At 42.4% G+C, this 55,536-nt stretch carries 70 protein-coding genes and 2 other annotated features; of the genes, 5 read left to right on the top strand and 65 right to left on the bottom strand.

The features are described 5' to 3' along the window. Positions 1-407: 407 nt before the first annotated feature. Positions 408-629, bottom strand: a complete 222-nt coding sequence (locus tag ACGTNH_RS20380) for a hypothetical protein (protein WP_394588923.1) — start codon at positions 627-629, stop codon at positions 408-410. Positions 630-749: 120 nt separating this feature from the next. Between ACGTNH_RS20380 and pdaB the strand changes: the two genes are divergently transcribed. Further along, positions 750-1,508: a polysaccharide deacetylase family sporulation protein PdaB gene (pdaB, locus tag ACGTNH_RS20385; RefSeq protein ID WP_394588924.1), complete on the top strand. Its 759-nt coding sequence runs from the start codon at positions 750-752 to the stop codon at positions 1,506-1,508. A gap of 36 nt (positions 1,509-1,544) precedes the next feature. Here pdaB and ACGTNH_RS20390 read toward each other — a convergent pair whose 3' ends face one another. Then, a complete protein-coding gene (locus tag ACGTNH_RS20390) occupies positions 1,545-2,141 on the bottom strand; it encodes a KinB-signaling pathway activation protein (protein ID WP_394588925.1) in 597 nt (198 codons plus the stop codon). A 136-nt stretch (positions 2,142-2,277) separates the two neighbouring features. On the opposite strand from ACGTNH_RS20390, the gene gerD reads away from it, so the two are divergent. Then, positions 2,278-2,916 carry a spore germination lipoprotein GerD gene (gene gerD, locus ACGTNH_RS20395; RefSeq protein ID WP_394588926.1) on the top strand — a complete coding sequence of 213 codons (639 nt, stop codon included), beginning with the start codon at positions 2,278-2,280 and terminating at the stop codon, positions 2,914-2,916. Positions 2,917-2,955: 39 nt separating this feature from the next. Here gerD and salA read toward each other — a convergent pair whose 3' ends face one another. Both salA and cwlD read right to left on the bottom strand, forming a co-directional pair. Next, positions 2,956-4,014 carry an iron-sulfur carrier protein/transcriptional regulator SalA gene (gene salA, locus ACGTNH_RS20400; protein ID WP_394588927.1) on the bottom strand — a complete coding sequence of 353 codons (1,059 nt, stop codon included), beginning with the start codon at positions 4,012-4,014 and terminating at the stop codon, positions 2,956-2,958. Positions 4,015-4,101: 87 nt separating this feature from the next. Further along, the gene (gene cwlD / locus ACGTNH_RS20405) at positions 4,102-4,821 is read right to left on the bottom strand and encodes an N-acetylmuramoyl-L-alanine amidase CwlD (protein WP_394588929.1); all 720 of its coding nucleotides are present in this window, start codon (positions 4,819-4,821) and stop codon (positions 4,102-4,104) included. A gap of 247 nt (positions 4,822-5,068) precedes the next feature. Between cwlD and ACGTNH_RS20410 the strand changes: the two genes are divergently transcribed. From ACGTNH_RS20410 to ACGTNH_RS20420, 3 genes are all read left to right on the top strand, one after another. After that, a complete protein-coding gene (locus ACGTNH_RS20410; protein ID WP_394588930.1) occupies positions 5,069-6,766 on the top strand; it encodes a serine hydrolase domain-containing protein in 1,698 nt (565 codons plus the stop codon). 23 nt (positions 6,767-6,789) lie between these two features. After that, complete coding sequence (locus ACGTNH_RS20415) at positions 6,790-8,886, top strand: glycoside hydrolase family 3 protein (protein ID WP_394588931.1); 2,097 nt, start codon at positions 6,790-6,792, stop codon at positions 8,884-8,886. Positions 8,887-8,972: 86 nt separating this feature from the next. Further along, positions 8,973-10,214, top strand: coding sequence for an exo-beta-N-acetylmuramidase NamZ family protein (locus tag ACGTNH_RS20420; protein WP_394588991.1), 1,242 nt, complete (start codon positions 8,973-8,975; stop codon positions 10,212-10,214). A 135-nt stretch (positions 10,215-10,349) separates the two neighbouring features. Here ACGTNH_RS20420 and rpsI read toward each other — a convergent pair whose 3' ends face one another. The 61 genes from rpsI to ACGTNH_RS20725 all read right to left on the bottom strand — a co-directional run bounded on the left by rpsI (position 10,350) and on the right by ACGTNH_RS20725 (position 55,488). Then, complete coding sequence (rpsI, locus tag ACGTNH_RS20425; protein ID WP_101846976.1) at positions 10,350-10,742, bottom strand: 30S ribosomal protein S9; 393 nt, start codon at positions 10,740-10,742, stop codon at positions 10,350-10,352. Positions 10,743-10,766: 24 nt separating this feature from the next. Further along, a complete protein-coding gene (gene rplM, locus ACGTNH_RS20430; RefSeq protein WP_188379086.1) occupies positions 10,767-11,204 on the bottom strand; it encodes a 50S ribosomal protein L13 in 438 nt (145 codons plus the stop codon). Between the two features lie 212 nt (positions 11,205-11,416). Beyond that, a complete protein-coding gene (gene truA, locus ACGTNH_RS20435; RefSeq protein WP_394588933.1) occupies positions 11,417-12,157 on the bottom strand; it encodes a tRNA pseudouridine(38-40) synthase TruA in 741 nt (246 codons plus the stop codon). Positions 12,158-12,173: 16 nt separating this feature from the next. Next, on the bottom strand, positions 12,174-12,971 hold the full coding sequence (locus ACGTNH_RS20440; protein ID WP_394588935.1) for an energy-coupling factor transporter transmembrane component T family protein: 798 nt from the start codon (positions 12,969-12,971) through the stop codon (positions 12,174-12,176). After that, the gene (locus ACGTNH_RS20445) at positions 12,964-13,836 is read right to left on the bottom strand and encodes an energy-coupling factor ABC transporter ATP-binding protein (RefSeq protein WP_394588936.1); all 873 of its coding nucleotides are present in this window, start codon (positions 13,834-13,836) and stop codon (positions 12,964-12,966) included. The genes ACGTNH_RS20440 and ACGTNH_RS20445 overlap by 8 nt, the downstream gene beginning before the upstream one ends. Beyond that, entirely contained in the window at positions 13,812-14,651 is an 840-nt protein-coding gene (locus ACGTNH_RS20450; protein WP_394588937.1) for an energy-coupling factor ABC transporter ATP-binding protein, read from the bottom strand. Before ACGTNH_RS20450 ends, ACGTNH_RS20445 begins: the two co-directional genes overlap by 25 nt. A gap of 169 nt (positions 14,652-14,820) precedes the next feature. Further along, complete coding sequence (gene rplQ / locus ACGTNH_RS20455; RefSeq protein WP_188379091.1) at positions 14,821-15,180, bottom strand: 50S ribosomal protein L17; 360 nt, start codon at positions 15,178-15,180, stop codon at positions 14,821-14,823. Positions 15,181-15,226: 46 nt separating this feature from the next. Further along, positions 15,227-16,171, bottom strand: coding sequence for a DNA-directed RNA polymerase subunit alpha (locus ACGTNH_RS20460; RefSeq protein ID WP_394588938.1), 945 nt, complete (start codon positions 16,169-16,171; stop codon positions 15,227-15,229). Positions 16,172-16,344: 173 nt separating this feature from the next. Further along, entirely contained in the window at positions 16,345-16,740 is a 396-nt protein-coding gene (gene rpsK / locus ACGTNH_RS20465) for a 30S ribosomal protein S11 (protein WP_188379092.1), read from the bottom strand. Positions 16,741-16,766: 26 nt separating this feature from the next. Further along, entirely contained in the window at positions 16,767-17,132 is a 366-nt protein-coding gene (rpsM, locus tag ACGTNH_RS20470) for a 30S ribosomal protein S13 (RefSeq protein WP_394588940.1), read from the bottom strand. A 25-nt stretch (positions 17,133-17,157) separates the two neighbouring features. Then, a complete protein-coding gene (rpmJ, locus tag ACGTNH_RS20475) occupies positions 17,158-17,271 on the bottom strand; it encodes a 50S ribosomal protein L36 (protein WP_003156543.1) in 114 nt (37 codons plus the stop codon). A gap of 35 nt (positions 17,272-17,306) precedes the next feature. After that, positions 17,307-17,525: a translation initiation factor IF-1 gene (infA, locus tag ACGTNH_RS20480; protein ID WP_188379094.1), complete on the bottom strand. Its 219-nt coding sequence runs from the start codon at positions 17,523-17,525 to the stop codon at positions 17,307-17,309. Beyond that, positions 17,503-17,838, bottom strand: coding sequence for a KOW motif-containing protein (locus tag ACGTNH_RS20485; protein WP_394588942.1), 336 nt, complete (start codon positions 17,836-17,838; stop codon positions 17,503-17,505). Before ACGTNH_RS20485 ends, infA begins: the two co-directional genes overlap by 23 nt. A gap of 16 nt (positions 17,839-17,854) precedes the next feature. After that, positions 17,855-18,601, bottom strand: a complete 747-nt coding sequence (gene map / locus ACGTNH_RS20490) for a type I methionyl aminopeptidase (protein ID WP_394588943.1) — start codon at positions 18,599-18,601, stop codon at positions 17,855-17,857. Beyond that, complete coding sequence (locus tag ACGTNH_RS20495) at positions 18,598-19,251, bottom strand: adenylate kinase (RefSeq protein WP_394588944.1); 654 nt, start codon at positions 19,249-19,251, stop codon at positions 18,598-18,600. The genes map and ACGTNH_RS20495 overlap by 4 nt, the downstream gene beginning before the upstream one ends. A gap of 41 nt (positions 19,252-19,292) precedes the next feature. Further along, a complete protein-coding gene (gene secY / locus ACGTNH_RS20500; protein ID WP_394588946.1) occupies positions 19,293-20,585 on the bottom strand; it encodes a preprotein translocase subunit SecY in 1,293 nt (430 codons plus the stop codon). Beyond that, positions 20,585-21,025: a 50S ribosomal protein L15 gene (gene rplO, locus ACGTNH_RS20505; RefSeq protein ID WP_394588947.1), complete on the bottom strand. Its 441-nt coding sequence runs from the start codon at positions 21,023-21,025 to the stop codon at positions 20,585-20,587. The genes secY and rplO overlap by 1 nt, the downstream gene beginning before the upstream one ends. Before the next feature lie 30 nt (positions 21,026-21,055). After that, complete coding sequence (gene rpmD / locus ACGTNH_RS20510; RefSeq protein WP_188379100.1) at positions 21,056-21,238, bottom strand: 50S ribosomal protein L30; 183 nt, start codon at positions 21,236-21,238, stop codon at positions 21,056-21,058. An 18-nt stretch (positions 21,239-21,256) separates the two neighbouring features. Further along, positions 21,257-21,754: a 30S ribosomal protein S5 gene (rpsE, locus tag ACGTNH_RS20515; RefSeq protein ID WP_188379101.1), complete on the bottom strand. Its 498-nt coding sequence runs from the start codon at positions 21,752-21,754 to the stop codon at positions 21,257-21,259. A 20-nt stretch (positions 21,755-21,774) separates the two neighbouring features. Further along, a complete protein-coding gene (rplR, locus tag ACGTNH_RS20520; RefSeq protein WP_188379102.1) occupies positions 21,775-22,137 on the bottom strand; it encodes a 50S ribosomal protein L18 in 363 nt (120 codons plus the stop codon). A gap of 34 nt (positions 22,138-22,171) precedes the next feature. After that, positions 22,172-22,708: a 50S ribosomal protein L6 gene (gene rplF / locus ACGTNH_RS20525; protein ID WP_394588949.1), complete on the bottom strand. Its 537-nt coding sequence runs from the start codon at positions 22,706-22,708 to the stop codon at positions 22,172-22,174. A gap of 31 nt (positions 22,709-22,739) precedes the next feature. After that, complete coding sequence (gene rpsH, locus ACGTNH_RS20530; RefSeq protein ID WP_101847011.1) at positions 22,740-23,138, bottom strand: 30S ribosomal protein S8; 399 nt, start codon at positions 23,136-23,138, stop codon at positions 22,740-22,742. Between the two features lie 30 nt (positions 23,139-23,168). Beyond that, on the bottom strand, positions 23,169-23,354 hold the full coding sequence (locus ACGTNH_RS20535) for a type Z 30S ribosomal protein S14 (RefSeq protein WP_035511674.1): 186 nt from the start codon (positions 23,352-23,354) through the stop codon (positions 23,169-23,171). 26 nt (positions 23,355-23,380) lie between these two features. Continuing rightward, the gene (gene rplE, locus ACGTNH_RS20540; protein ID WP_394588950.1) at positions 23,381-23,920 is read right to left on the bottom strand and encodes a 50S ribosomal protein L5; all 540 of its coding nucleotides are present in this window, start codon (positions 23,918-23,920) and stop codon (positions 23,381-23,383) included. 26 nt (positions 23,921-23,946) lie between these two features. Then, positions 23,947-24,258: a 50S ribosomal protein L24 gene (gene rplX / locus ACGTNH_RS20545; protein WP_394588952.1), complete on the bottom strand. Its 312-nt coding sequence runs from the start codon at positions 24,256-24,258 to the stop codon at positions 23,947-23,949. 41 nt (positions 24,259-24,299) lie between these two features. Then, the gene (rplN, locus tag ACGTNH_RS20550) at positions 24,300-24,668 is read right to left on the bottom strand and encodes a 50S ribosomal protein L14 (RefSeq protein ID WP_188379106.1); all 369 of its coding nucleotides are present in this window, start codon (positions 24,666-24,668) and stop codon (positions 24,300-24,302) included. Between the two features lie 41 nt (positions 24,669-24,709). Next, positions 24,710-24,973 carry a 30S ribosomal protein S17 gene (gene rpsQ / locus ACGTNH_RS20555; protein ID WP_101847018.1) on the bottom strand — a complete coding sequence of 88 codons (264 nt, stop codon included), beginning with the start codon at positions 24,971-24,973 and terminating at the stop codon, positions 24,710-24,712. Between the two features lie 24 nt (positions 24,974-24,997). Continuing rightward, a complete protein-coding gene (gene rpmC / locus ACGTNH_RS20560; protein ID WP_008636054.1) occupies positions 24,998-25,198 on the bottom strand; it encodes a 50S ribosomal protein L29 in 201 nt (66 codons plus the stop codon). Beyond that, complete coding sequence (gene rplP / locus ACGTNH_RS20565; RefSeq protein WP_188379107.1) at positions 25,188-25,622, bottom strand: 50S ribosomal protein L16; 435 nt, start codon at positions 25,620-25,622, stop codon at positions 25,188-25,190. The genes rpmC and rplP overlap by 11 nt, the downstream gene beginning before the upstream one ends. A gap of 18 nt (positions 25,623-25,640) precedes the next feature. Continuing rightward, on the bottom strand, positions 25,641-26,282 hold the full coding sequence (gene rpsC / locus ACGTNH_RS20570) for a 30S ribosomal protein S3 (protein WP_394588954.1): 642 nt from the start codon (positions 26,280-26,282) through the stop codon (positions 25,641-25,643). Positions 26,283-26,285: 3 nt separating this feature from the next. Continuing rightward, complete coding sequence (rplV, locus tag ACGTNH_RS20575) at positions 26,286-26,627, bottom strand: 50S ribosomal protein L22 (protein WP_101847026.1); 342 nt, start codon at positions 26,625-26,627, stop codon at positions 26,286-26,288. Between the two features lie 20 nt (positions 26,628-26,647). Further along, a complete protein-coding gene (gene rpsS, locus ACGTNH_RS20580) occupies positions 26,648-26,926 on the bottom strand; it encodes a 30S ribosomal protein S19 (protein ID WP_101847028.1) in 279 nt (92 codons plus the stop codon). Positions 26,927-26,983: 57 nt separating this feature from the next. Continuing rightward, the gene (rplB, locus tag ACGTNH_RS20585; protein WP_394588955.1) at positions 26,984-27,817 is read right to left on the bottom strand and encodes a 50S ribosomal protein L2; all 834 of its coding nucleotides are present in this window, start codon (positions 27,815-27,817) and stop codon (positions 26,984-26,986) included. 34 nt (positions 27,818-27,851) lie between these two features. Beyond that, entirely contained in the window at positions 27,852-28,139 is a 288-nt protein-coding gene (gene rplW / locus ACGTNH_RS20590) for a 50S ribosomal protein L23 (protein ID WP_188379110.1), read from the bottom strand. Beyond that, the gene (rplD, locus tag ACGTNH_RS20595; RefSeq protein ID WP_394588957.1) at positions 28,139-28,762 is read right to left on the bottom strand and encodes a 50S ribosomal protein L4; all 624 of its coding nucleotides are present in this window, start codon (positions 28,760-28,762) and stop codon (positions 28,139-28,141) included. The genes rplW and rplD overlap by 1 nt, the downstream gene beginning before the upstream one ends. Before the next feature lie 22 nt (positions 28,763-28,784). Further along, complete coding sequence (gene rplC, locus ACGTNH_RS20600; protein WP_394588959.1) at positions 28,785-29,420, bottom strand: 50S ribosomal protein L3; 636 nt, start codon at positions 29,418-29,420, stop codon at positions 28,785-28,787. Between the two features lie 31 nt (positions 29,421-29,451). Next, positions 29,452-29,760 (bottom strand): 30S ribosomal protein S10, encoded by a 309-nt coding sequence (gene rpsJ / locus ACGTNH_RS20605; RefSeq protein WP_079525128.1) that lies wholly within the window; start codon positions 29,758-29,760, stop codon positions 29,452-29,454. Positions 29,761-30,077: 317 nt separating this feature from the next. Then, the gene (gene tuf, locus ACGTNH_RS20610; RefSeq protein ID WP_394588960.1) at positions 30,078-31,268 is read right to left on the bottom strand and encodes an elongation factor Tu; all 1,191 of its coding nucleotides are present in this window, start codon (positions 31,266-31,268) and stop codon (positions 30,078-30,080) included. 126 nt (positions 31,269-31,394) lie between these two features. After that, complete coding sequence (gene fusA / locus ACGTNH_RS20615; RefSeq protein ID WP_394588961.1) at positions 31,395-33,473, bottom strand: elongation factor G; 2,079 nt, start codon at positions 33,471-33,473, stop codon at positions 31,395-31,397. Between the two features lie 39 nt (positions 33,474-33,512). Further along, on the bottom strand, positions 33,513-33,983 hold the full coding sequence (gene rpsG / locus ACGTNH_RS20620; protein WP_394588962.1) for a 30S ribosomal protein S7: 471 nt from the start codon (positions 33,981-33,983) through the stop codon (positions 33,513-33,515). Between the two features lie 49 nt (positions 33,984-34,032). Continuing rightward, positions 34,033-34,446, bottom strand: coding sequence for a 30S ribosomal protein S12 (gene rpsL, locus ACGTNH_RS20625; protein ID WP_101847046.1), 414 nt, complete (start codon positions 34,444-34,446; stop codon positions 34,033-34,035). Positions 34,447-34,539: 93 nt separating this feature from the next. Continuing rightward, positions 34,540-34,791 (bottom strand): 50S ribosomal protein L7ae-like protein, encoded by a 252-nt coding sequence (locus ACGTNH_RS20630; protein ID WP_394588964.1) that lies wholly within the window; start codon positions 34,789-34,791, stop codon positions 34,540-34,542. 143 nt (positions 34,792-34,934) lie between these two features. After that, positions 34,935-38,543: a DNA-directed RNA polymerase subunit beta' gene (rpoC, locus tag ACGTNH_RS20635; RefSeq protein ID WP_394588966.1), complete on the bottom strand. Its 3,609-nt coding sequence runs from the start codon at positions 38,541-38,543 to the stop codon at positions 34,935-34,937. Positions 38,544-38,598: 55 nt separating this feature from the next. Then, the gene (gene rpoB, locus ACGTNH_RS20640) at positions 38,599-42,129 is read right to left on the bottom strand and encodes a DNA-directed RNA polymerase subunit beta (protein WP_394588968.1); all 3,531 of its coding nucleotides are present in this window, start codon (positions 42,127-42,129) and stop codon (positions 38,599-38,601) included. Between the two features lie 316 nt (positions 42,130-42,445). Next, positions 42,446-43,048 (bottom strand): class I SAM-dependent methyltransferase, encoded by a 603-nt coding sequence (locus ACGTNH_RS20645; RefSeq protein ID WP_394588969.1) that lies wholly within the window; start codon positions 43,046-43,048, stop codon positions 42,446-42,448. Between the two features lie 78 nt (positions 43,049-43,126). Beyond that, positions 43,127-43,492 carry a 50S ribosomal protein L7/L12 gene (gene rplL / locus ACGTNH_RS20650; RefSeq protein ID WP_394588971.1) on the bottom strand — a complete coding sequence of 122 codons (366 nt, stop codon included), beginning with the start codon at positions 43,490-43,492 and terminating at the stop codon, positions 43,127-43,129. 57 nt (positions 43,493-43,549) lie between these two features. Continuing rightward, positions 43,550-44,050 carry a 50S ribosomal protein L10 gene (rplJ, locus tag ACGTNH_RS20655; RefSeq protein ID WP_394588972.1) on the bottom strand — a complete coding sequence of 167 codons (501 nt, stop codon included), beginning with the start codon at positions 44,048-44,050 and terminating at the stop codon, positions 43,550-43,552. A 48-nt stretch (positions 44,051-44,098) separates the two neighbouring features. Continuing rightward, positions 44,099-44,243 (bottom strand) — a sequence feature (ribosomal protein L10 leader region). A 49-nt stretch (positions 44,244-44,292) separates the two neighbouring features. Further along, positions 44,293-44,988, bottom strand: coding sequence for a 50S ribosomal protein L1 (gene rplA / locus ACGTNH_RS20660; protein WP_394588973.1), 696 nt, complete (start codon positions 44,986-44,988; stop codon positions 44,293-44,295). 117 nt (positions 44,989-45,105) lie between these two features. Then, complete coding sequence (gene rplK, locus ACGTNH_RS20665; RefSeq protein ID WP_173917969.1) at positions 45,106-45,531, bottom strand: 50S ribosomal protein L11; 426 nt, start codon at positions 45,529-45,531, stop codon at positions 45,106-45,108. Between the two features lie 147 nt (positions 45,532-45,678). Next, the gene (nusG, locus tag ACGTNH_RS20670) at positions 45,679-46,215 is read right to left on the bottom strand and encodes a transcription termination/antitermination protein NusG (RefSeq protein WP_188379122.1); all 537 of its coding nucleotides are present in this window, start codon (positions 46,213-46,215) and stop codon (positions 45,679-45,681) included. 134 nt (positions 46,216-46,349) lie between these two features. Then, positions 46,350-46,523, bottom strand: coding sequence for a preprotein translocase subunit SecE (gene secE / locus ACGTNH_RS20675; RefSeq protein ID WP_188379123.1), 174 nt, complete (start codon positions 46,521-46,523; stop codon positions 46,350-46,352). 41 nt (positions 46,524-46,564) lie between these two features. Further along, complete coding sequence (gene rpmG / locus ACGTNH_RS20680) at positions 46,565-46,714, bottom strand: 50S ribosomal protein L33 (RefSeq protein WP_188379124.1); 150 nt, start codon at positions 46,712-46,714, stop codon at positions 46,565-46,567. Positions 46,715-46,795: 81 nt separating this feature from the next. After that, complete coding sequence (sigH, locus tag ACGTNH_RS20685) at positions 46,796-47,449, bottom strand: RNA polymerase sporulation sigma factor SigH (RefSeq protein WP_394588975.1); 654 nt, start codon at positions 47,447-47,449, stop codon at positions 46,796-46,798. A 79-nt stretch (positions 47,450-47,528) separates the two neighbouring features. Continuing rightward, the gene (locus ACGTNH_RS20690) at positions 47,529-48,038 is read right to left on the bottom strand and encodes an NYN domain-containing protein (protein ID WP_394588976.1); all 510 of its coding nucleotides are present in this window, start codon (positions 48,036-48,038) and stop codon (positions 47,529-47,531) included. A gap of 4 nt (positions 48,039-48,042) precedes the next feature. Further along, positions 48,043-48,786 carry a 23S rRNA (guanosine(2251)-2'-O)-methyltransferase RlmB gene (gene rlmB / locus ACGTNH_RS20695; RefSeq protein WP_394588977.1) on the bottom strand — a complete coding sequence of 248 codons (744 nt, stop codon included), beginning with the start codon at positions 48,784-48,786 and terminating at the stop codon, positions 48,043-48,045. Then, on the bottom strand, positions 48,783-49,190 hold the full coding sequence (locus ACGTNH_RS20700) for a Mini-ribonuclease 3 (protein WP_394588978.1): 408 nt from the start codon (positions 49,188-49,190) through the stop codon (positions 48,783-48,785). Before ACGTNH_RS20700 ends, rlmB begins: the two co-directional genes overlap by 4 nt. 4 nt (positions 49,191-49,194) lie before the next feature. Beyond that, positions 49,195-50,595, bottom strand: a complete 1,401-nt coding sequence (gene cysS / locus ACGTNH_RS20705; protein ID WP_394588979.1) for a cysteine--tRNA ligase — start codon at positions 50,593-50,595, stop codon at positions 49,195-49,197. Then, the gene (gene cysE / locus ACGTNH_RS20710) at positions 50,558-51,250 is read right to left on the bottom strand and encodes a serine O-acetyltransferase (RefSeq protein ID WP_394588980.1); all 693 of its coding nucleotides are present in this window, start codon (positions 51,248-51,250) and stop codon (positions 50,558-50,560) included. Before cysE ends, cysS begins: the two co-directional genes overlap by 38 nt. 95 nt (positions 51,251-51,345) lie before the next feature. Next, positions 51,346-51,556, bottom strand: a binding site (T-box leader). A 44-nt stretch (positions 51,557-51,600) separates the two neighbouring features. Then, the gene (gene gltX / locus ACGTNH_RS20715; protein ID WP_394588981.1) at positions 51,601-53,070 is read right to left on the bottom strand and encodes a glutamate--tRNA ligase; all 1,470 of its coding nucleotides are present in this window, start codon (positions 53,068-53,070) and stop codon (positions 51,601-51,603) included. Positions 53,071-53,136: 66 nt separating this feature from the next. After that, complete coding sequence (locus tag ACGTNH_RS20720; RefSeq protein WP_394588982.1) at positions 53,137-54,309, bottom strand: bifunctional 2-C-methyl-D-erythritol 4-phosphate cytidylyltransferase/2-C-methyl-D-erythritol 2,4-cyclodiphosphate synthase; 1,173 nt, start codon at positions 54,307-54,309, stop codon at positions 53,137-53,139. 84 nt (positions 54,310-54,393) lie between these two features. Next, on the bottom strand, positions 54,394-55,488 hold the full coding sequence (locus ACGTNH_RS20725) for a PIN/TRAM domain-containing protein (protein WP_394588984.1): 1,095 nt from the start codon (positions 55,486-55,488) through the stop codon (positions 54,394-54,396). Between the last annotated feature and the right edge of the window lie 48 nt (positions 55,489-55,536).

The following is a 55,536-nucleotide window of genomic DNA, read 5'->3' on the forward strand; positions in this document are numbered from 1 at the left end:
AAACTCTCCATAAAAGTTGAGAATGACTTGCTCATTTGCACACCGAATGTGCTTGTTTTACTTCCTTCTATACTATAGAAAGAATTCTTGACGTACTGGTTGGTTCGTTCAGTTTTCAAAGATCAAAATGACTTGCTGTCGTTTTAGCGACAAGAACTAATTTACCATGGTTATCAATTTTAGTCAATAACTTTTTCAAAAAAGTTCAAATCAATTATTTACGTTTGCTTTGTTTGGCGAACGTCTTTCCTGACAACGATTAATAATATAGCATACACTCAGAACTAAACGCAATAACTTTTCGTGATTTTTATATTATTTCTTTTTACCCTTTCTATATTCCAATAAACTCTTTTCACAAAAATAGACAAAAGCCATATGGCTTTTGTCTATTTAAAACGAATGAATTAGTTCTGTTTTTTCTTCTTTGGCATATACTGCAAGCACTCTTCCCCATTCGCAAATCTTCTGAATAACTGAAAGAGGACCTCGTACCTTTCTTCCATAGCTCCCTTAATAGATGAATCAATCCTATGATCTCCCAGGTCAAGGGTGATTTCTTCCATTTCTCTTTTCAATAAATACTCTATTTCTTGGTGTTCTTGCTTAGTCAGCATAAGTCCATACATCTGTGACCCTCCCTATCAAGCAACTTCTTTTTATTTTTACCCTTTTTTCCGAATTTATAGCATAGGTTGTCCTTTTTTTCATAGGTATAGATTATAGAGGCTAAGAAAGGGTGCAGCGTGATGAGTTTTATGACTAAACGAATAGAACTGATCAAACGATATGGGATTATTGTTGTTATTGCTTTATTTTGCGCCGTCTTGATGTGGGTGGGTCAGCGCACCCAAATTTCTGTTTTTTCTAATGATGGAGAACCGCGCGCTTTGTCCCAAGGCAGTGAGGATCATCCTTTTGTATCTTTAACTTTTAATGTGAGTTGGGGAAATAATAAAGTACATGATATTTTAAAAAAGCTTGAGGCTCACGATGCAAAAGCTACTTTTTTCCTTAGCGGAGAATGGGCGGAACGACACCCTGATATCGTAAAAAGCATCCATGACGGTCAGCATGAAATTGCAATGATGGGTTATGCATATAATAGTTATCCCAAATTAGAACCTCAAGAAATAAAACAAGACATCCAAAAAGCTCGAGAAACTTTTGAAAAGCTCGGCTTTGAAGATATCCAATGGATCCGCCCTCCGCACGGGCAATATAATAAAGAAGTATTAAAGATCATTGACGAGGAGAAACTAGAAGCCATCCAGTGGAGCGTAAATCCTAGAGATTGGGAGAACCCCGGCACCAACCAAATCATTAATCAGATCTTAGACGAGACCGATAAGGGAGATATTGTATTATTACACGCTTCCGATTCTGTTAAACAAACGGATAAAGCATTAGAGGTCGTCCTGCCCGGACTAAAACAAAAGGATTTAGAGTTCTCCACAATTACCGAGTTAGTCAATGGGAGTAAAGCTAAAATTACACAAGTAGAATGAAAAAGAGAGCTACGACCAACCGTAGCTCTCTTCCTTTTATTTTGCTGAGTTTACTGAGGTTAATCGATGCAAAAGCAGTAATTGGTAAGCATTGCAAATGACTAACGGAATAATCATCAGCCATACATAATCAGCAGATGCTGCGCGTAGAGCCGGCACCCATTCCACTGTAGTCACTACTACCATAAAAAACAAAGCAGGTACAAACGCCTGACGATTTGTTTCTTTCGCCTTCACATAAGCAACTCCTAAAGAAACCGTTAACAACCCAATAGCTGTAAATACATACGGCCATATGGACGTATTCTCAGCTGCTTGATAGCGAAAATAAATTAAATCAAAAATGGTAAAGGCTACTAAGAAGAGCTGGATCGAAGTCCAACTTCCTTTAAAAATGCCTTTTCCGAACTGATGAATCGTTAAGTACGCAAAAAATCCCATTTGACTGATAACACTAAAGATAAAACCTAAACCTGAAAAGAACAACAATAAGCCAAGCAGTTCAAACAACTGGAATGGTTGAAATACTTCAGCATATGAACCACTTTTAATAATAAAACTGGAGAGCAATGTTAAAACGCCGCCAATTAAAAGCGTCGTTAGAAATAACCGCACCCATTTTCGACTATTCACGTTTTTTCCCCCTACTGCTATAAGTTCCCTCTCGTATTTTACCATGAAGGCTGTGCATTTTCCTTAAGCTTGCATATTTTTTTCGTGCACGTACATATTAAAGATAAGGGAAAACAAATGAAAGGGGACATGTCTCATGTCCATTTTACGAATTATTTGTCCCATATTACTTGTCGTTTTCCTGGCAGCTTGTAATGGCAGTTCAGGTGCTGCCGAGCAATCGGATTATGATACCAATAAGAAAATGATGGTCGATATATTAAAAACAGATGAAGGTCAAAAGGCTTTAATGGAAGTCCTCTCCGATGAAAAAATGAAGCAAGAACTGGCGCTGGAGTCCGAAGAAGTATCAAGTGCTGTAAAAGAAACTCTCCTTTCAGAAGAAGGAAAAGAATTTTGGAGCAAACTCTTCTCAGACCCGTCGTTTGTTCAGGAATTCAGTAAAGTTGTCCAAGAGGAACAGGAAGATCTTATGAAAGGCCTTATGAAGGATTCTGAATATCAGGCTTCATTAATTCAGCTGTATCAAAATCCAGAAATGATGGAAAAAATGCTTGAAGTCATGCAGGGACAACAGTTTCGTGGTCATTTAGAAAAAACGATTGAAGAAACATTAAACAATCCTGTATTTCAAGCTAAAATGAGCGAAACCCTTTTAAAAGCCGCTGAAGAAATGCAAAGCGGAGGTGGCGGAAGCCAAAGTGAGGGTGGAGGTCAGCAGAGTCAAGAACAGTCTTCTGATACAAATACTCAAGAAGATAAAGGTTCATCATAAAAAAAACACGCAGCCAAACGTTGACTGCGTGTTTTTTGTTTAATTGGATAGTTTATCTACGATTTTAGCTGCCATGTTACGGTACACAACACCCGTTGGATGATCCTCTTGATAAACTGATGGAGCAAATACATCTTCATCTTCATATGGCTGCTGCAAAGGAATGTGGCCCAACACGTCTGTTTTCAATTCATCCGCAAGCTTCACACCGCCGCCGCGCCCAAAGACAAATTCTTTATTTCCTGTTTCTTTACTTTCAAAATAAGCCATATTTTCCACCACACCTAAAATGTCGTGCTCCATCTTAATTGCCATTTGGCCGGCACGAGCCGCTACAAATGCTGCTGTAGGGTGAGGTGTGGTAACGATGATTTCTTTTGATGATGGCAGCAGAGAGTGAACATCCATGGCTATATCGCCAGTACCCGGCGGCAAATCAAGCAGTAGGTAGTCTAATTCTCCCCACTCTACTTCTTTAAAAAAGCTGGTCAGCATTTTACCGAGCATAGGGCCGCGCCACACAATCGGAGAATTATCTTCTACAAAGAAGCCCATGGAAACGAGCTTTACTCCAAAACGTTCAACAGGTATAATCTTTTCCCCGCGAACAACTGGCCGTTCTTCGACTCCCATCATATCTGGTACACTGAAACCGTATATATCAGCATCAATGATGCCGACCTTTTTACCTAAACGAGTTAAAGCTACAGCTAAGTTGACGGTGACCGTAGACTTGCCTACGCCGCCTTTACCACTCGCGATTGAAATAAACTTCGTTCCTGTATTGCCGCCAAGCAGCGAAGCCTCTTGCTCCTGCTCTGCCGCTGGTTGATATTTTTCAATAACTTCATCAGGTAGTTGATCAAAACGAAGGCCGACTGTAGCTGCACCGCCGCTTTTTAAGGCATTGACGATTTTTTGCTGCAGTTCCATCTGTTCAGCTGTATTTGTTTTTGCAATTAAAATCTTCACGCTGACGTGATCTTTATCTTCTTTTATCTTAATCTCTTCAACTCCACCAGTTTCTTCTAACGTTTTATGTAAAAACGGATCTTCGACAGAGTGAAGAATCTCTAATACTTTTTCTTGAGTAAGCACGTGAGTCACCTTCCTTAGAAATGTTTCAACAGTGCAAGTATAACATACATGAAACGCTTTCTAAGTAATTTGCACAAATCACGGAATTTATTCTTCTGTTGTGTACTTTAATATGCCTCTGTAGATTGATGCCGCAACTTTTCTTTGGTAATCTTCACTTTCGAGCAGCTTTCTTTCTTGAGGGTTTGATAAGAATCCCCCCTCTACCAATGCACCCGGCGGATCTGCATATTTCAATATATAAATATTTCTTAAACCTGCCGCTTGCCTATTCGTATTCTCTAAGTTATCTTGAATCTCCCCTTGAATCGACTTTGCCAGCCTTTCACTATCATCTTTGGTTGGGTTAAAAAAGGTTTGAGCTCCTCTCCAGGATGAAGACGTGCTCGCATTTAAATGTAAACTTACATATAGATCGGCATTCGATTCGTTAATAATCTCAATTCGATTACGGATATCCTCAGCTTTTCTGGCTGATAAACTTCCGTACTTTGTTGAAATAGGATCATCTGATAAGTCCCGATCATCCTCGCGTGTTAAATAAACGATAGCTCCTGCTTCCTGCAAATAGTCTTTTAAATAATTGGAGAGGTTGAGCGTAATCCCTTTTTCTTCTGTCCCATTAGCACCGCTGGCTCCAGCATCAGGTCCCCCGTGCCCCGGATCGATAACAATCACCTTGCCAAACAGGGGGGATGACCAAGACTGCCACGTATCTTTCACTTCTTGGACAGGTATCGCAATCATACTTACACAAATTAAGATAGCAATAAACCATGTAATTGTTTTTAACCGTCGCGCCATCATGTCCCACACACTCCCTTACCCTTGTAGCTCACTATATGGGACAAGACTTTAATTTATGTATGCAAGTTTTTAATCTTAACAATCAAAAATATACCAAAGGGCCTAGACATATGAAGTCGAATTTTGTAATTTTCTAAAAATTTTGCGACTTATGTGGTATAGACATCTATATTATTGTTCATTAACATTAGAACTACAAGGGGGGAGTCTCCTCTCTTAACCTGTCGACTTTTGAAAGGAGGAGTATATGAACAAGAAAGCTGCATCTATTGTCCTATCCACTGCTTTACTTGCATCTCTGTTTTACCCTATTGAAGAAGGGAGGAGTCTCAAAGCTGAAGAGCTGAATAAACCTACTATGGAAGATCGTAATCAAAAGAAATCCCAAGAGAAACCCCATCCAAAATTTTCGTGGAGCGATCCAGGGCCTTCTTCTCCGGTTCTGCATCCCGGGTCTGTAAAGGGAGCGGGATTAATGGCTGAACCTCTTCAAGAAATTGATTCAGTTGTAGAATCGAAAATTTCAGAAGGAGCTATGCCTGGCGCTGTCACTCTGGTCGCTCGCAAAGGTCACATCGCACAGCACGAAGCATACGGCAGCTCATTATTATTTAAAGATGATCAAGGGACGACAGTTGACCAACCATTGGAAATGGAGAAAGATACTATCTTTGATGTCGCCTCTATTAGTAAAATTTTCACATCAACAGCTGCCATGAAACTTTATGAAGACGGGCATTTTAATTTAGATGATCCTGTCGCCAAACATATCCCCGAATTTGCACAAAATGGCAAAGAAAATGTAACAATAGAACAGCTAATGACACATACTTCCGGATTTGTCGCCTGGGTCCCTTTATATGCACAGGGTGAGAGCCGAGAAGATCGATTACAATATGTCTTTGAACACCCGCTTAATAACCCACCAGGATCTACATACACCTACAGTGACTTAAACATGATTACACTTGCCTCTCTTATTGAACGTATTTCCGGTCAACGCTTAGACGAATTTGTAAAAGAAAAGATCACGGAGCCGTTAAAAATGGATGATACCATGTACAACCCACCTGCAAAGTTAAAAGAGCGTATTGCCGCTACAGAGTACCAGCCTTTAATTGACCGTGGACTCGTATGGGGAGAAGTACACGATGAAAATGCCTGGTCATTAGACGGAGTCGCTGGACATGCCGGTGTGTTCTCAACAGCAGAAGACCTAGCAAAGCTAGGACATATGTACTTAAACGAAGGACGTTATGGAAGCCAACAAATTCTTCAACCGGAAACAATTGAACGTTTAACTGAAAACCGAATCCCTGAGTTTCCCGGCAATGAACATGGCTTAGGGTGGGAACTTTCTCAAGGATGGTATATGGATGCTTTAACTGAAGCGTCATCAATTGGACATACCGGATTTACAGGAACGTCTATGGTGTTAAACCCTGAAAATCAAACCATGGCGATTCTGTTAACGAATCGTGTCCACCCTTCTAGAGACACCGTGTCCACGAACCCTACTCGTCAGCTCTTTGCTAGACAAGTCGCTGATGCCATACCTGTTGACATGCCAGCTAAAGACGGAGCCTGGTTCTCTGGATATGGAGATAACCTTAATCGAACATTGACGGCAAAAATGGATACGAACGAAGAAAGCACCCTTTCTTTTGATACGTGGTTCCGCATCGAGCAGGACTATGACTATGGGTATGTTGAAATTTCTGAGGACGGGGAGAACTGGACGCAAATATCTAAACCGTTAACTGGCAGCAGTGTTTCATGGGATACCCAAAGTGTGAAAATTCCTGCTGAGGCTGAATACGTACGCTTCCGCTATGAAACCGATGGAAGTACGAATGGCAGAGGCTGGTACGTCACAAACTTGACTATAGACTCTTCCGCTTCTATCGACATTTTAGAAAATGATTGGCAAAAGAGAGCTTATTAAATAGATAGGGAGTGAAAAGTTTAATGAAGCGATTACGAAATCGACATTCTATGCTAGCGATTATAGCAGCTCTTGTGGTCAGTCCATTAACCCCACAGTCAGCTGCAGCTGATAACCATGAAGGGCATAGTGATCTTGTCTTATTGGAGAATGTTCCCCAGGCAGAGGCTGAATTTACTGAAGATGAACTTGACTTAACAGCTTTAAACCTTTACGAAGATGGACATTTTACAGAAGCGGACGACGGCCTCAAATGGTCTTCTTCGAACAAAAATGTAGCCACTGTGGATGAGGAAGGAACTGTTACTCTTTCCGGCCAGAACGGCCGTACATTTATCTCAGTTACGGATGGAACCTATAAAGATCGTATTGCAGTAGATCACAAACCAGCCGGCAGCCATAAAGGTAAACCCGACTTCAAAGGAAAACTCGTGAAGCAAAAAGGCGATCGTTATGAAGTTATTGAGCAAGCCATCGAAGGCATGACGATTAATGAGAAAGTTGGTCAGATGCTCATGCCCGATTTTAGAAACTGGGAGGGTGAAAATGTAACTGAGATGCTGCCTGAAATTGAACAAACGGTGAAAGATTATCATCTGGGCGGCGTCATCCTTTTTCGTGAAAATGTAGTAACAACAGACCAGACAGCAGAATTAGTCGCTGATTATCAGGAAGCCTCTGAAAAATATGGACTGCTTATGACCATTGACCAGGAAGGCGGCATTGTTACTCGCCTGCAATCAGGTACGGACATGCCCGGAAATATGGCGCTTGGGGCTGCGCGTTCCCCGGAGATAACCGAAGACGTAGGGCATGCCATTGGCTCTGAGCTTGAATCCCTCGGAATTAACATGAACTTAGCACCGGTACTAGATGTTAACAATAACCCGGATAACCCAGTAATAGGAACACGGTCTTTTGGTGAAGACCCTGACCTTGTAGCAGACCTTGGAATCGCATATACAAAAGGCTTACAAAGCACCGGGGTAGCCGCTACAGCGAAGCACTTCCCTGGTCATGGAGACACGGCCGTTGACTCTCACCTCGGCCTGCCTGAAGTACCACATGACAAAGAACGTTTAATGGACGTCGAACTGCATCCCTTCCAGCAGGCTATGGAAGCAGATATCGATGCCATCATGACGGCACACGTTACATTCCCTAAGATTGATGATACAAAAGTAACTTCTCAAAAAGATGGAACTGAAATTTCTTTACCAGCTACATTATCTCCAAAAGTTCTTACAGGCTTAATGCGTGAGGAAATGGGATATGAAGGGCTGATCATTACGGACGCCCTTAATATGAAAGCGATCTCTGATCATTTTGGCTCGGTAGATGCAGTCATTCGATCAGTGAAAGCAGGTACAGATATCGTACTGATGCCGGTCGGTCTTGAAGAAGTAGCTGATGGATTATTAGAGGCTGTAGAAACAGATGAAATCAGCGAAGAACGAATCGAAGAATCAGTCGAACGAATTTTAACCCTTAAAGTGAAGCGAGGCATTATAAAAGCTGAATCCGCTCCAGACATTGATGAGATTATTGCTAATGCTGAAGAAACTGTAGGATCGGAAGAACATAAAGCGGTGGAGGAAGAAGCTTCTAATCAATCCATTACGCTATTGAAAAATGATAACGTGCTGCCTTTAGGTGTGGATCGTGACGAAAAAGTAGTCGTTGTCGGCAACACTTATATTGATAGCCTGTATGATTCAATCAGTGATTTTAACGAAAACACGGATTTAGTAAAAGCATCAGGCCCTCTAAGTGAAGAGCAGTTAACTCAAATGGAGGAGGCGGATAAAATCATTATAGGTACCTATACGTATAATGTGGCCGGTCGTGACGCAAGCAGTGCGCAAATGCAGCTCGCTAACCAGCTAATCAGTGAAGTAGATACTCCTGTCATCGGTGTAGGCATCCGTAATCCTTATGACGTCATGGCTTATCCAGACGTTGATGGATACGTGGCTCAATATGGTTTTAATGACGTAAGCTTTGATGCCACAGCTTCCACTCTGTTCGGAGAAAATAATCCTTCAGGTGCGCTTCCTGTCACGATACCTGGAGAAAACGGAAACGCACTTTATAAATTTGGACACGGATTAAATTACTAAAAACGTAGGGGGATGTGTAGCTCCCCTTCTCCCAATTTTTGAAAAGGAGTGAAGATCTTTTGAAGAAACCATTAATCGGAATTCTCATGCTCGTGCTCATTTTATCTACGTTTACAGTCGTGTTTGCAGAAAAAGGCGGAAACAACGGGAAGCAAAAAGGGAAAAATAAGAACTTCCAGCTAGGTGTTGAAGTTTTACTCGATGAAGAAAAAGAATTGATTGAAGGGAAAAATGTAGGGTTAATTACGAACCCTACAGGCGTGGATAAAAATTTAAACAGTATTGTTGATCTATTGAACGAGGATCCTGATGTAGACCTTACGGCTCTTTATGGACCTGAGCACGGCGTTCGCGGAAGTGCTCAAGCGGGTGAATATGTAGAATACTATATCGATGAACAAACTGGTCTTCCTGTATACAGCTTGTATGGGGAAACACGCAAACCTACCCCAGAAATGCTCGAAGATATCGACGTATTGCTCTTTGATATTCAAGATGTTGGTACTCGCTTCTATACGTATATCTACACGATGGCATACGCAATGGAAGCAGCTCAAGAAAATGACATTCCTTTCATCGTATTGGATCGACCAAACCCACTAAGCGGTGATAAAGTAGAAGGTCCAGTATTAGAAGAAGAGTATAAATCTTTTGTAGGAAATTATGAAATCCCGCTTCGTCACGGCATGACAGTGGGTGAACTTGCCCAGCTCTTCAATGACGAATTTGAAATTGGGGCAGATTTAACAGTTGTCGAGATGGATAAGTGGAAACGCAAAATGTATTATGATGACACTCCACTTGAATTTGTAGCCCCATCGCCAAACATGCCGACCACAGAAACTGCTCTCGTTTATCCAGGCGCAGCTTTAATTGAAGGAACCAACGTATCAGAAGGCCGTGGGACCACTCAGCCGTTTGAGCTAATCGGAGCTCCTTTTATTAACAGCACAGAGCTCGCAGCCGAGTTGAACAGCTTGAATTTACCAGGAGTAACCTTCCGCGCCGCCTCCTTTACACCTAGCTTTTCTAAACACGCTGGTGAATTAAGCAACGGCGTAGAGATTCATGTGAACCATAAAGAATCCTACCAGCCTGTAGAAACCGGACTTCACATTGTGAAGACGATCCATGATATGTACCCTGAAGATTTTGCCTTCCGCGCTGAGAATGCAGCAGGCATTTCATTCTTCGATAACCTGATTGGAAACGGATGGGTTCGTCAAGCAATTGAGAACGGTGAATCTGTCGATGAGATTAAAGCTGAATGGGAAGATGAATTGAACGAATTTAAGAAAATTCGTAAACAATACTTGCTTTATAAGTAAATAAAAGTGTCCCGGGTTCTAAGAGGAAGCCCGGGGCACTTTTTTGAGTAATTAGTAAAATTAAAGGGAATTCTCTTCAAAATAAAAAAACTCTCTTCCGATATAAGGAAAAGAGCTTTTTTGCGATAAAAGATATTAACGCTTAGAGAACTGTGGAGCACGACGAGCACCTTTAAGACCGTATTTCTTACGCTCTTTCATACGTGCGTCACGCGTTAGAAGTCCTGCGCGCTTAAGTGGTGTACGGTATTCTGGGTCTGCTTGAAGCAGAGCACGAGCGATTCCGTGACGGATTGCACCAGCTTGACCAGTGAAACCTCCACCATCTACGTTTACATATACATCATAGTTTCCTTCAGTTTCTGTAACAGCTAGAGGCTGCTTCAGAATCGTACGAAGTGTTTCATATGGGAAAAAGTCTTCAGCATCACGCTTATTTACTACTACACGACCAGTTCCTGGAACAAGACGTACACGAGCTGTTGACTTTTTACGACGTCCAGTACCGGAGTATTGTACTTGTGCCACTCTCGATTACCTCCCTTTTTTTATTTATCCGCGAAGTTCGTAAACTTCTGGTTGTTGTGCTTCATGCTTATGCTCAGATCCAGCGTATACATGAAGTTTCTTGCCCATTTTGCGTCCCAGGCTTCCTTTAGGCAGCATACCTTTAACAGCAAGCTCAAGCATTTGCTCTGGGTATTTGTTACGCATTTCGTTAGCTGTGCGCTGCTTCAAACCACCTGGGTGATTTGAGTGGCGGTAATAAATCTTATCGTTGATTTTGTTACCTGTTAGTTCGATTTCTCCAGCGTTGATGATGATGACGTGGTCACCTGTGTCAACGTGTGGAGTATACGTAGGTTTATTTTTACCGCGAAGGATCGCAGCAACTTCGCTTGCCAGACGGCCAAGTGTTTGCCCTGCAGCATCCACTACGTACCATTTGCGGTCCACGTTGTTTTCATTTGCCATGAAAGTTGTGCGCATATCGGTTTCCCTCCTGAATGGTTAATTTCACAAAACTGATTGATTGATTATTTATCTCAAATACGATTAGTTTCCGGGGCTAACCGTGGTATAGAAATAAAATGCCATAGATTATAATATAACACTCTTGTCCTTGATGTCAAGGTCTAAACGCAAGGAAACGTTGTTTTTTTCTCTCTTTTCCGGTACCTGGTACCGACAAAAGCAGTGATTTAATAATCTACTTTCCATAAAAACAGACCGTGAGGCGGTGCTGTTTTACCTGCGGCTTCCCGATCTAAAGCTTCAATCATTGATTTTAAATCTTCTGGCTCTCGCTCTCCTTTCCCTACTTCCAGTATAGTCCCTACTAAAATTCGGACCATGTTATAGAGGAAGCCGTTCCCTTTAAATATAAAAGTAAGCTCAGCACCCTCTTTCTCAATATAAGCTTGATGAATGGTCCTCACTTTACTTCCTTTTACATCAGTACGCGATGAACAAAATGAAGTAAAATCATGTTCTCCCTCAATGATCCGGCACGCCTTTTTCATCGCTTCCAAATTAAGCGGTATTTTCACATGATAGGAAAAGTGCCTGCGAAATATATCAGGTTCCCGACTGTTCCATACAAAGTATCGATACTCTTTCCCAGTGGCGTCGTAGCGTGTATGAAAGTCATCAGGTGCCTCTTCTACATCAGCAACATGGATATCATGTGGGAGCATGGAATCAAGGGCTCGTTTCCAATTGGATGGCGGAATGGACAAATTCGTATCAAAGTGAATGACTTGACCTTTGGCATGAACACCGGAATCTGTTCGGCCGGACGCTGTGATCTTCACCTTTTCCCCTTTGTGCATTTTCGCTAATGCTTTTTCAAGTACTTCTTGAACCGTGATTCCATTAGGCTGCACCTGGTAACCCGCATAACGGGTTCCATCATACGCCACTATACATTTTAAACGGGGCATAGTGCTCTCCTCCAATTTAGTTCCTTGTAAAAAATAAGCCGATCGCCAGCAGTAGAAATAAAACGCTGATGATATAATCCATTCGGCCAACCTGTAACTCTCTTAATTTCGTCCGCCCTTCGCCACCTTTATACCCTCGTGCTTCCATAGCCATAGCCAGCTCTTCAGCTCTTTTAAAAGCACTGACAAACAATGGTACTAAAAGTGGAATAATCGCTTTTATACGGTCTTTAAATGACCCTGTGCGGAAATCTACTCCTCGCGAAGCCTGAGCTTTTGAAATTTTCTCGGTTTCTTGCATTAGTGTCGGTATAAAACGCAGTGAAATCGACATCATTAAGGCTAATTCATGAACAGGAAAGCGGACTTTCTTTAAAGGCCCTAGTAAGTGCTCGATTGCATCGGTAATTTCAATTGGAGTGGTAGTTAACGTGAGTAAGGAAGTCACCATAATCAGCAGGAAAAACCTAAGTGAAATAGTTGCTCCCTGGATGACAGCTTCACGATAGAGATCCCACCCTAATATTGTTGCGATCACTTCCCCTTCTCTAGTGACAAACAAATGAAGCAAGAATGTAAAAGCAATCAAAAACCAGACAGGCTTTAATCCTTTTAAAATATAGCGGACTTTTATTCTTGTAGCAAAGGCACTTCCTACTGCAAATAAAGTCAACAACCCATAACTCATAACGGAATTAGCAAAAAATACGATCACAACAAAGAAAAAGATAATAGCAATTTTTGTTCGAGGATCTAGTCTATGGACTACGGAGCTGCCCGGGATATATTGACCAATCATCATCGTGCTACTCATGATCGTGCCCCCCTTTAACTAGATGGGCGAGTTCTTTTGCTAATTCTGTTATTGACTGGCCACGGTATGAATAATGCACATTAAATTTATCGCTGATTTTACTTATAAACTCAATAACCTCAGGAACATCCAGTTGGACAGCTTGAAGCGAGTCTTTTTGCTTAAATAATTCAATAGGCGTCCCTTCTTGATACACTTCCCCGTGGTTAAGAATGATAACGTGGTCCGCATAGGCAAGGGCATCCTCCATACTATGTGTAACAAGCACTGTAGTTAATTGCTTTTCTTCATGAAGACGTGAGAACATATTCATAATTTCCTTTTGTCCTCTAGGGTCTAATCCTGCTGTAGGTTCATCTAATACGAGCACTTCTGGATTCATAGCCAGCACTCCCGCGATAGCAACGCGCCGCATTTGCCCTCCGCTTAAATCAAAAGGAGAACGAGTTAACATGGATTCATCCAGGTGAACAGCCTCGATGGCTTCTTTTGTACGATTACTAATCTCTGTTTCGGTTACTCCAAAATTTGAAGGCCCAAAAGCGATATCCTTTTCAACCGTTTCTTCAAAGAGCTGATGTTCAGGATACTGGAAGACCACTCCTACCTTTTCCCGCAGCTCACGAAGTTGTTTATTCTTCTCGTCAGCTACAAGTCGGTAAGAGCCAATGGTTACTGAACCTTCTGTCGGCTGCACTAAACCATTTAAATGTTGAATCAACGTCGATTTACCTGATCCTGTATGGCCAATGATAGCAACAAAAGATCCGGAGTCGATATGAAAAGAGAGGTCGTGTAACGCTTTGTATTCGAAAGGACTGTTCGGCTGATACGTATAGCTTACATTTTTGAACGTAATGTCCATAATTCCTCCAACAACTCCTGGTGATTAAGTGGCTCACGTGTAAGGTTAAGACCCGCAGACTTAAGTTCCTCTGCCAGCTTTGTTACAAATGGAGTGTCTAAGCCAATCTTTTGTAACTGCTCTTTCCTGGAAAACACTTCTCTCGGCTCAGCTTCAAGCCAAACTTCACCCTCGTTCATAACCATGACACGATCTGCTTGCGTTACTTCTAACAAGTCATGAGTAATCGTTACTAACGAAAGGTTTCTCTGATTTTGAACATCAAGTACGGTATTTAATATTTCTTTTCTCCCCTTTGGATCAAGCATGGCGGTTGCTTCATCCAAAATAATGTACTGTGGGGAAACAGCAAGTACGCTGGCAATAGCCACTCTCTGCTTTTGCCCCCCAGAGAGCCGATGCGGTTCGTGATATTCATAGTCGCTCATTCCTACCGCAGATAAGCTTTCAGTAATTCGTTCAATCATTAGTTCTCTTGGCATGCCGTGATTTTCCATGCCAAATGCCACATCGTCTCTGACCGTTGTACCTACGAATTGATTGTCAGGGTTCTGAAAAACCATCCCTACGCTTTTACGTACGTCCCAAATGGTTTCTTGATTCACCAGCTGACCGTTAACATGGATCTCTCCTTCTTGAGGAAATAACAATCCATTCATAAGTTTAGCAATCGTTGATTTACCGGAACCATTGTGCCCAATGATCGCAATCCATTCATTGGCGCGGATGGTAAAATTGACGTCTTTTAATACCCAGGGCATATCATCTTGATAACGGAATGAGACATTTCTAAACTCTATCGTACTATGATCCATTGGGTTGACCCTCCGCTCTAGTAATTTCCCGGGAAATATATTTCAACATTTATCTAGTATTTCCGACATATTTCCTTATTTTTAAATAAGGGCAATAAAAAAAGGGCTGGAGTAAACCTCTTGTAGAGATTCTCGTCCTGCCCTTTACACCCATTAAAAAATGGAGATATTAAACGAGTTCAATGATCGCCATTTTTGCTCCGTCACCTTGGCGCTCGCCCAGCTTAAGCACGCGAGTGTAACCGCCTTGGCGTTCCTCATAGCGTGGTGCAATGTCAGAGAACAGCTTTTGAAGGGCTGTTTGGTCTCCTTCTTCATTCGCATCCGCTTTATAAAGGAATGATTCAGCTTGACGACGAGCGTGTAGATCGCCACGCTTACCTAGTGTAATCATCTTCTCTACAACAGAACGAAGCTCTTTCGCTTTAGCTTCTGTTGTTTCGATACGTTCGTGAATGATCAAGTCTGTAGCTAAGTTACGAAGCAGCGCCATACGTTGATCAGTAGTACGTCCTAATTTTCTAGCCATGGATTATCCCTCCCTTTTAGGAATCTCTTAGATGTGACCGATCCATTTAATCTTCTTTTCTTAAACCTAGTCCGAGCTCATCTAGTTTGTGCTTCACTTCTTCAAGAGATTTACGACCGAGGTTACGAACTTTCATCATATCGTCCTCTGATTTATTCGCAAGTTCTTGAACTGTATTAATTCCTGCACGTTTCAAGCAGTTATAAGAACGAACAGACAAATCAAGCTCTTCGATTGTCATCTCAAGAACTTTTTCTTTTTGGTCCTCTTCTTTTTCGACCATGATTTCAGCTTTTTGAGCTTCGTCAGTTAGGCCGACAAAGATATTAAGGTGTTCCATATAGATTTTTGCTCCAAGTGAGATCGCTTCTTCTGGACGAATGCTTCCATCTGTCCACACATCTAAAGTCAGCTTATCAAAGTTTGAAGTTTGACCAATCCGTGTATTCTCAACTTGATACGTTACACGAGAAACAGGTGTGAAGATAGAATCAACTGGAATTACTCCAATTGGTAAATCATCATGATTGTTTCCTTCAGCTGGACGGTATCCTCGGCCACGCTCAGCGGTAATACGCATGCGTAGCGGTGTGTTACTGTCCAGTGTAGCAATATGAAGGTCTGGGTTTAGTACTTCTACATCACTATCGTGCGTAATATCTGCTGCAGTTACCTTACCTTCCGACTGTACATCAATCTCTAAAGTCTTTTCTTCATCTGAATAAATCTTCAAAGCTAGTTTCTTTAAATTGAGTACAACGGTTGTTACATCTTCAACGACACCTTCAATTGTTGAGAATTCATGAAGAACCCCATCAATTTGTACAGATGTAACAGCTGCACCAGGTAGTGAGGATAATAAAATACGACGTAAGGAGTTACCTAGTGTTGTACCATATCCACGCTCAAGCGGTTCAACGACGAATTTACCGAATGTGGAATCACTGCTGATCTCAACCGGTTCAATTTTTGGCTTTTCAATTTCGATCATTTAAACAAAACCCTCCTTCAAAACGTCGAAACCTCGGTTAGACATCTGGTCTAACCGAAATTCCTCAGGTAGGCAGTCCCAATTTCAAGACTCATTATGACTGTCTGTGGCGGTGCTAATTACAAGCTATCATATCCCATTATAGACAGGGTGACAAATTCTATTCAGAATTATTATACGCGACGACGTTTTGGCGGACGGCAACCGTTGTGTGGTACTGGAGTCACGTCACGAATTGCAGTGATCTCTAGTCCTACGGCTTGAAGAGAACGAATTGCTGCTTCACGACCTGCGCCAGGGCCTTTAACTGTAACTTCAACAGTTTTCATTCCGTTGTCCATAGCGTCTTTCGCAGCGGCTTCGGATGCCATTTGAGCAGCAAATGGAGTAGACTTACGGGAACCTTTGAAACCAAGGGATCCAGAGCTGCTCCAAGTAATTACGTTACCTTGAACGTCGGTGATCGATACGATCGTATTGTTAAAAGTAGAGCGAATGTGAGCCACTCCGCTCTCAATATTCTTTTTCACGCGACGTTTACGACTACGAGTGTTTCCTTTACGTGCCATATTCTATAAACCTCCTTTTTAACTAATTACTTACGTTTGTTAGCCACTGTACGACGTGGGCCTTTACGAGTACGAGAGTTGTTTTTTGTCTTTTGACCACGTGCTGGAAGTCCGCGACGATGACGAATTCCACGGTAAGAACCGATTTCAATTAAACGTTTAACGTTTAGGGAATTCTCACGACGAAGGTCACCTTCCACGTTGTGGTTGTCTAGAGCTTTACGAATCTTACTTAGTTCATCTTCTGTAAGATCACGAACGCGAGTGTTTTCAGAAACGCCAGCTTCTGCTAACACTTCACTAGCTAATGACTTACCTACACCATAGATATAAGTTAAAGATACGACAACTCGTTTTTCACGAGGGATATCAATACCTGCTATACGTGCCATTTAGTACGTGCACCTCCTTGGTTAATTAACCTTGTTTTTGTTTGTGTTTAGGATTTTCACAGATAACCATTACTTTACCTTTACGTCGGATAACTTTGCATTTCTCGCAAATTGGTTTTACAGAAGGCCTTACCTTCATCATCCATACCTCCTTTTATAACGGAGCTCTGTTTTTTATTTATAACGGTACGTAATACGTCCTCTTGTTAGATCATACGGGGAAAGTTCTACCGTCACTTTATCTCCAGGCAAGATTCGAATAAAGTGCATACGAATTTTACCAGAAACATGAGCTAAGACAGTATGACCGTTATCAAGCTCTACTTTAAATTGTGCATTTGGTAGAGTTTCAACGATTTTACCTTCCACTTCAATTACATCGTCTTTCGCCATCGAGTTGATCTCCCTTCTCTAAATCAGTCACTTCTTCATTGACATATTTTGATACGGCAAATCGAAGCTTGCCATTCGTGACGCGACCTGTTTCCAGAAGGCTGTTTTGGACTTCCGGAGAGACGAAATCCTTAAGCTCTACATGCTGCAGATTCTTTTTCTTTGGTCGATCGTACTTTCGTTTCTCTCCGTCGGCAAGCAGCAGGAAGCGGTCTTCTAGAATTTCTATAATGACAGCATACTGACCTGCCTCACGTCCTTGAACAATACGAACAACTTGACCTATTCGTGGACTCGACTCAGATTCATTCAAACACGATCACCTTCACTTAGGTTGTAGTTAATACTTCGTAACCTTCTTCCGTAATCGCAATGGTGTGTTCAAAATGCGCACACATTTTACCATCTTGTGTCACTACCGTCCAATGATCTGCCAGTGTCTTCACATATCGAGACCCCGCATTGACCATTGGCTCTACAGCCAATACCATTCCAGGTTTCAATCGCGGCCCTTTATTTGGGGGACCGTAATGAGGAATTTGCGGCGCCTCATGTAAATCCTGCCCAACTCCGTGGCCTACGTATTCACGAACGATCGAAAAACCTCCAGTTTCTGCGTAACTTTGAATGGCATGGGATATATTTGAAAGGCGTACACCAGGCTTAGCTTCATTGAGTCCTTTCCACAGCGCTGCTTCTGTTACTCTCAGCAAATCCGCAGTGTTGTCATCAACAGTGCCGACTGGATACGTCCAAGCCGAATCACCATGATAGCCTTGGTATTTCGCACCAATATCGATACTAATGATATCTCCCTCGTTGAGTACCCGGTCTCCCGGAATACCATGAACGAGCTCTTCATTGACCGACGCGCAAATACTACCACGGAATCCATTATAACCTTTAAAAGAAGGGATTGCATCCATGCTGCGTATGAAGTCATCAGCGATTTGATTTAATTCACCTGTCGTCACACCAGGCCGGATGTTCTTCTTCATTTCTTGGTGCGTTAAGGCGACGATACGGCCGGCTTCCCGCATGATTTCTAATTCCCGTGGTGTCTTGCAAATAATCATTTCAAAAGGCCTCCGAGCTTTTTGTCAATATCTTCAAAAACGAGATTGATATCTCGATCACCATCGAATGTGACTAAATAGCCTTTTTCCTGGTAGAAATCAAGAAGTGGTTGAGATTGCTCTACATTTACTTCTAAACGTTTCTTCACGGTTTCGGGTTGATCGTCTTCACGCTGAATAAGCTCTGCTCCATCATGATCACATTTACCTTCCTCTTTAGGAGGGTTAAATATTACATGATAAGTTGCTCCACAAGTCGGGCAAACTCTTCGTCCGGTTAGGCGTTCGACAAGTTTGTCTTTTGGAACATCAATATGAAGAACATAATCGACTGATTCGTTCATATCTGCTAACAAATTTTCAAGGGCATCTGCTTGAGCAATTGTACGAGGGAAGCCATCCAGCAGAAAGCCTTCTTGACAATCAGGTTTACTCAGACGCTCGCGAACAATTCCAATTGTTACTTCATCTGGAACTAGTTCACCTTTATCCATAAAAGATTTAGCTTCTTGACCAAGTGCTGTTCCTTCTTTGATAGCTAAACGGAACATATCTCCAGTAGAGATATGAGGGATGTTATATTTCTCGACTATCTTTTCTGCCTGAGTACCCTTACCGGCACCAGGAAGACCCATCAGAATTAAGTTCAACGTGTTCCCTCCGCTCTCTTATTCATTAGCTTCTTTCAAATTTATTTAATAAAGCCTTTATAGTGGCGTTTAACGAGCTGGCTTTCTAACTGTTTCATCATTTCAAGGGCAACCCCTACGACGATGAGTAGTCCAGTTCCTCCTACTTGAACGCTTGGCGGCAGATCAGCTACTGCTCCAAGAATAATAGGAAGGATAGAGACAGCTGCAAGAAAGATTGATCCTACGAAAGTTAAACGGTACATCACTCTAGTTAAATACGTTTCAGTATTTGCACCAGGACGAATCCCAGGTATATATCCGCCTTGCTTTTTTAAATTCTCTGCCATTTGCTCAGGATTTACTTGAACAAAGGTATAGAAATAAGTAAAAGCAATAATTAACGCAACATAGATAATCATTCCAGGCCAGTTCTGATAATCAAAAATATATTGGATTACAGAAGCTACTTCATTACCTTCAAAGAAACCAGCTACCGTACTCGGTGCGATAATAAAAGAGATGGCAAAGATTACGGGAATAACCCCTGCGGCATTTACTTTAATCGGCAGGTGAGTAGAATGCCCACCTACAGGAGAACGATTGACAAGCTTCTTAGCATACTGAATAGGAATCTTACGAAGCGCTTGCTGGATGAAAATGACACCTACAACAACCGCCACAATGACTAATGCAAGAATGGCAATAATCACTAGATTCATAAATAGCTCCTCACCTGCACCAGTAATGTACTGGTCATACAGTTGATTCGCTCCTGTCGGAATCGCAGCAACGATCCCGGCAAAGATTAAGATGGAAATACCATTTCCAACGCCGTGAGACGTAATCTGCTCACCAAGCCACATTAAGAACGCTGTTCCTCCTGTTAAAACAAGTGCGATGACAGCAAATTTCAAAGGACCAGGTTCAGCGATAAGCTGTCCTCCAGCCAATGCGTTGAAACCGATCGACATCCCAATAGCTTGAATAAAGGCTAGAACGATCGTCCCGTAGCGGGTAAACTGAGCTAATTTTCGACGGCCGACTTCGCCTTGCTTTTTCCATTCCGCGAATTTCGGGACTACATCCATCTGTAGCAATTGCATAATAATGGAGGCTGTGATGTAAGGCATAATCCCCATAGCGAAGATGGAGAAATTCTGCAGTGCACCGCCTCCAAATGTGTTTAAGAAACCAAAGGCATTTTGTTCATCCATGAAGTTAATGGCTTCTCTATTTGAAAAAGGTACAGGGATGAAAGTTCCCACGCGAAAAACAATAAGCATCAATAATGTGAAGATAATTTTCCGTCGAATATCACCCACGCGCATAAAATTGGAGATTGTCCGGAACATTAAATCACCTCAGTTTGACCGCCCGCTGCTTCAATAGCTTCTTTAGCTGAAGCAGAGAACTTATGAGCTTTCACTGTAAGCTTTTTCTCAACAGAACCTTTAGCAAGTACTTTAATACCTGCTTTCTCTTTGCTGACTACGCCAGTTTCAAGTAGAAGTTCAGGTGTAACCTCTGTGCCCTCGTCAAAACGGTTAAGAGCATCTAGGTTTACGATTGCAAACTCTTTACGGTGAATATTCGTAAATCCACGTTTTGGTAAACGTTGGAATAGTGGCATTTGACCACCTTCGAAACCTGGACGAGTTTTGCTACCAGAACGTTGTCCTTGACCTTTGTGGCCACGGCCTGAAGTTTTACCATTACCAGAAGCCATTCCACGACCTACGCGGTTACGTTTCTTGTTCGTTCCTGATACTGGTTTAAGTTCATGCAGTTTCATGCGAGCACCTCCTTATAGTTGTTTCAGTTCTTATACTTCTTTAACGGATACAAGGTGTGACACCTTGTTAGTCATACCTCGGATAGCTGGGTTATCTTCAACTACGACAGTTTGACGAATTTTGTTGAGACCTAGCGCTTTAACAGTAGAGCGCTGATCTTGTGGTCTGCCAATCACACTGCGCGTGAGGGTAACTTCTAACTTTTTAGCCATTTCATTTCCCTCCTTATCCTACAGTTCTTCTACGGACTTCCCACGAAGACGAGCAACGTCTTCTGCGCGCTTAAGCTCTCCAAGTCCCGTAAGTGTCGCACGTACCATGTTAATTGGTGTGTTTGAACCAAGTGACTTAGAAAGAATGTCTTGAACACCTGCTAGTTCAAGGACTGCACGTACAGGACCACCTGCGATAACTCCGGTACCTTCTGCAGCTGGCTTCATAAGAATACTGCCTGCACCGAACTGTCCTGTAATTTCGTGAGGAATCGTCGTATCTTTAATTGGTACTGAAATAAGATTCTTCTTCGCATCATCGATAGCCTTTTTAATTGCATCTGGTACCTCTTGTGCTTTACCAGTTCCAAATCCAACATGGCCATTTTTATCACCTACGACAACTAATGCAGCAAAACGGAAGCGGCGTCCACCTTTAACAACTTTTGCAACACGGTTGATCGTAACTACGCGTTCTTCAAGATCAAGTTTACTAGGGTCAATGTTTGTTAGCATGTATGTCCCTCCTTTAACGATTAAAATACTAGACCGGCTTCACGAGCCGCATCTGCTAATGCTTTTACACGTCCATGATACAAGTAACCACCACGGTCAAACACAACTACTTCATAGCCGTTGTCTTTCGCACGTTTAGCGACTAATTCACCGACTTTTTTAGCTGCTTCTGCATTACCTGTGTTTTCAAGTCCGAAATCTTTTTCAGCCGTAGAAGCACTTGCCACTGTGTTTTGCGTTTCATCATTAATTAATTGTGCATAGATGTGTTTGTTTGAACGATAAACGTTTAAACGCGGGCGTTCAGCTGTTCCTACAACGCTTGAGCGTACGCGTGCATGACGCTTTTTGCGAACAGCATTCTTATCAGCCTTTGTGATCATCTCAGTCACTCCTTTCTATTCCTACCTAAGAACCTTATTTAGCTGTCTTTCCTTCTTTTCTACGAACATATTCGTTTTCGTAACGAATCCCTTTGCCTTTATACGGCTCTGGAGGACGGATAGCACGGATCTTAGCGGCAACAGCACCAACTAGTTCTTTGTCGATTCCTTTAACAGTAACTTTGGTGTTTGAAGGAACTTCGATATCAATTCCGTCGCGCTTTTCAACTTCTACAGGGTGAGAATATCCAGCGTTAATAACAACTGTTTCTCCCTGCTTCTGAGCACGGTATCCAACCCCGATAATTTCAAGGCTTTTCTCAAATCCTTTGGAAACACCCTCAACCATGTTACCGATCAGGCTGCGAGTAGTACCGTGAAGAGCACGATGTTCTTTGTGATCGCTTGGACGAGCTACTGAAAGAACGTTATCTTCAACCTTCACTGTAATATCCTCATGGAACGTACGAGTTAATTCGCCTTTAGGGCCTTTAACTGTGATTGTATTATTATCCTGAATGATTTCTACACCTTCAGGAATTTCTAATGATTTCAATCCTACACGAGACATTTATCTGCACCTCCTGTCTATTCTGTTTAGATTACCAAACGTAAGCTAGAACTTCGCCGCCAATGGCTTGTTCACGAGCTTCTTTATCTGTTAGTACACCTTTTGAAGTAGAAACCACAGCAACACCTAGACCGTTTAGAACTTTCGGAAGTTCTTCAGCTTTCGCGTATACACGAAGACCTGGCTTACTAATACGTTTCACTCCGCTAATTACACGCTCATCATTTTGTCCGTATTTAAGGAAGATGCGTAAAACACCTTGCTTGTTGTCTTCAACAAATTCATAATCACGTACAAAACCTTCACGCTTAAGGATATCAGCAATTTCTTTTTTTACTTTAGAAGCTGGTAGTTCAAGCTTCTCGTGACGCACCATATTCGCGTTACGAATACGCGTGAGCATATCTGCAATTGGATCTGTCATAGTCATAACTTATATACCTCCTTCCCTGTCTCGGGTTTACCAGCTGGCTTTTTTGACGCCAGGGATTTGTCCTTTATATGCAAGTTCACGGAAACAAATACGGCAAAGTTTGAATTTGCGCAGTACGGAATGAGGACGTCCGCAACGTTCACAGCGAGTATATTCGCGTACTTGGTACTTTTGTTTGCGTTGTTGCTTCGCGACCATAGATTTTTTAGCCACTATTTTCCCTCCTTATGGTTAGCTCATTATTTCTGAAACGGCATACCGAATTGAGCTAATAGTTCACGTGATTCTTCGTCAGTGTCAGCAGTTGTGACGATAACGATGTCCATGCCACGCACTTTATCTACTTTGTCATAATTAATTTCTGGGAAAATCAACTGTTCTTTTACACCTAGAGTGTAGTTTCCACGACCATCAAAAGCTTTCTTTGAGATCCCACGGAAGTCACGAACACGTGGTAAAGATACAGCAATCAGTTTCTGGAAAAATTCGTACATGCGCTCTCCACGCAGTGTTACTTTCGCTCCGATTGGCATACCTTCACGCAGACGGAATCCCGCGATAGATTTCTTCGCTTTAGTGATCATTGGTTTTTGACCAGAGATTTGAGATAGTTCCTCAACTGCTGTGTCAAGTGCTTTCGCGTTTTGAACAGCATCACCAACACCCATATTAATTACGATCTTTTCAATCTTAGGTGCTTGCATAACAGAGTCATAGTTAAACTTGCTCATCATAGATGGCACAATTTCTTCTTGATATCTTTTCTGAAGTTCGTTCATCAAGTGGCCCTCCTTTCGTCACTGGATTATTTATCTAATGCTTCCCCAGATTTTTTCGCGATACGAACTTTCTTACCGTCTTCAACTTTATAACCAACACGAGTTGGTTCGCCAGATTTTGGATCTATTGGCATAACGTTTGAGACGTGAATCGGCGCTTCTTTTGTAAGAATCCCACCTTGTGGGTTATCTTGAGAAGGCTTCGCGTGTTTCTTAACTTCGTTAATTCCTTCAACTAGGACACGTTCTTTCTTCGGGAAAGCTTCCAGGATGGTTCCTTGCTTTCCTTTGTCCTTGCCGGAAATAACCATTACTTTGTCACCTTTTTTCACGTGCATGCTTCGCGCACCTCCTTAACAAGGCTTATCATTTCAAGGGTTTATAATACTTCTGGAGCTAGTGATACAATCTTCATGAATTTAGCATCACGAAGTTCACGAGCAACTGGTCCAAAGATACGAGTACCACGTGGACCTTTATCATCACGTACAATTACGGCTGCATTCTCGTCAAAACGGATATAAGAACCATCTTTACGACGCATGCCGCTCTTAGAACGTACAATTACGGCTTTTACTACTTCACCTTTTTTAACAACGCCCCCTGGTGTTGCCTGTTTCACAGTAGCGGTGATAATATCACCGATGTTAGCAGTTTTGCGTCCAGATCCACCCAATACTTTAATAGTTTGGATTTCACGAGCACCAGAGTTGTCGGCTACTTTCAAACGAGTCTCCTGTTGAATCATACACTGTAACCTCCCTTCGGAATCTCTCCGAGCGAACTATATTAGATAATAACAGACTCTTCAACAACTTCAACTAAACGGAAACGTTTGGTTGCAGATAATGGACGAGTTTCCATGATGCGCACGATGTCGCCATTTTTAGCTTGGTTGTTTTCGTCATGAGTCTTGAATTTTTTTGAATATTTTACGCGCTTGCCATAAAGCTTGTGGAATTTATAAGTTTCAACTAAAACAGTGATTGTTTTATCCATTTTATCGGATACTACACGGCCAGTGTAAACTTTACGATCGTTACGTTCACTCATGTGAGGGTGACCTCCTCTCATCTATTAGTTATTTACGCCTAGCTCACGTTCGCGAGCAACAGTTTTCATACGAGCGATAGACTTGCGAACTTCGCGAATACGCGCAGTGTTCTCAAGTTGACCTGTTGCCAGCTGGAAACGTAGGTTAAAAAGTTCTTCTTTCAAAGACTTTACTTTTTGTTCAATTTCGGCAGTGGTTAATTCACGGATTTCATTAGCCTTCATTGATTTCACCACCAATTTCTTCACGTTTTACAAATTTAGTTCTGATCGGCAGCTTGTGAGAAGCAAGACGCAGCGCTTCGCGTGCAACTTCTTCAGATACACCTGCTACTTCGAACAAAATTTTACCTGGTTTCACCACAGCGACAAAACCTTCTGGAGCACCTTTACCGGAACCCATTCGTACTTCTAGGGGTTTAGCAGTATAAGGTTTGTCTGGGAAGATTTTAATCCATACTTTACCGCCACGCTTCATGTAACGAGTCATAGCAATACGCGCTGCTTCAATTTGACGAGCAGTGATCCATGCAGGATCGATAGCTTGTAGTCCATATTCTCCGAATGATACGGATGTGCCGCCCTTCGCGCGACCTTTTAGGCTGGCACGGTGTTGACGACGATATTTAACACGTTTAGGCATTAACATAATGCTGTTCCCCCTTCCTTATTTTTCGTTTTTTGTTGGAAGGACTTCTCCACGATAGATCCACACTTTAACACCAAGCTTACCGTAAGTTGTGTCAGCTTCTGCAGTTCCGTAATCGATATCTGCACGAAGTGTGTGAAGTGGTACTGTTCCTTCGCTGTAATATTCAGCACGAGCGATATCCGCACCGCCTAGGCGTCCTGATACTTGTGTACGAATACCTTTAGCTCCTGCGCGCATAGCACGTTGGATTGTTTGTTTTTGTGCACGACGGAAAGAAACACGGTTTTCCAATTGACGTGCGATATTGTCAGCTACAAGAGTAGCGTTCAAGTCTGGTTTTTTCACCTCAACGATGTTGATGTGAACTCGTTTGCCAGTCAGATCGTTAAGCGATTTACGAAGTGCTTCAACTTCTGAACCGCCTTTACCGATAACCATACCTGGTTTACCTGTGTGAATAGTAATATTTACACGGTTTGCTGCACGCTCAATTTCAATTTGAGAAACGGCAGCGTCTTTAAGACGTTGTTCTGTATATTCACGAATTTTAATGTCTTCATGCAATAAGTCAGCGTAGTCTTTGCCAGCGTACCATTTTGATTCCCAGTCACGGATAACGCCGATACGAAGACCTACCGGATTAACTTTTTGACCCACTGATTATCCCTCCTTCTTTTCTGATACAACCACTGTAATGTGGCTCGTACGTTTGTTAATTTGGCTTGCACGTCCCATAGCACGAGGGCGGAAACGTTTAAGTGTTACACCTTCATTTACAAACGCTTCGGAAACGTATAAGTTGTCTGGATCCATTTCATAATTGTGTTCCGCATTGGCAATCGCTGATTTAAGCACTTTCTCGATTACAGGAGAAGCGCCGCGCTGAGTTAAGCGCAATGTTGCGATCGCGTCACCTACGTTTTTTCCTCGGATTAAATCAATCACTAGACGAGCTTTACGAGGAGCAATACGAACGGTTTTAGCAACTGCTTTAGCTTGCATTAGAGTGCCTCCTCTCTACTTTAGCGTTTTGTTTTCTTATCGTCACCAGAGTGTCCCTTGAACGTACGGGTTGGTGCGAATTCACCTAGTTTGTGACCAACCATGTCTTCAGTCACGTATACAGGTACATGTTTGCGTCCGTCATAGACGGCTATTGTGTGTCCAACAAAGTTTGGGAAGATCGTAGAACGACGTGACCAAGTCTTGATCACCTGGTTCTTGCTATCTTCGTTCAACTTTTCAACTTTTTTCATTAAATGGTCATCTACAAAAGGTCCCTTTTTTAGGCTGCGGCCCATGAATAAACCTCCCTTCGTGATTGAGAGACGGGGATTGTTACCCGTCGTTCAATCCCGTTATTTTTTACCTCTTCTACGAACGATATATTTATCAGACGGCTTGTTGCGCTGACGAGTCTTGTACCCAAGAGTTGGTTTACCCCATGGAGATACTGGAGAAGGTCGACCGATTGGTGCACGTCCTTCACCACCACCGTGTGGGTGATCGCTAGGGTTCATAACAGAACCACGTACAGTTGGGCGCTTGCCTTTCCAGCGAGAACGTCCGGCTTTACCTATACTGATTAGTTCGTGCTCCAGGTTACCAACTTGACCGATTGTTGCGCGGCAAGTGCTTAGTACTAGGCGAACTTCACCAGAAGTAAGACGTACTAGAGTGTATTTTTCTTCACGACCAAGGATTTGAGCTGAAGCTCCAGCTGAACGTACTAGCTGACCTCCACGTCCTGGTTTAAGCTCAATGTTGTGTACAATTGTACCAACAGGAATATCCTTCAATTGAAGAGCGTTACCAGTTTTAATGTCAGATCCTTGACCAGAGATGATTTCGTTACCTACTTTAAGCCCTTTTGGAGCCAGGATGTAACGTTTTTCACCATCAACGTAGTTAATTAGTGCAATGTTTGCGGAGCGGTTTGGATCGTATTCGATTGTAGCAACGCGTCCAGGTATTCCATCTTTATCACGCTTAAAGTCGATGATACGATATTGACGCTTGTGACCTCCGCCCTGATGACGAACTGTCAGCCTACCCTGGTTGTTACGTCCTCCACGTTTGTGAAGCGGAGTAACTAGGGAGCGTTCAGGTTTGTCAGTAGTGATCTCAGCGAAATCAGATACTGTCATGTGTCGACGACCGTTAGTAATTGGTCGGAACTTTTTAATCGCCATCTTTTTTCCCTCCTTCACTTACAAGTTTTATATTTTATACTTCAAAGAATTCTAGTTCTTCACTGTCTTCAGTCAACGTAATAACTGCTTTCTTACGGTCAGAACGGTATCCGCCGTAACGACCCATACGCTTGAACTTACCTTTAAGGTTCATAGTGTTTACGTTAGCTACTTTAACTCCAAAAATCTCTTCAACAGCATTTTTGATTTCAGTTTTGTTAGCTTTCGTGCTCACTTCAAACGTATATTTCTTTTCTCCCATAAGGTCAGCAGAATGTTCAGTAATGACAGGGCGTTTAATAATATCGCGTGGTTCTTTCATTATGAGAGCACCTCCCCTGCTTTTTCAGCTGCTTCCTTCGTTAGGATAAGCTTGTCATGCGTTAGTAAATCTAACACACTTACTTGATCTACAGTAGTTGCACTAACTGTAGGGATGTTATTAGAAGATAGAACAACATTTTCGTTGTTATCTGCTGTAACAATTAGAGCTTTTTCGTTCACTTCCAGCCCTTTCAAAATGTTTACTACTTCTTTAGTTTTTGGCGCATCAAGAGAAAGATCTTCAAGAACGATCACGTTGTTCTCTTGTACTTTAGAAGAGTAAGCAGATTGTAGTGCTAAACGACGAACCTTTCTAGGAAGTTTGTAGCTGTAGCTACGTGGTGTAGGACCAAATACAGTTCCTCCACCTACCCATTGTGGTGCACGAATTGTACCTTGACGCGCACGTCCAGTACCTTTTTGGCGCCATGGTTTACGTCCGCCGCCACTAACTTCAGAACGGTTTTTAACTTTGTGTGTACCTTGACGCAATGTTGCACGCTGGGCCACAGCTGCTTCATGTAAAACATGAGTGTTTGGTTCAACACCAAAAACAGCTTCGTTTAGTTCGATATCTCCAACTTTAGAGCCGCTTTGGTTTAATAGTGCTACTTTAGGCATGACATATCCTCCCTTCCTTTAATTATTTGCTAGCCTTAACTGCACTCGATACTTTAACGTAAGATTTTTTCGGACCTGGTACGTTACCTTTAATCAATAGTAAATTGCGCTCAGCGTCCACTTTCACTACTTCAAGGTTTTGTAGAGTTACTGTTTCTCCACCCATTTGTCCTGCAATGCCTTTACCTTTAAAGACTTTTGATGGGTCAGCACCTTGTCCCATAGATCCAGAACGACGGTGAAAGCGGGAACCGTGGCTCATTGGGCCGCGAGATTGGTTGTGGCGCTTAATTGCACCTTGGAAACCTTTCCCTTTAGAAGTTCCTGTTACATCAATTACGTCACCAGCTTCGAAAATATCCACCTTAACCTCTTGACCAAGTTCATAGTCATCAAGGTTTGTATTACGGAATTCACGAATGTAGCGCTTAGGTGTTGTGCTTGCTTTTTCAGCGTGACCTTGATCCGCTTTCTTCAATCGGTTTGACTTTTGATCAGCAAAACCTAGTTGAAGGGCGTCATAGCCATCGTTATCAGCAGTTTTCTTTTGCAGAACTACGTTTGGTTCTGCTTCTACTACTGTTACCGGGATAAGCTCTCCATCTTCAGAGAAGATTTGAGTCATACCGACTTTACGTCCTAAGATTCCTTTCGTCATCCGTTACACCTCCTAATATTAGTTCATTTTTTTATAGTTTAATTTCGATATCCACACCAGATGGTAGATCAAGACGCATTAGCGAATCAACCGTCTGCGGCGTTGGATTAACAATGTCGATTAGACGTTTGTGTGTACGCATTTCGAACTGCTCACGAGCATCTTTATACTTGTGAGTTGCACGAAGTACAGTGTAGATTGACTTTTCAGTTGGAAGCGGAATTGGACCAGATACGTTTGCTCCAGAGCGCTTCGCTGTGTCTACGATTTTTTCAGCGGACTGATCCAGAACCCTGTGATCATACGCCTTTAAACGAATACGAATTTTTTCTTTTGCCATTATGTTCCCTCCTTCTTCGCCCATTTTTTTAAATAGACATTCTCCGCGAAAATTCCTTGACTCACTAGCCATGGCAAAGGGGCCGGGTGTGTCAACAACCTTTCGCATCATCGCCTTTTATGACCAACATTACTCATTATATAGAAGAAATGTGGTCAATGCAAGAGTTTTTCATAAATATTTATCTATGAACACCACAAAATATTATACTAATAATTTTAGGCTATTTCAACATGATTAAACAAATTTTTAACTCTAATAGATTACACATAAAAAATCAGCAGCTCGGTGAGCTGCTGATTTTAATATTTTTAAAATTATTCAGTGATAGATGCAACAACGCCAGCGCCAACTGTACGTCCGCCTTCACGGATAGAGAACTTAGTTCCATCTTCGATCGCGATTGGAGAAATAAGTTCTACAGTCATTTCAACGTTATCACCAGGCATTACCATCTCTACGCCTTCTGGAAGTTGAATAACACCAGTTACGTCAGTTGTACGGAAGTAGAACTGTGGGCGGTAGTTAGAGAAGAATGGTGTGTGACGTCCACCTTCATCTTTAGATAGTACATAAACCTCAGCTTGGAACTTCGTGTGTGGAGTAATAGTACCAGGCTTAGCTAGAACTTGTCCACGGTTGATTTGTTCACGGTCAACACCACGTAGAAGTGCACCAATGTTATCGCCAGCTTCAGCATAGTCAAGAAGCTTACGGAACATTTCAACACCAGTGATTGTAGTTTTCTTAGCTTCTGGAGCAAGACCGATGATTTCAACTTCGTCACCGACTTTGATTTGTCCACGCTCAACACGTCCAGTAGCAACAGTACCACGACCAGTGATTGAGAATACGTCCTCAACTGGCATCATGAATGGCTGGTCTACGTCACGCTCTGGGTTTGGAATGTACTCATCAACAGCATCCATTAGGTCATAGATGCGTTGCTCGTACTCTTCATCGCCCTCAAGAGCTTTAAGAGCAGAACCACTTACTACTGGTACATCGTCACCATCGAAGTCATACTCAGAAAGCAAGTCACGAACTTCCATTTCAACTAGTTCAAGCAGCTCTTCGTCGTCTACCATGTCAGTTTTGTTTAGGAATACTACAATTGCAGGTACACCAACCTGACGAGATAGCAGGATGTGCTCACGAGTTTGTGGCATCGGGCCGTCAGCTGCAGATACAACTAGAATAGCTCCGTCCATTTGTGCAGCACCAGTGATCATGTTTTTAACATAGTCAGCGTGACCTGGGCAGTCAACGTGTGCATAGTGACGGTTTTCAGTTTCATACTCAACGTGGGCAGTAGAGATTGTGATTCCACGCTCGCGCTCTTCAGGAGCACCGTCGATCATGTCGTATGCCATTGCAGAACCTTCACCAGATCTTTTGTGAAGTACAGTTGTAATAGCAGCAGTTAATGTTGTTTTACCGTGGTCAACGTGTCCAATAGTACCAATGTTAACGTGGGACTTGGAACGGTCGAATTTTTCTTTACCCATAGTATATTTCCTCCTTTAAATAAGAAACAAAGTGTATTTTTAAAACTCAATTTTTATATGAAGCAGAGGGGCTTTAACCCCTAAGCTTACAATACAAGTTATACTTTAACTTTGCAAAAAAATCAATTATTCACCAGCATTTTTCTTGATGATTTCCTCAGAAATGCTCTTCGGTACTTCTTCATAGTGATCGAAGTGCATCGTGTACGTTCCTCGACCTTGAGTGTTAGAACGAAGAGACGTTGCATAACCAAACATTTCAGATAGTGGGACAAATGCTTTAACTACTTGGGCGGATCCACGAGTTTCCATACCTTCAACACGTCCGCGACGGGAAGTTACATCACCCATAATATCTCCCATGTATTCTTCAGGAATAACAACTTCAACTTTCATCATTGGTTCAAGAAGAACAGGTTTACATTTGTTCTTAGCTTCTTTAAGTGCCATAGAAGCAGCTACTTTAAAGGCCATTTCGTTAGAGTCAACATCATGGTACGAGCCATCATATAGAGTGGCTTTAATGTCAACCATAGGGTAGCCGGCTAATACACCATTTTCCATAGAACCTTTAATACCAGCTTCTACAGATGGAATATATTCACGCGGTACTACACCACCAACGATTTTGTTTACAAATTCGAAGCCAGCGCCTTCTTCGTTCGGCTCAAATTTAACCCAAACGTGACCGAATTGTCCACGACCACCAGACTGACGTACGAACTTACCTTCAACTTCTGCACTTCCACGGAATGTTTCGCGGTAAGCAACTTGAGGAGCACCAATGTTCGCTTCAACTTTAAACTCACGACGCAAACGATCTACGATGATATCCAGGTGAAGCTCACCCATACCAGCAATGATTGTTTGACCAGTTTCTACGTTAGTTTCTGTTTGGAACGTTGGATCCTCTTCTGCTAGTTTACCAAGTGCTACTGCCATCTTGTCTTGGTCAGCCTTAGATTTAGGCTCGATCGCAACAGAGATTACCGGCTCAGGGAATTCCATAGATTCAAGAATAACAAGACTCTTTTCATCACACAGAGTGTCACCTGTTCCAGTGTCTTTAAGACCTACAGCACCGGCAATATCTCCAGCGTATACCGTTGAGATCTCTTCACGAGAGTTGGCGTGCATCTGCAGGATACGACCTACACGTTCACGCTTATCTTTCGTAGAGTTCTTAACGTATGAACCAGAGTTCAGCGTACCAGAGTAAACACGGAAGAATGTAAGTTTACCAACGTAAGGGTCAGTTGCAACTTTAAATGCCAATGCTGAAAACGGCTCGTTGTCGTCCGGCTTACGTACAACTTCTTCTTCTGTTTGTGGAACATGTCCTTCAATTGGAGGCACGTCTAGTGGAGATGGAAGGTAATCAATTACCCCATCAATTAGAAGCTGAACACCTTTGTTTTTGAAAGCTGAACCACAGAATACCGGGTAGAAATCAACGCTCAAAGTTGCAGTACGAATAGCAACTTTCAACTCATCGTTAGTAATCTCTTCCCCTTCTAGGTACTTCATCATAAGATCTTCATCAAGTTCCGCAACAGCTTCTACAAGCTTGCCGCGGTACTCCTCCGCTTGCTCTTTGTACTCATCAGGAATTTCACGTGCTTCAGCACGAGTTCCTAAATCGTCCATGTAATAGTAAGCTTCCATTGTTACAAGATCAATGATTCCTTCAAAGTCATCTTCAGCACCAATTGGAAGTTGGACAGCAGCTGCGTTAGCACCCAGACGATCACTAAGTGTGCCTAAGGAGTAGATGAAGTCTGCTCCGATTTTATCCATTTTGTTGATGAATACGATACGTGGAACACCGTAAGTTGTGGCCTGACGCCATACTGTCTCAGTTTGTGGTTCAACACCAGACTGAGCATCAAGTACAGCTACAGAACCGTCAAGTACACGCAGGGAACGCTCAACTTCAACTGTGAAGTCTACGTGTCCTGGAGTATCAATGATGTTAATACGGTGGTCTTTCCACTGAGCAGTTGTCGCAGCGGAAGTGATTGTAATTCCGCGCTCTTGTTCCTGCTCCATCCAGTCCATTTGGGAAGCTCCTTCGTGAGTTTCACCAATTTTGTGGATACGTCCTGTGTAGAAAAGAATACGCTCGGTAGCTGTCGTTTTACCGGCATCAATGTGAGCCATAACACCGATATTACGAGTCTTTTCCAAGGAGAACTCTCTAGCCATGATTTTTTCTCCTTCCTGATTGAAAGTGATTTTCGCTGATTACCAACGATAGTGTGCGAATGCTTTGTTTGCTTCCGCCATTTTGTGCATATCTTCACGGCGCTTAACTGCTGCACCGGTATTGTTTGCTGCATCTAGAATTTCATTTGCAAGACGTTCTTCCATTGTTTTTTCTCCGCGAAGACGCGCATAGTTAACAATGAAACGAAGGCCTAGTGCTTGACGACGCTCTGGGCGCACCTCTACTGGTACTTGGTAGTTTGATCCACCTACACGGCGAGCGCGTACTTCTAGTACTGGCATTACATTTTTCATTGCTTGGTCAAAAGCTTCCATAGCGTCGTTTCCACTACGCTCTTGAACAAGTTCAAATGATTTATAAAGAATTTTCTGAGCTTTACCGCGCTGTCCGTCAACCATAATTTGGTTGATTAAGCGAGTAACAAGCTTAGAGTTATACATTGGATCTGGTAACACATCACGTTTAGCTACTGGTCCTTTACGTGGCATATGTTCCCCTCCTTTCCTGAAATTTATTTATTATGCTAAAAGCATTGTTTTATTTTTTAGGTTTTTTCGTACCGTATTTAGAACGACCTTGCATACGGCCATCTACGCTTGCAGTGTCAAGTGCACCACGAACGATGTGATAGCGAACACCAGGTAAGTCTTTAACACGTCCGCCACGGATAAGAACAACACTGTGCTCTTGCAGGTTGTGGCCGATTCCAGGAATGTAGGCGTTAACTTCAATTTGGTTAGTCAAACGAACACGCGCATACTTACGTAGTGCAGAGTTCGGTTTCTTTGGAGTCATCGTACCTACACGTGTGCAAACTCCACGTTTTTGAGGAGAAGACTGATCAGTCATGCGTTTCTTGTAGCTGTTATAGCCTTTGTTCAACGCAGGGGAGTCAGACTTTTTGCTTTTGCTTACGCGTCCTTTACGAACTAGTTGGTTAATTGTTGGCATTTTAATATCCTCCCTTCAATTCTTTAATACCACACATCCAGGTGGTTCATAAAAAGGCAAAAAACAAAGCTTTCGCGATTCACCGCCAAAACTTTATTGCTTTATCGCCACTGTAGCAGCTCCAACGTCAATGCCGCACGCATTACCTAACTCTCTCATTGAATCAACTTTTGTATGAGGAATGTTTAATTGTGCAGCTAGTTTTGCCACTTTTAATGTCATCGTCTGATCAGCATCGTCAGCCGTTATGACTTCAACCACTCCGCCATTTTTCATAGCTTTAAGTGTTTGCTTAGTCCCAATGACTATATCTGATTTAGCCTGTGCTACTTTTTCATAAGACATCTGCATATCCTCCAAAGTAACATGGATAAACGGAAGCACCTTGATTATATTATCACTAGCGAAAACCCATGTCAACTGGATTTTGAAAATAGTGTTTTAAAGATGCTTCCTTTTTTATCCTCTGTTAACCTTCACCTTGATTTTTAAAACTGAGTTACTTCTTCAGCAGCTTCGTTCTTTTCTTCTTTCTGTTCTGACTCAGCTTGAATCTTACGGTATCTTGTCATACCTGTACCGGCCGGGACAAGTTTACCGATAATAACATTCTCTTTAAGACCTAGTAATTCATCGCGTTTACCTTTGATCGCTGCATCAGTGAGGACACGAGTTGTTTCCTGGAATGATGCGGCTGACAGGAAGCTGTCAGTTTCAAGCGATGCTTTTGTAATACCGAGAATAACTGGTCGGCCGACTGCCGGCTGGCCGCCTTCCATAAGAACTTTTTGGTTCGCTTCTTTGAATTGGTGAATTTCGAGTAAGGAACCTGGTAGTACATCAGTATCTCCAGAATCAAGTACACGGATTTTACGAAGCATTTGGCGGACCATTACTTCCACGTGCTTATCGGAAATCTCAACACCTTGCATACGATATACTTTTTGAACTTCTTTTAATAGATATTCTTGAACTCCATCAAGTCCTTGAACAGTCAAGAGTTCTTTAGGATCGATGGAACCTTCAGTAAGTGGTTCACCAGCTATTACTTGGTCACCTACTGAAACTTTAAGTCTAGAACCATATGGCGCTGTATAAGAACGAGATTCTACTGCGCCTTGAACAACGATTTCTTGTTTCTCTTTCACTTCGTTAATTTCGTGGACAGTACCTTCGATTTCAGTAATAACAGCTTGCCCTTTAGGGTTTCTAGCTTCAACAATCTCTTGGATACGCGGAAGACCTTGTGTAATATCGTCTCCAGCAACACCACCTGTGTGGAAGGTACGCATTGTTAACTGTGTACCCGGTTCACCGATGGACTGTGCAGCGATAATTCCCACAGCTTCTCCTACTTCAACTTCGTCACCTGTTGCCAGGTTACGTCCGTAACACTTCTTACACACGCCGTGCTTCGTGTTACAAGTGAATGCAGAACGAATAGTAATCTCTTCGATGCCGGCATCAACGATCTGTTTAGCAGCATCTTCAAAGATGACTTCATTGCGGGTAGCTAAAACATCACCAGTTTCAGGGTGTTTTACTGTTTGGAAGGACGTACGTCCAATCAAGCGATCGACTAACGGCTCGATCGTCTCCGTTCCTTCTTTAATTGCGCTGACTGGCAGACCGCGGTCAGTTCCACAATCTTCATCACGTACAATAACATCCTGTGCCACATCAACAAGACGACGAGTCAAGTAACCTGAGTCGGCCGTCTTAAGGGCTGTATCGGCAAGACCTTTACGAGCACCGTGAGTAGAGATAAAGTACTCAAGAACCGTAAGACCTTCACGGAAGCTTGATTTAATCGGCAGTTCAATGATTCGTCCAGCCGGGTTGGCCATTAAACCACGCATACCTGCAAGCTGCGTAAAGTTAGACGCGTTACCACGTGCACCCGAGTCACTCATCATAAAGATTGGGTTTCTAGGGTTTAAGGTATTCATCAGTCGATCTTGAATATCATCTTTACATGCAGACCAAATCTCAATTACTCGGTCATATCGCTCTTCTTCTGTAATAAGACCACGACGGAACTGTTTTAGAACCTTATCTACTTTAGATTGGGCTTCATCGAGAATTTCCTTTTTCTCTGGAAGTACAACTACGTCGGATACACCAACAGTAATACCAGCTTTTGTAGAGTAAGCAAAACCAAGATCCTTCATGCGGTCAAGCATTTTAGAAGTTTCACTGATCGAGAAACGCTTAAATACTTCTGCGATGATATCTCCTAATATTCCTTTCTTGAATGGCAGAACTAAATCACGCTTGGCAATCTCTTCTTTAATGTTCGTACCTTTCTCAACAAAGTAATGTTCAGGAGTTTTAATTTCAAGGTTCTCTTGAGTTGGCTCGTTCATATAAGGGAACGAGTTCGGAAGCATTTCATTGAAAATCAATTTACCAATAGAGGTAATCAGTAGTTGATTATTCTGTGCTTCGGTAAATGTCTCATTGTTTAACGAGTTAGCTTGAACGGCTACACGTGTGTGTAAGTGAACATATCCGTTCTGGTAAGCCATTATCGCTTCATTTAAGTCTTTAACAACCATACCTTCGCCAACAGCGGACTCACGCTCAAGAGTGAGGTAATAGTTACCTAATACCATATCCTGAGATGGAGTAACTACAGGCTTGCCGTCTTTCGGGTTCAGGATGTTTTGAGCGGCCAGCATAAGGATACGAGCTTCAGCCTGAGCCTCAGAAGACAGTGGCACGTGTACAGCCATTTGGTCCCCATCAAAGTCAGCGTTATAAGCTGTACATACGAGTGGGTGAAGACGAATCGCGCGCCCTTCAACCAACGTTGGTTCGAAAGCCTGGATACCAAGACGGTGTAATGTTGGGGCGCGGTTTAACAGTACCGGGTGCTCTTTAATTACATCCTCTAAAACATCCCACACTTCAGGGTGAACGCGTTCAATCTTACGTTTAGCTGATTTAATGTTGTGTGCTAACCCGCGTGATACAAGTTCTTTCATAACGAAAGGCTTGAACAATTCAAGAGCCATTTCTTTCGGAAGTCCACACTGGTACATTTTCAAGTTCGGCCCTACAACGATAACGGAACGACCAGAATAGTCAACACGCTTACCAAGTAGGTTTTGACGGAACCGACCTTGTTTCCCTTTCAACATGTGAGAAAGAGACTTCAACGGTCTATTTCCTGGACCTGTTACAGGACGTCCGCGTCGTCCATTGTCAATCAAAGCATCTACAGCTTCTTGCAGCATACGCTTCTCGTTTTGAACGATAATCGTAGGTGCTCCAAGGTCTAACAGACGCTTCAGGCGATTGTTACGGTTAATCACGCGTCGATACAAGTCATTTAAATCAGACGTCGCAAAACGTCCGCCATCAAGCTGAACCATTGGACGCAATTCTGGAGGGATGACCGGAAGTACATCCAGGATCATCCAAGAAGGATCATTGCCAGAATTACGGAACGACTCAAGAACTTCAAGACGTTTAATCGCACGCGTACGACGTTGTCCTTGAGCTGATTTCAGCTCTTCTTTCAGAATGTCTACTTCTGCATCCAAGTCAATGTCAGAAAGCAGCTTACGAATGGCTTCTGCACCCATTGCCGCCTGGAACCCTTGCCCGAACTTCTCACGGTAAGTACGGTATTCTTTTTCAGATAAAAGTTGCTTTTTATCTAATGCGGTTTCTCCAGGCTCCGTTACGATATAAGCAGCGAAGTAGATAACTTCTTCCAACGCACGAGGGGACATGTCAAGAACAAGTCCCATACGGCTTGGAATGCCTTTAAAATACCAAATGTGAGAGACAGGGGCAGCTAATTCTAAGTGCCCCATGCGCTCACGTCGAACTTTCGCCTTAGTAACTTCAACGCCACAACGGTCACAAACTACACCTTTGTAACGTACACGCTTGTATTTCCCACAATGACATTCCCAGTCTTTTTGGGGACCGAAAATTCTCTCACAGAACAGACCATCTTTTTCAGGTTTTAGTGTACGATAGTTAATCGTCTCTGGTTTTTTGACTTCTCCATAAGACCAAGAACGAATCTTGTCAGGTGAAGCCAGACCAATTTTCATATACTCAAATCTATTTACATCTAGCAAGGGGCCTACCTCCCTTTTAGTATCCAGGTTCTACCCTAAGCTTTAACAATCAGCCTTATTGTTCTTCGAGATTCATGTTCTCAGATTCTTGCGTTTGGTCTTCTTCAATATCACGCATCTCAATCTCTTCATCTTCACCATCAAGAATCTTAACGTCCATACCTAAACTTTGAAGCTCTTTAATTAGTACTTTAAATGACTCTGGAACACCAGGTTCCGGTACGTTATCACCTTTAACGATCGCTTCATACGTCTTAACACGACCCACTACGTCATCGGACTTAACGGTTAAGATTTCTTGCAGCGTATAGGCAGCACCATATGCTTCAAGTGCCCATACCTCCATCTCACCAAAACGTTGTCCACCAAACTGTGCTTTACCTCCTAGAGGCTGCTGCGTTACTAAGGAATAAGGTCCAGTAGAACGTGCGTGCAGCTTATCATCGACCATGTGAGACAGTTTAATCATATACATGACTCCGACAGAGATACGGTTATCAAATGGCTCGCCTGTTCTTCCATCATACAAAATGGTTTTAGCATCTCGAGCCATTCCTGCCTCATCGAGTGTTTCCCAGACATCTTCCTCACGGGCACCGTCAAATACAGGTGTTGCAACACGGATGCCAAGCTGACGAGCAGCCATACCTAGATGCAGTTCAAGAACTTGCCCGATATTCATACGAGATGGTACACCCAATGGGTTCAACATGATGTCTACAGGGGTACCGTCCGGCAAGTACGGCATATCTTCTTCCGGAAGTATTTTAGAAATAACACCTTTGTTTCCGTGACGACCGGCCATTTTGTCCCCTTCAGAAATCTTACGCTTCTGAACGATATAAACACGGATTAATTGGTTCACACCAGGGGGAAGCTCGTCGCCGTCTTCACGGTTAAAGATCTTAACGTCAAGTACTATTCCACCTGCGCCATGAGGCACACGTAGAGAAGTATCACGCACTTCGCGAGCTTTCTCTCCAAAGATAGCGTGCAGAAGCCTCTCTTCCGCAGATAGTTCAGTCACCCCTTTAGGAGTAACTTTACCTACCAGGAGGTCACCATCGCTTACTTCAGCACCAACGCGGATGATTCCACGTTCGTCTAAATCACGCAATGCATCTTCTCCTACGTTTGGAATATCACGCGTAATTTCTTCAGGTCCCAGCTTCGTATCACGTGCTTCAGATTCATACTCTTCGATATGAATAGAAGTGTACACGTCATCTTTTACAAGGCGTTCACTCATGATTACGGCGTCCTCATAGTTATAACCGTCCCATGTCATGAATGCTACAAGAGGGTTTTGACCAAGCGCCAATTCTCCCATATCCATTGAAGGCCCGTCCGCAAGAATCTCACCTTTTACGACGCGGTCTCCTTTAGAAACGATTGGACGCTGATTGTAACAGCTTCCCTGGTTTGAACGAATAAATTTCTGAAGACGGTAACGATCTAAGTCACCTTCCACTTCTCTGCCATCTACTTCAGAGATACGGCGGACAAGCACTTCTTTTGCTTCCACACGTTCTACGATTCCTTCGTGACGGCAGATTACTGCAGCTCCAGAATCTTTACCTGATACATATTCCATCCCTGTACCTACAATCGGTGCGTCAGGTTTTAGTAGAGGTACTGCTTGACGCTGCATGTTTGCTCCCATTAGAGAACGGTTAGAGTCATCGTTTTCTAAGAATGGAATACACGCTGTCGCAGCGGATACTACTTGTTTTGGAGATACGTCCATGTAATCTAGACGCTCACGGTTTACTACTGTGTTTTCCCCGCGGAAACGAGCAATAACTTCTTCATCAGTAAAAGAACCGTCTTCATTTAATTTAGCGTTGGCCTGTGCAACTACATAATGGTCTTCTTCATCAGCTGTTAAATAATCAAAGTGAGAAGTGACCTGATTTGTCTCAGGGTCTACGCGGCGATATGGTGTTTCAATGAATCCAAACTCGTTTACCTTCGCATAAGAAGATAAGGAGTTAATCAACCCAATGTTTGGTCCTTCTGGTGTTTCGATCGGACACATACGCCCGTAGTGGGAATAGTGGACGTCACGAACTTCAAACCCTGCACGCTCACGTGTTAAACCACCCGGTCCAAGTGCTGACAGACGACGCTTATGCGTTAACTCTGCAAGCGGGTTTGTCTGGTCCATAAACTGCGAAAGCTGAGAGCTTCCGAAGAACTCTTTAATCGACGCGATCACCGGACGAATGTTAATCAGCTGCTGCGGTGTAATAGAGGACGTATCTTGGATAGACATACGCTCACGAACTACACGTTCCATACGAGATAGTCCAATACGGAATTGGTTCTGCAGCAATTCACCAACTGAACGGAGACGACGGTTTCCTAAGTGGTCAATGTCATCTGTGCCTCCAACAGTGTGAAGCAAGTTAAAGAAATAGCTGATAGATGACAAGATATCTGCAGGAGTAATGTGTTTTACATCACGGTCAATATTTGCATTACCAATTACATTGATAGAACGCTCACCTTCAGGGTCTGTTGGGTCTACTATTTTCACAGATTGAACGCGAATTGGTTCTTCTAGTACTCCATCTACAGGATCAAGTACTCGCTCGCTCATTGTTTCTTCCTGATTGTTAAAGTGCGGGATTAAACGATCTAACAAACGACGGTCGATTTTCGCACCTTTCTCAGCAACAACTTCACCCGTTTCTTCATCAACTAGAGTTTCTGCTAACGTTTGATTAAAGAGGCGTTCTTTAATGTGAAGCTTTTTATTCATTTTGTATCGTCCTACGCGAGCCAAGTCATAACGCTTTGGATCAAAGAAGCGAGAAACTAACAAGCTTTTCGCATTTTCTACCGTCGGCGGCTCACCAGGGCGTAAACGTTCATAAATTTCTAGTAATGCTTTCTCACTAGTTTCAGTGTTATCTTTCTCTAACGTATTCTTCAAATATTCATTGTCACCGATCAAATCAATAATTTCTTGATCCGTTCCAAATCCTAATGCTCGAAGTAATACAGTGATCGGAAGCTTACGTGTACGATCGATACGAACATGAACTACATCTTTAGCATCCGTTTCAAATTCTAACCAAGCTCCACGGTTCGGAATAACTGTAGCTGTATATCCACGCTTTCCGTTCTTATCTATTTTTTTATTAAAATAGACACTAGGAGAGCGAACAAGTTGAGATACAATGACTCGTTCGGCGCCATTAATAATAAATGTACCTGTATCAGTCATTAACGGGAAATCTCCCATAAATACTTCTTGTTCTTTCACTTCACCTGTCTCATTATTTAATAGACGGACTTTCACACGCAGCGGAGCGTTGTAAGTTACATCACGGTCTTTTGATTCATCGACCGGATACTTCGGCTCCCCTAAGCTGTAATCTACAAATTCAAGTGACAGATTCCCAGTGAAATCTTCAATTGGTGAGATGTCCTTAAACATCTCTTTCAAACCTTCTTCTAAGAACCACTCATAAGATGCGGTTTGAATTTCGATTAGGTTCGGTAAATCTAATACCTCACTAATACGTGCGTAACTTCTGCGTTGGCGGTGTCGTCCATATTGAACTAGTTGACCTGTCAACAGATTCACCCCTTCAATCAAGCATTTTTAAAACGAAAAAAGGGTCCGGCAAAGACATGCCGAACAGGCTTGCGGTTGATCTTGCCACAAGCACTATTTAAACATTCACATATTTTGCGAATGGTGTTTCTTCATTTCTCTCTAACGTTAGACAAAAAAGAAAAAGGGTTTTCAAACAAAAACCTCATTTCAATCTACATGTACGATTTACCATTCTATCCATTTCTCACCTTTTTATACTAAGGGTGAAAAAAAGACTTGACAACAAAAAGGTCATACTGGCATTTTTCAATAATACCACACACAAAAATTCGAGTCAAACCTTTTTAGCCCTAAGGATGTAATAGCCTTTCTTCTTCACGACTAATTCTACATTCCCAAAAAGTTCTTCTAACTTTTCTTTTGCTGAAGGAGCCCCTTGTTTCTTTTGTATTACCACCCATAATTCTCCGTTAGGCTTTAATGCAGCAAATGATTCTGTAAACATGGCATGTACCACTTGCTTTCCTGCACGAATCGGCGGGTTGGTTAAGATAGCCGCAAATGAACGCCCTTTTAAATTGGAAAAACGATCACTTGCTTTAATTACAACATTATTAACTTGATTCTGTTTAGCATTCTTATCCGCTAAAGCCAGTGCTCGCTCATTGACATCTGCCATCACGACTTCCCGGTCACGGTCAGTTTTAGCAATTGCCAATCCTATTGGACCGTAGCCGCATCCGAGGTCAAGAATGTCCCCTTGTATATCAGGCGGCGTATACGCATCGATGAGTACTCTGGACCCAAAGTCCACCTCTCCTTTAGAAAACACAGCATGATCTGTAGTAAAAGTAAATTCATTCCCTTTCAGAGGGAATGACCAGGACCGTTCTTCACTTTTTGCCTCTGTGGTTTTGGAATAATAATGCTCAGACATTCAGCACACCTTCTTTTTAAGAAAGATAAGGAAAAAGAAAGCCCGCCGATAAACAGCGAGCTTTTCTTCATTCTATCATTACTTAACTTCTACAGACGCTCCAGCTTCTTCTAACTTAGCTTTAACTTCTTCAGCTTCGTCTTTAGAAACGCCTTCTTTAACAGCGCCAGGTGCGTTATCAACTAGCTCTTTTGCATCTTTAAGACCAAGACCAGTGATTTCGCGAACTGCTTTAACTACTTTAATTTTTGAGCTTCCAGCAGATTCTAGTACTACATCAAATTCAGTTTTCTCTTCTTCAACTTCGCCACCTGCAGCAGCACCGCCAGCTGCAACTGGAGCTGCAGCAGATACACCAAATTCTTCTTCAATTGCTTTAACTAGGTCGTTAAGCTCAAGAACAGACATTTCTTTAATCGCTTCGATAATTTGTTCGTTAGACATGAGAAATTTCCTCCTTAGATTTTAAAATATTTTTATTAGCCGTAAACGAGTGCAAGCTTATGCACTTTCTTCTTCTTTTTGTTCCGCAATTGCTTTTGTCGCATATGCGAAGTTTCGTACTGGCGCTTGTAGCACGCTTAGGAACATAGAAACAAGTCCCTCGTAGTTTGGAAGAGTAGCAAGCTCTTTGATTTGCTCAAGAGTAGCAACTTTCCCTTCGATCACGCCGCCTTTAAGTTCAAGGCTTTCATGATCTTTTGCAAAGTTGTTCAAAATTTTCGCTGGAGATACAGCGTCATCTTCACTAGTTGCAAGAGCTGTCGGTCCAGCAAGGACTTCATCAAGCTCAGTTAGTTCAGTTTCTGCAGTCGCACGGCGAGTCATTGTGTTTTTGTACACTTTGAAATCTACGCCTGCTTCACGAAGCTGAGCACGTAGCTCTGTAACTTCTGATACATCAAGCCCGCGGTAGTCTACTAGTACAGCAGATTTACTATTGCGAAGTTTCTCAGCGATCTCTGTAACAACCTGCTGCTTTTGCTCAATAATATTGCTCATCGTTCCACCTCCTATTGACTTAGCATCATACCGATTGGAGTTCGTGTTTTATATAAAATAAAAGTACCCCCATGAAGACATGGAGGTACGTATGTCAGTACAGCAGCGTTGCTGGACTGTTTATTCACACACCTCGGCAGGAATTTAAGCGGATTACCGCCCCTGCTGTCTTCGGTATAACGTATTTAATTTATACAACGTTTTTAATTATAAGTAATCAAAAACGGAAAGTCAACCATTGATTACTTAACGTAGCTGGAAACATCAACTTTAATGCCAGGCCCCATAGTGGAAGATACTGCAGCATTACGCATGTAAGTGCCTTTCGCAGCTTGAGGCTTAGCTTTAACTAGAGCGTCAGTAATTGCTTCGAAGTTTTCTGCAAGCTTTGCTTCATCGAAAGAAGCTTTTCCAATTGGCACATGGATATTAGCAGCTTTATCAACACGGTATTCTACTTTACCTGCTTTGATTTCGTTTACTGCTTTTTCAACTTCGAAAGTTACTGTACCTGTTTTAGGGTTAGGCATAAGACCTTTTGGTCCTAGTACACGTCCTAGTTTACCAACTTCAGCCATCATGTCCGGAGTTGCAACAACTACGTCAAAATCGAACCAGCCTTGATTAATTTGATTAATCAAGTCTTGCTCTCCAACGTAATCTGCCCCAGCAGCTTCTGCTTCTTTCGCTTTATCACCTTTAGCGAAAACAAGGACACGCTGAGATTTACCAGTTCCGTGCGGAAGAACCATAGCTCCGCGGATTTGCTGATCCGCTTTCTTAGGGTCTACTCCTAGACGGAAAGCTGCTTCGACAGTTTCGTCAAATCCAGCTTTAGATGTTTCTTTCACAAGGCTGATTGCTTCATTTACTTCATAAGCTTTCGTACGATCAACAAGCTTTTGTAGCTCTTGTTGCTTTTTGCTTTTCTTAGCCATTTTTTAATTTCCTCCTCATTGTGGTTTTAACGGATTAACCTCCCACGAATAAAGGTTGCGAACCAAGGATCACTCCTGTGTCGCAACCTTCAACTCCATTAGAGTGACGCTGTGGGATTAGTCTTCAACTGTGATTCCCATGCTGCGCGCTGTACCTTCAACCATACGCATTGCAGCTTCAACGTCAGCAGCGTTCAAGTCAGGCATTTTTGTTTCAGCGATTTCTTTTACTTGATCGCGTTTAACAGTAGCAACCTTGTTACGGTTTGGCTCACCTGAACCTGATTCGATCCCCGCTGCTTTCTTAAGTAGAACAGCAGCTGGTGGAGTTTTTGTAACAAATGTAAAAGAACGATCTTCAAAAACAGAGATCTCAACCGGAATAATCATTCCTGCTTGATCTTGTGTTTTAGCGTTAAATTCTTTACAGAAGCCCATGATATTAATACCCGCTTGTCCTAGTGCCGGTCCTACCGGTGGAGCTGGGTTTGCTTTACCTGCTGGAATCTGTAGCTTTACAACTTTAATAACTTTTTTAGCCACGAGACACACCTCCTTAAAGTCCGTGATGTGGTAATAGGGTTTTTCCCTCCCACTCAACGCAATATGCATTAACGCCTCGTTTCTGAGGCACATAAAGAACATAAGAATTCTACCATTTATTTAATGATCTTGCAAGGGGAAAGGGATTTATAATTTTTCAATTTGGGAGAAGTCCAGTTCAACCGGCGTCTCACGCCCAAACATATTAACGTGAACCTTCACTTTCTGTTTATCAATATCAATATATTCGATCGTTCCTGTGAAGTTAGCAAAAGGTCCATCTGTTACTTTAACACTTTCTTTTACTTCAAAATCAATATCTGCTGAAGTTGGCTCTGTCATACCCATACGCTTCAACACGGTATCTACTTCTTCAGGTAAGAGAGGGATCGGCTTCGAGCCGGAGCCTGTTGAACCAACGAAACCAGTCACCCCGGGTGTATTGCGCACAACATACCAGGAATCATCCGTCATTACCATTTCAGCAATAACATAGCCAGGGAAAACTTTTTTCTTATTTACTTTACGCTTACCATTCTTAATTTCTGTTTCTTCATCTTCAGGAACAAGGACACGGAATATCTTATCTTCCATCCCCATAGACTCGACTCGCTTCTCTAAATTGGTCTTCACCTTGTTTTCATAACCTGAATACGTGTGAACCACATACCATCTTTTTTCCATTTATACAGGACAAGTGGCTTGCCCTTCCCTCCCTTATCGTTCATTTTTAAAAGGATTTCCAACATGAAAAAACCCGTCAGACGGGTTTTTTGTACAAGACTATTAACTAGTATATCACAAAACTGACTGTACTATTAGCTAGGAATAAGTTCAAGTATTTGTGTAATGCCTAAGTCAACAACCGCAAAAAACACAGATACGAAAGCTACGGTAAAAAGTACGGTAATGGTATACTTTGTTAATTCTTGCCCTTTAGGCCAGCTAACTTTGCGCATCTCGCGAGATACATTTTTCAAGAATTTAAACATGATCGTACTACCCCCAAACTTACGCCAACCGGCTTCATCCTCTATTTTGTTTCGCGATGAAGTGTATGTTCACCACAAGTCTTACAAAATTTGCGAACTTCTAAACGTTCAGATTGATTTGAGCGATTTATATTTGTAGTATAATTGCGACTTTGACATTGGGTACAAGCTAAAATTACTTTCTTTCTCATCGACAATCCCCTCGTCCTAGAGGTTTATTTCACTTTCACTAATGTAGCACGCTTACAACTTAGTGTCAATTGCTTGAAAAATTAAGTAGTTTCAGAGAATTCAATGTATCTTTCAAGCTTGCGTTTGACCCTTTGAAGGGCATTATCAATAGATTTAACATGTCTCTTCAGCTCTACGGAGATTTCCTGATATGTTTTACCGTCTAAATACAAGGAGAGAACCTGCTGTTCCAGCTCACTAAGCAGTTCAGAGATCTTCTCCTCTATGTCCCCAAACCGTTCTTTATTGACCATAAGCTCCTGGGGGTCAATCGCTTTCGAACCTGCTATTACATCTAACAACGTTCGGTCCGCTTCTTCATCAAATATTGGCTTATCGAGAGAAACATATGAATTGAGTGGAATGTGTTTTTGGCGAGTGGCAGTTTTAATTGCGGTAATAATTTGACGAGTGACGCACAGTTCGGCAAAAGCTTTAAAGGACGAAAGCTTGTCCCCTTGGTAATCACGAATGGCTTTATAAAGACCAATCATGCCTTCTTGCACAATGTCTTCCCGATCTGCGCCAATGAGGAAATACGTCCGTGCTTTGGCACGAACGAAATTTTTGTACTTATCAATTAAAAAATCTAGAGCCTGGACTTGCCCGTGGTTAATCCGCTCAATGATTTCTTCGTCATCAAGTTGACTGAAATCCAACTTCTCGATGCCTGTCTTTGTTTGTCCGATGCTCACTCAGGATCCCTCCGACTGTGGTACCTAAATATAGAAATATTATACAGTAAGCGTTTCAAAAGCGTCAATATGGCGTTTTCTATTTATTGCCCCTTCTCCACTGTTCAAAAATATCTCTTATCTCTTTATTTATCGGAATTTTGGACTGATATTGAACCTCTTTATGGGTTTCTAAATCTTTTTTTATTTCTTGTTCAATGTTCTTAACTTCGATATATAATTCCCTTGCTGATTTCCGGTAGGCACCTTGGGCAAATATAGTTCTCTGTTCAGCGTAATCGGATGTCGCCACATATACCTGGGTGCGAACATCATTCAATTGTCCGGACAGCTTCTCGATTCGTTCATCTGCTGTTTCATTTTCTTTCGTGTAAATCGTCTCCACCTTAAAGCTCTTTTGCTTCGTTTCGAGTCCCCGGACATGATAAGCATCAAAAACAACAATGACCCGATCCCCGGTATAAGATTGATACTCTGCCATCATCTCAATCAGTAAATCTCTTGCCTGTCCTAAATCCTTGTCTTTAAGCTGCTGTAGTTCCGGCCAAGCCCCAATGATGTTGTATCCGTCAACGATTAGTACATTCATCGTATTACCCCTCGACAGGGTGACGTTTTCGATAAACTTCATACATAAGCAGTGAGGCAGCTACTGAAGCATTCAAAGAGGTCACCTTCCCGGCCATTGGAAGACTGACAGTCCAGTCACATTTATCTTTTGTTAACCGACTCATGCCTTTACCTTCACTGCCAATGACCAGTGCTAAAGGCATCTTACCATCTAATTGGCGGTAATCCTCTGTCCCTTCGGCATCAGTGCCTACCACCCAGACAAAGCGCTCCTTCAATGCATCAATGGTGCGTGATAAATTGGTAACACGGGCGACCGGAATGTATTCAATCGCTCCTGTGGAGGTTTTCGCTACCGTAGAAGTTAATCCAACTGAACGTCTTTTTGGAATGATGACGCCGTGAACACCGCTGGCATCCGCAGTACGAAGGATTGAGCCTAGATTATGAGGATCCTCAATTTCATCTAAAATGATGAAAAATGGTTCCTCTCCTTTTTCATTCGCTCGGGCAAACAAATCGTCTATATCGCTGTATTCATAAGCTGCGACTGCCGCGATGACTCCCTGATGGTTACCTTCGACAAGCTGATCAATTTTTTTCTTTGGAGCTTTCTGCACAAGCACACCATTCTCTTTAGCCGCTTGTTCAATTTTCTTTACTGCCTGGTATTGAAGCTGCTCAGAAACAAATACTTTATTAATAGAACGCCCAGACTTGATAGCTTCTAACACCGGATTCTTTCCAATGATCCACTCTTCGTTCATCTCACTTCTCTCCCCTCTTCTACCAGCTCAATGGCTCGTCCAATTAACTCTTCTAAGCGCTGCTCATTGCCGGAAAGATAATGAAAACCTAAAACCGCTTCAAATGCTGTAGAGTATCGGTACGTTTGTACATCCGTGTTTTTTGGCACCGTTCCAGACTTTGCATTGCGGCCTCTTCTTAACACACCTTCCTCCTCTTCAGTAAGAAGACCTTCCTCTTGCCAGGCTCGCACCACCTGAGCTTGTGATTTTGCAGACACAAACTGAATAGCGGTCCTGTGCAGCTGCTCAGGCTTCACTTGCCCCTGCTCTAATAAGTGGCGCCTCACATACAATTCGTACACACCGTCACCCATATAGGCGAGGGCGAGACTTTTCATCTGTTTCACATTTGTAAAAGTCATCCTCTTACCCCCGCTTCCAACGAGTGCCCTGGGCGGTGTCTTCTAAAACAATGTTTCGTGCTTTAAGCTCATCACGGATTTCGTCAGCGCGAGCAAAGTTACGATCTTTTCTCGCTTGTTTTCTTTCCTCAATCAACGTATCAATCTCCTCGTCTAACAGCTCCAATTCTTGTTCAAGCTGCAGTCCTAACACCCCTGCAAGTTCTTTAAGTGTTTCGGAGAATTGATCAATCACTTCTGTATGGGTTTGTTCCGATTGCAAATACAAATTAGCTGTTTTGGTTAAATCAAACAAAACAGAGATCGCATTGGCTGTATTGAAATCATCATCCATCTCCGCAACAAATTGTTGTTTATGTTTAGCGGCTTCTTCTAACCAGTACGTCTTTTCGTCTGTTAAATTTAAGCTTGAACCTTTACGGTGAAGTAAGTTTTCATAGGCGTTGCGAATGCGTTCAAAACTGCTCTTTGCACCGGCTAACAGCTCATCGCTGAAGTTAATAGGGTGGCGATAGTGCACGCTCAACATGAAGAAGCGAATCACCTGAGGGTCATGCTTCTGCACTAAGTCATGAGCAAGTACAAAATTCCCTAAGGATTTAGACATTTTTTCATTTTCAATGTTGATATAGCCGTTATGCATCCAGTAACGAGCAAAAGATTCTCCATTATTTGCTTCTGATTGAGCAATTTCATTTTCATGATGAGGGAATGTTAAGTCTTGGCCGCCTGCATGGATATCAATGGTATCGCCAAGATACTTCTTCGCCATAGCGGAGCATTCAATATGCCAGCCCGGACGCCCATTCCCCCACGGACTCTCCCAGGCAATTTCCCCTTCCTTCGCTTCTTTCCATAAAGTAAAATCAAGCGGGTCTTCTTTTTTCTCTCCTACTTCAATACGGGCTCCAGAACGGAGTTCATCTATGGACTGATGCGAAAGCTTCCCATACTCGTTGAAAGAACGTGTACGGAAATAAACATCCCCGCCAGACTCATAGGCAAAGCCTTTTTCTATTAAGCCATCAATAAACTTAATAATTTCCTCCATGTTTTCCGTTACACGAGGGTGATGGACCGCTTCTTTAACGCCTAAGGCGCCTACATCCTCTTTATAAGCTTGAATAAACCTGTTGGCGATATCCGGTACCTCTTCACCTAACTCATTCGCAGCTTTAATTAATTTATCATCAACGTCCGTGAAATTTAATACGTACTGCACCTCAAAGTTCTTATACTCAAAATATCTGCGAACGGTATCGAAAACGATTGCCGGCCGAGCGTTCCCGATGTGAATATAGTTATAAACTGTAGGACCGCATACGTACATTTTGACCTTGCCTTCTTCGAGTGGGGTGAAAGGTTCTTTAGTTCTTGTCAGCGTGTTGAATACTTTTATGCTCATCCTGTTCCGCTCCTTTTTCGTCTTGTTCTAATTGTAAGCAAAGTTGTTTGATTTCTTCTTCCATTTCGTTTAACCGATCATATACAGGGTCCGGGAGCTTGTGGTGATCCAAGTCTTTTTGGCGAATCTTCTTCCCGTCCTGAATGACGACGTGGCCGGGAATCCCAACAACGGTGGAATTATCAGGTACATTCTTTAACACAACGGATCCTGCTCCTACCTTTGAATTCTCCCCAATCGTGATAGAACCTAAAACTTTCGCCCCTGTAGCGACTAATGAATTATCTTTCAGCGTTGGGTGACGTTTTCCTTTCTCTTTTCCTGTCCCTCCCAGGGTTACTCCTTGGAAAAGGGTCACATTATCACCAATTTCACACGTTTCCCCGATGACCACGCCCATGCCGTGATCAATAAAGAAGCGGCGTCCAATTTTTGCACCTGGGTGAATCTCAATTCCAGTAAAGAAACGGCTGATTTGTGAAATGATTCGGGCCAGGAAAAAGAATTTCCTTTTATAAAAAGCATGAGCAACCCTGTGAGACCACGTAGCATGAAGCCCGGAATACGTTAAAATCACTTCAATATAGGAACGTGCCGCTGGATCTTGATCAAACACGACATCCACATCTTCTTTAAACATTTTAAGCCATCCCATCCGGCATCCTCCTTTTGTTCATTTATAAGAATTCAAACACACTGTGCTCAACGCTGGTTTTCCTATATAAAAAACGCGTCTCTGTGCTTAATCAGCACAGAGACGCGTTATGCGCGGTTCCACTCTGTTTAGGAAACATACTTCCCTCACTCTCCCTAATAACGGCAGGCGGCCGCCCCAGCCTACTTTATTCAACCAGGGACTCTGAGGTGCATTTCAGAGTCTCTCCTTAAAATCACTTCCAGCCAAGGTGATTTTCTCTGTGTAAAGAAAGGGTCTCCTACTTCTCCTCATCTACGTTCCATATGGGTACCTTTACTATATGTGAAAAGTTGCATTTTGTGAACAGATTAGTCTTGAATTTGTTTTAAAGCATCATTCAATCGAATCGTAACGGTCTCAAGACCAAGTAAACGAATCGCATTCGGCAATTCCGGCCCATGAGTCTGACCTGTAGTTGCTACTCGAATGGGCATAAATAATTTTTTACCTTTATGTCCCGTTTCTTTTTGAGTCGCCTTTATTTGGGCTTTAATATTCTCAGGTGTCCACTCATCTAATTCAGCAAGTTTTCCTTTAAACGCTTCTAGTACCTCTGGAACCTGCTCACCTTTAAGAACATCTAAAGCGTCTTCATCATACTGAATTTCTTTTTTAAAAAAGAGATCCGTCAGTTCAACAATTTCCGCACCATAGCTCATTTGCTCATGATAAAGCGAAATTAACTCATGCGTCCACTCCCGGGCTTCTTCACTCATTTCTTCACTTACACGCCCTGCTTCAATTAAGTGAGGGAGAGCAAGATCCACGACACGCTCCAAGCTTGAAGCTTTAATATACTGGTTGTTCATCCATTTCAGTTTAGCTGGATCAAAGATGGCTGGGGATGTAGACAGCCGCTCCGCGTCGAAAATCTCAATCAGCTTATCCTGAGTGAAGATTTCTTCTTCTCCCACGGGAGACCAGCCAAGTAATGTAATAAAGTTAAACAATGCTTCCGGCAAATATCCTAGATTCTTATATTGTTCAATGAATTGCAGGATATGCTCATCACGTTTACTCAGCTTTTTACGATTTTCATTAAGGATTAACGTCATGTGACCGAATTTAGGAGCTTCCCAGTCAAATGCCTCGTAAACCATCAATTGTTTAGGAGTATTCGAAATGTGTTCTTCTCCGCGCAAAACGTGAGAAATTCCCATTAAATGATCATCGATAGCTACAGCGAAGTTATAAGTAGGCGTACCATTCTTCTTAACGATCACCCAGTCTCCAAAATCGCTGGATTCAAAAGAAATCTTGTCTCTGACGATATCGTTAAATTCATAGGTGTAATGTTTAGGAACGCGGATACGGATACTCGGTTCTCTTCCTTCTGCCTCAAACTCTTTGATTTGTTCGTCTGTTAAATCACTATGAGCACCAGAATATTTTGGAGCTTCTCCACGGTTGATCTGAGCTTCACGTTCCGCTTCAAGCTCGTCCTCCGTCATATAACACTTATAAGCCAAATCTCTTTCCAGCAGTTCATCTACATATTTATTATAAATATCTAAACGCTCCATTTGCCGGTAAGGACCGTATTCTCCTCCAACATCCGCTCCTTCATCCCATTCAATACCGAGCCATTTCAGGTAATTCAGCTGACTTTCTTCTCCTCCAGCTACATTCCTCTTCGCATCTGTATCTTCCACGCGGATGATGAACTTTCCTCCAGCGTTTCTTGCATATAAATAATTGAATAGAGCCGTACGAGCATTCCCTATATGAAGGTTGCCTGTAGGACTTGGCGCATAGCGCACACGTACTTCGTTACTCATATTGTGAACTCCTTTCAGATCCGTATCATTTTATTTATTTTATCATTGTTTACTGTCTATTGTTGACTATTTTTGCAGAAGAACGACAGCCTGGGCGGCCATCCCTTCTTTTCTGCCTGTAAAACCAAGCTTTTCCGTTGTCGTCGCTTTAACGTTAATACGCTCCGTATCACTATTTAAAAGTGCGGCTATATTTCTTTGAATCTCCTCGACATAAGGAGCCATTTTAGGAGTTTGAGCGATCACCGTGCAGTCGATATTGCCCAGCGCGTACCCTTGATCCGTGACGAACTTCCACACTTGCTGCAAAAGCTTACCTGAATCCGCATCTTTAAAGGCATCGTCGGTATCGGGAAAATGTCTGCCTATATCTCCTTCGCCAATCGCCCCCAGACACGCATCTGCTATTGTATGAAGCAAAACATCAGCATCAGAATGACCTAATAGTCCTTTATCATGTGGGATTTCAACGCCGCCCACTATACACTTACGGCCTTCAGCAAACTGATGAACATCAAATCCTTGTCCAATACGAATCATAGTATCCTTCACGACCTTTCCTTTCTGAGCAGCATAAGATTTAGCTTTTACTAAATCCTCAGGTGTAGTCAACTTCATATTGTCATAACTTCCTTCAACTACATTTACCTCTTCTCCAAGACGTTCTACAAGAGACGCATCATCTGTCCCATAATAGTTTTGGGATTTTGCTTCTTCATGAGCTTTAAGAATTAAAGGGTACTGGAATCCTTGAGGAGTCTGGGCTGCCCAAAGAGAATGGCGGTCTAGTGTAATGAGTTGATCCTTTTGCTTCTGTTTAATAGTATCCGTTACAGGTACGGCCAGCAGACCTGCTCTTCTTTCAGTTACCACCTCAGCAAGCTGGTGAAGATGCTCCCGCTTAACAAAAGGGCGAGCTCCGTCGTGGATAAATACGGGCTGAATCGATTGCTTGACAGCCCGCAGCCCTTCATAAACACTATCTTGTCGTTCAGCTCCGCCATTGACCAAGGTCATACGATCATTCAGTTGATGTTGGCGAAGGAGCTCCTCCATTTGAGCATTTTCTTGTTTATTCGTAACCAGCACAATTTCATTGCACCAGGCGTCTTGCACGAATACAGTTAAGGTATGTATGATAAGCGGCAGATCATTGATCATCAAGAATTGTTTATTTTGTCCTGCATGCATCCGTTTTCCTTGTCCGGCTGCTAATACGACAGCTGTATAATTTATCATTGTAACCACCTTAAATAAAGTGAAACAACAAAAGCGATAACACGCAGTTATCACTTTTGCTAATCTCTATTTGTTATACCGTTTTTATAAGGCTTTTTCAAGTGATTTTGGTCTTGCAAAAATCATTCGTCCTGCTGAAGTTTGCAATACACTCGTAACAACCACTTCAATTGTTTTGCCGATATATTCTTTGCCTTCTTCCACAACAATCATCGTACCATCGTCTAAATAGCCGATTCCTTGCTTTTGTTCCTTGCCGTCTTTAATCACTTGAATTGTCATTTCTTCCCCAGGAAGAACGACTGGTTTCACCGCATTGGCTAAATCATTAATGTTTAAAACTTGAACATTTTGGAACTCACATACTTTATTTAAATTAAAGTCGTTCGTCACAACGATTCCATCCATAACTTTCGCAAGTTTTACCAGCTTACTGTCTACTTCTTGAATCTCTTCAAAATCCCCATCGTAAATTTCAACTTTAACCGGGAGATCTTTCTGTAAACGATTTAAGATGTCCAACCCACGACGGCCACGGTTTCGCTTTAATCCATCCGACGAATCTGCAATATGCTGAAGTTCCTCTAGCACAAACTGAGGAATAACAATTGTACCTTCTAAAAAATGAGTTTCACAAATATCAGCAATTCTTCCATCAATAATGACGCTCGTATCTAAAATCTTCTCTTTCGGAATTAAGGATCGATCTACTGATTCAGAAAGACCTTCTTCCTCTAAGCTTTTCTTGTCTTTCTTAGCGAATAAATTTAAAAATTCATCTTTTCGCTTAAATCCGACTTGAAAACCGAAATAACCAAGTAAGAATGTGATAAATATAGGCAGAATCTGGCTGACTACTTTAATCTCAATATCCTGGAGTAGATTATTCACTAGATAGGCAATGATCAGACCTACGATTAAGCCTAAGCTTCCAAACAATAGATCCGCAACCGGGGCTCGAACGAGGGTGTCCTCCACCCACCTGAGAAAATCAACAATGTAATCTACTACCCAAAAAGTTAATAAAAATAGTATAAGTGCTCCGACAATTGCCCCTACTCCGGATTGGATCCACCCTTGCCAGGATACATCCATGATTGAAAAAAGTTCCGGCATATACAGATAACCGACTGTTCCTCCGGTTATAACTATAAATAATTGAACGATACGTTTAAGCACTTTTTTCACCTCCTTATTTTCCATTATGACCAACCTCAAGGTCTATTA

It is taken from the genome of Halobacillus sp. B23F22_1, assembly GCF_043497005.1.
In the GTDB taxonomy this organism is placed as follows: Bacteria; Bacillota; Bacilli; order Bacillales; family Halobacillaceae; genus Halobacillus_A.

Bases quoted from the DNA above. Each gene is read 5' to 3' on its own strand.
- ACGTNH_RS20380 (WP_394588923.1), bottom strand. From the start codon at position 629: ATGTATGGACTTATGCTGACTAAGCAAGAACACCAAGAAATAGAGTAT.
- pdaB (WP_394588924.1), top strand. From the start codon at position 750: ATGAGTTTTATGACTAAACGAATAGAACTGATCAAACGATATGGGATT.
- gerD (WP_394588926.1), top strand. From the start codon at position 2,278: ATGTCCATTTTACGAATTATTTGTCCCATATTACTTGTCGTTTTCCTG.
- cwlD (WP_394588929.1), bottom strand. From the start codon at position 4,821: ATGATGGCGCGACGGTTAAAAACAATTACATGGTTTATTGCTATCTTA.
- ACGTNH_RS20410 (WP_394588930.1), top strand. From the start codon at position 5,069: ATGAACAAGAAAGCTGCATCTATTGTCCTATCCACTGCTTTACTTGCA.
- ACGTNH_RS20415 (WP_394588931.1), top strand. From the start codon at position 6,790: ATGAAGCGATTACGAAATCGACATTCTATGCTAGCGATTATAGCAGCT.
- ACGTNH_RS20420 (WP_394588991.1), top strand. From the start codon at position 8,973: ATGCTCGTGCTCATTTTATCTACGTTTACAGTCGTGTTTGCAGAAAAA.
- rplM (WP_188379086.1), bottom strand. From the start codon at position 11,204: ATGCGCACAACTTTCATGGCAAATGAAAACAACGTGGACCGCAAATGG.
- truA (WP_394588933.1), bottom strand. From the start codon at position 12,157: ATGCCCCGTTTAAAATGTATAGTGGCGTATGATGGAACCCGTTATGCG.
- ACGTNH_RS20440 (WP_394588935.1), bottom strand. From the start codon at position 12,971: ATGAGTAGCACGATGATGATTGGTCAATATATCCCGGGCAGCTCCGTA.
- ACGTNH_RS20445 (WP_394588936.1), bottom strand. From the start codon at position 13,836: ATGGACATTACGTTCAAAAATGTAAGCTATACGTATCAGCCGAACAGT.
- ACGTNH_RS20450 (WP_394588937.1), bottom strand. From the start codon at position 14,651: ATGGATCATAGTACGATAGAGTTTAGAAATGTCTCATTCCGTTATCAA.
- rplQ (WP_188379091.1), bottom strand. From the start codon at position 15,180: ATGGCTAGAAAATTAGGACGTACTACTGATCAACGTATGGCGCTGCTT.
- ACGTNH_RS20460 (WP_394588938.1), bottom strand. From the start codon at position 16,171: ATGATCGAAATTGAAAAGCCAAAAATTGAACCGGTTGAGATCAGCAGT.
- rpsK (WP_188379092.1), bottom strand. From the start codon at position 16,740: ATGGCACGTAAAGGAAACACTCGTAGTCGTAAACGTCGCGTGAAAAAG.
- rpsM (WP_394588940.1), bottom strand. From the start codon at position 17,132: ATGGCACGTATAGCAGGTATTGATATCCCTCGTGAAAAACGAGTTGTC.
- rpmJ (WP_003156543.1), bottom strand. From the start codon at position 17,271: ATGAAGGTAAGGCCTTCTGTAAAACCAATTTGCGAGAAATGCAAAGTT.
- infA (WP_188379094.1), bottom strand. From the start codon at position 17,525: ATGGCGAAAGACGATGTAATTGAAGTGGAAGGTAAAATCGTTGAAACT.
- map (WP_394588943.1), bottom strand. From the start codon at position 18,601: ATGATTATTTGCAAGACACCACGGGAATTAGAAATCATGCGGGAAGCC.
- secY (WP_394588946.1), bottom strand. From the start codon at position 20,585: ATGTTCCGGACAATCTCCAATTTTATGCGCGTGGGTGATATTCGACGG.
- rplO (WP_394588947.1), bottom strand. From the start codon at position 21,025: ATGAAACTGCATGAACTTAAACCAGTATCAGGAACGAACAAGAAACGT.
- rpmD (WP_188379100.1), bottom strand. From the start codon at position 21,238: ATGGCTAAAAAGTTAGAAGTTACCCTCACGCGCAGTGTGATTGGCAGA.
- rpsE (WP_188379101.1), bottom strand. From the start codon at position 21,754: ATGCTAACAAACATTGACCCTAGTAAACTTGATCTTGAAGAACGCGTA.
- rplR (WP_188379102.1), bottom strand. From the start codon at position 22,137: ATGATCACAAAGGCTGATAAGAATGCTGTTCGCAAAAAGCGTCATGCA.
- rplF (WP_394588949.1), bottom strand. From the start codon at position 22,708: ATGTCTCGTGTAGGATTGAAATCATTAGAAATTCCTGAAGGTGTAGAA.
- rpsH (WP_101847011.1), bottom strand. From the start codon at position 23,138: ATGACTATGACAGATCCAATTGCAGATATGCTCACGCGTATTCGTAAC.
- rplE (WP_394588950.1), bottom strand. From the start codon at position 23,920: ATGAACGAACTTCAGAAAAGATATCAAGAAGAAATTGTGCCATCTATG.
- rplX (WP_394588952.1), bottom strand. From the start codon at position 24,258: ATGCACGTGAAAAAAGGTGACAAAGTAATGGTTATTTCCGGCAAGGAC.
- rplN (WP_188379106.1), bottom strand. From the start codon at position 24,668: ATGATTCAACAGGAGACTCGTTTGAAAGTAGCCGACAACTCTGGTGCT.
- rpsQ (WP_101847018.1), bottom strand. From the start codon at position 24,973: ATGAGTGAACGTAACGATCGTAAAGTTTACACTGGCCGTGTAGTATCC.
- rpmC (WP_008636054.1), bottom strand. From the start codon at position 25,198: ATGAAGGCTAATGAAATCCGTGAATTAACCACTGCCGAAATTGAACAA.
- rplP (WP_188379107.1), bottom strand. From the start codon at position 25,622: ATGTTAATGCCTAAACGTGTTAAATATCGTCGTCAACACCGTGCCAGC.
- rplV (WP_101847026.1), bottom strand. From the start codon at position 26,627: ATGCAAGCTAAAGCAGTTGCTAAAACCGTTCGTATTGCTCCTCGTAAA.
- rpsS (WP_101847028.1), bottom strand. From the start codon at position 26,926: ATGGGCCGCAGCCTAAAAAAGGGACCTTTTGTAGATGACCATTTAATG.
- rplB (WP_394588955.1), bottom strand. From the start codon at position 27,817: ATGGCGATTAAAAAGTTCCGACCAATTACTAACGGTCGTCGACACATG.
- rplW (WP_188379110.1), bottom strand. From the start codon at position 28,139: ATGAAAGAACCACGCGATATTATTAAACGCCCTGTCATTACTGAACAT.
- rplD (WP_394588957.1), bottom strand. From the start codon at position 28,762: ATGCCTAAAGTAGCACTATTAAACCAAAGCGGCTCTAAAGTTGGAGAT.
- rplC (WP_394588959.1), bottom strand. From the start codon at position 29,420: ATGACGAAAGGAATCTTAGGACGTAAAGTCGGTATGACTCAAATCTTC.
- rpsJ (WP_079525128.1), bottom strand. From the start codon at position 29,760: ATGGCAAAAGAAAAAATTCGTATTCGTTTAAAGGCGTATGATCACAGG.
- tuf (WP_394588960.1), bottom strand. From the start codon at position 31,268: ATGGGTAAAGAAAAATTCGACCGTTCCAAGTCCCACGTTAACATTGGT.
- fusA (WP_394588961.1), bottom strand. From the start codon at position 33,473: ATGGCTAGAGAGTTCTCCTTGGAAAAGACTCGTAATATCGGTGTTATG.
- rpsG (WP_394588962.1), bottom strand. From the start codon at position 33,983: ATGCCACGTAAAGGACCAGTAGCTAAACGTGATGTGTTACCAGATCCA.
- rpsL (WP_101847046.1), bottom strand. From the start codon at position 34,446: ATGCCAACAATTAACCAACTAGTTCGTAAAGGACGCGTAAGCAAAAGC.
- ACGTNH_RS20630 (WP_394588964.1), bottom strand. From the start codon at position 34,791: ATGTCTTATGAAAAAGTAGCACAGGCTAAATCAGATATAGTCATTGGG.
- ACGTNH_RS20645 (WP_394588969.1), bottom strand. From the start codon at position 43,048: ATGTCTGAGCATTATTATTCCAAAACCACAGAGGCAAAAAGTGAAGAA.
- rplL (WP_394588971.1), bottom strand. From the start codon at position 43,492: ATGTCTAACGAACAAATTATCGAAGCGATTAAAGAAATGTCTGTTCTT.
- rplJ (WP_394588972.1), bottom strand. From the start codon at position 44,050: ATGAGCAATATTATTGAGCAAAAGCAGCAGGTTGTTACAGAGATCGCT.
- rplA (WP_394588973.1), bottom strand. From the start codon at position 44,988: ATGGCTAAGAAAAGCAAAAAGCAACAAGAGCTACAAAAGCTTGTTGAT.
- nusG (WP_188379122.1), bottom strand. From the start codon at position 46,215: ATGGAAAAAAGATGGTATGTGGTTCACACGTATTCAGGTTATGAAAAC.
- secE (WP_188379123.1), bottom strand. From the start codon at position 46,523: ATGTTTAAATTCTTGAAAAATGTATCTCGCGAGATGCGCAAAGTTAGC.
- rpmG (WP_188379124.1), bottom strand. From the start codon at position 46,714: ATGAGAAAGAAAGTAATTTTAGCTTGTACCCAATGTCAAAGTCGCAAT.
- ACGTNH_RS20690 (WP_394588976.1), bottom strand. From the start codon at position 48,038: ATGAATGTACTAATCGTTGACGGATACAACATCATTGGGGCTTGGCCG.
- rlmB (WP_394588977.1), bottom strand. From the start codon at position 48,786: ATGAACGAAGAGTGGATCATTGGAAAGAATCCGGTGTTAGAAGCTATC.
- ACGTNH_RS20700 (WP_394588978.1), bottom strand. From the start codon at position 49,190: ATGACTTTTACAAATGTGAAACAGATGAAAAGTCTCGCCCTCGCCTAT.
- cysS (WP_394588979.1), bottom strand. From the start codon at position 50,595: ATGAGCATAAAAGTATTCAACACGCTGACAAGAACTAAAGAACCTTTC.
- cysE (WP_394588980.1), bottom strand. From the start codon at position 51,250: ATGGGATGGCTTAAAATGTTTAAAGAAGATGTGGATGTCGTGTTTGAT.
- gltX (WP_394588981.1), bottom strand. From the start codon at position 53,070: ATGAGTAACGAAGTACGTGTGCGCTATGCGCCAAGTCCTACAGGCAAC.
- ACGTNH_RS20720 (WP_394588982.1), bottom strand. From the start codon at position 54,309: ATGATAAATTATACAGCTGTCGTATTAGCAGCCGGACAAGGAAAACGG.